Genomic DNA, 57,671 nt, shown 5'->3' on the forward strand with positions numbered 1-57,671 from the left:
ACATAGGCTGCGAGAGTTTCTTCTTCTACCTTGTTGATCGTCGGTGGTGCTACGTAGTAATCGCCTTGAGCGTCAAGAATATCAATGAATTCTTTAGCGTCGTAGCTAACAAGGAACGGCAGTAACTGATCGGCACCGTCTAATTGATCACCAAAGTCTCCTAGTGGGTTAACATCTAAATCTAGGCTTGAAATGTCGGCGTTAACAAACTCAAAGGTAAGAGTGCTGTATGCGTCAACATCGTAAGTGGTGTTTTCTAAGCCAAAATGAATCGAACGTAGGGCGCCACCGTCACCGTTGTCCCATTTTCCGCCAATTTTAAACTGCGAAATAGTGTTTTCAATTTCGTTGCCACGGCGTTGGTATAAATCGGTAACGATGTTTTGGGAGTCAAAAGCACCCGCACCGGTTGCCGCAATTAAGTCTGAGTCATCATAGGTGATTGTAGGTAATGATGTGCCGTTGAGTTGAGCGCCAATGTCAACCATGCCTACGCCATCGATGCGGGGGTTTTTTAGGTTGGCAATAGTTTCTGCTTGTATGCCATCGGGTTGCGAGTGTGACGTTGAGTTGTGGGCATCAAAAGTCAGTTGTAGATTCTCAGTTGCCTCCCACTCAACGTTTAAGCCAATGGAGTCGTTCTCGGTATAGTAGTGATAGTCCCAAGCCCAAAAATTTAATTCATCGTTAGCGTTTGCAATGCTAGTGGAGGTACCGTTGCTGTCGGTAACGCTGGTTGGGTTATCAAACCAATAACTGGTTCGAGTCATCGCGATGTTTTCTTCATAGCGCGACAGATTGTAATCTAAGGTGGCACGCAAGTTATCGAGTGGTGCAAATTGTAAAACTACCTGGGCATTTTCACGAGTGCGTTCGTGATTGGATACATCTGCGTCAAAAGTGTACGGAGTCCAAAAGGATTTTGTTGGATTGGTCTCGGTATTGATGGCGCTGGTGTCGGCAGAGCCAAGGTTGCGAACCCACGCTTGTGTGCCAACACGTTGAATTTGGCTGTCGCGTTCAGAATAAGAGCCCGAAACTAAGATGCCGAACATGTCATCAGCGAAAGTGGTGCTGATCATGCCAGAGACTTCTGGGGTGACGTCGTCGCCAGTTTTATTACTGGTATCCATAACGCCTTTGACGCTAGCGGCGGCGGTAAAACCATCGTAATCAAAAGGGCGAGCTGTCTTGATATTGATAGTCGCACCAATGCCACCGGAGCTAATATCGGCACGACCAGTTTTGTAAACTTCCACACCAGAGACACTTTCGGCGGCTAGTTCTTGGAAGTTAAAGCTGCGGTTTACACCATCCGATGCAAGTGCTGAGGAGTTTGGCATTTGGCGACCATTCATGGTCACTAAGTTAAATGATGGTCCAAAACCACGAACAGTAACTTGGTTACCTTCGTTGTTTGAGCGGTCGATAGATACCCCAGTAATGCGCTGGAGTGACTCCGCCAAATTCGTGTCGGGAAACTTACCGATGTCTTCCGCCGAAATAGCGTCGACGACACCGCTGGCATCGCGTTTGATATCCATAGCGTCGGTAAGAGACCCGCGAATGCCAGTAACTACGACTTCTTCGAGCATTTCTATGTCGTTACTTTGTGCGGATGCATTGAAGCTCGATACGGCCAGTATTGCGGCCGATAGGGCACTTAAGTTGAATCGCGTGTGTGTAGCCATTACAGCTCTCCCTTGGTTTAAGATGATTATTGTATTGGACTTGCAATGTGCGACAGTTGGTACTGTCAGGTTACCGCCAACCCAGTGCTCGCGCGAAAGAGCTCCGAGGTTGAGAGGTGCGGATTTCACTGTCGAGGTTATAATCTCGTCCATCGACCACATTGTCAACAAGATATTGTAAACAATGTGGTGTTATGGGAGCGGTGATAGGAGGTGTGCGGGGCAGTGTGTTACTGCCCCGCACGTAGAGCGGAGTTAAAGTTTAGAAGGTGGTGCGCACGCCGACGGTATAGCGTGAACCGTACTGTTCGGCATCGATTAATTGCTCGCTGTAGCGGCCGTGTCGTCTAACGCTTGCCTCGCCGACATTTAGCCCTTCGATAAACACCGAAATGTGCTCGTTAAGTTCATAGCTGGCGTTAATATCAATCTGGCCATATTCTTCAGTGAAGGTGGGTTCCGTACCGCTTTGATGTTGGCCAGTACTTAATAAGAACTGATCACGCCAGTTGTATGCGACACGAAGTTGCAGGCCGTTTTTCTCGTAAAAACCAATCAGATTGGCTGTGTCACTTAAGCCAGGTAGTACTAGGCTCTGATTGTACGAGTTGACGTCATATTCAGCCTCGCTGTCGACCATGGTTGCATTAGCAATAAGGCCAAAGCCGCTCTCGCCAAACATGTGCTGCAGGTTTAGCTCGATACCATCTACCGAGGTGCTATCGGCGTTGGTCGGGGTGATGGTTGACCAGCTTATGATTGGGTCTTGTGGCTGAGATAAGCAGGCCGAGCTGGATGTGTCAGGGCATCCGGGACGCGGATTGATGCTCGGGTCGCGCAGTGGCTCACCATTTACATCGTTAATTTCAGTCGGTATCTGGAACGCGGTGAGGAAGTTATCCACTTTTTTGTTGAAGTAGCCTGCCGATACATAGCTACCCGAGGCGTAGTACCACTCCAGCGATAGGTCGATGTTCTGTGCCTCGTAGGGCGATAGCTGGATATTACCTTGAGTGGCATAGTAAGGGCCACCGGGGCGCGCGCTGGTAATGTTGAGCGATGGAAACAGTCCGGATAAATCAGCTCGTGCCAATGCTTCACTATAAGACAGTCGCGTTACCCAGTCGGAGGTTAAATCAATTTTGATATCTAGGTTTGGCAGCGTGTGTGAATAGCTGAACTCGTCCGAGTAAGTGATGTTAGTGTCGCTGTAAATGGGTGTGAGTCCACTTTTGTTGGTGTACTCTATGGCGCTGATGCCAGGCTGAATTACTTGGCCGGTTACGGTGGTGTCTTCATAGCGTAGTCCGGCGTTAATGGTGACCGGCAGACGCATTAAAAAGGTATCGATATTCAGCGATACAAAGGCGGCTACGGTGTCTTCTTCCACACGGTTCTGGTTGGCGGGAGACTGGATTAATTGATCCTGTGTCGCAATAAGCGCTAAAAGTTCGTCGGCGCTGTAATTGATGAGCATAGGAAATAGGTTTTCGGGGTTATCAAGCTGATCACCAAAGCCTCCTAATGAATAGAATTCGACGGCTAGGTCACTGATGTCCATATTGAGCCCGTAATTGGCATCGGTGGTGTGAAGCGCCTTAATGTCGTAAACGGTGTTCTCGATACCTAATTCTATACTGCGTAAGCCATTTTCAACATCGATGTTCCAAGTACCTGAAAGCTGGTACTGCTTGATATTATTTTCAACTTCGTAGCCGCGTTGCTGGTAAAGGCCTGCAGATACATTGTTTTTATCAAACGCGCCCGCGCCGGTCTGGCTGATCAGGGCCGAGTCATCGTAAATGAGCTTAGGCAGTGCTGTGCCCTCGATGTCTGCACCAATATCCACTAGGCCAACTGGTGGTACCGCATACCAGTCGATAGGGGTGTTAAGGCTGGTGAGGGTTTCGGCGGGTAGACCATCAGGTTGCGAGTGAGAGGTGGAGTCGTGCGCGTCAAACTTAATGGCCAGTTGATCGTTGACATCCCACTCGATGTTTAACCCTAGTGACTCGTTTTCAGTGCGGAAATGATAATCCCAGGCCCAAAAGTTAAGTTGGTCGTTAGGGTTGCGAATTTGGATTGCAGTGCCATTGGTGTCGGTTACGCTCTGTGGGTTGTCGAACCAAAAGCTGGTGCGATTCATGTCAATGTCTTCTTCATAGGTAGACATGACATAGTCAAGCGACGCGGTGAGTGAATCAGAAGGCGCAAACTGCAAAACGACTTGACCATTCTCGCGGGTGCGGTAGTGGTTAGCTACTTCTACTTCAAATGTATAAGGTGCCCAGTAGTCACGTGCAGGGTTTTGTTCTGTGTTGATGGCGCTGGTGTCTGCCGTCCCCAAGCCTTTAACCCAGCCTTGGCTTCCCACTCGCTGGCTCTGACTGTCGCGTTCGGCGTAGGAGCCAGCAACTAATACACCTAGCATATCGTCAAAGAAGGTGGTGCTGATCATACCCGATACTTCTGGGGTTACGTCGCTGCCTTTTTCATTGCTGGTATCCATCATACCTTTTAGGCTGATCGTAGATGTAAACTCATCGTAGTCAAATGGGCGAGCGGTTTGAATATCGATAGTGGCGCCGATTCCTCCCGATGGGAGTTCTGCGCGACTGGATTTGTAAACTTCGACTCCAGATACACTTTCGGCGGCAATCTCTTTAAAGTTAAAGCTGCGGTTAACGCCTTCGGAATTAAGTGCCGCAGAGGTAGGCATGTGTCGCCCGTTTAAGGTCACTAGATTGAAGGTGGGGCCAAAGCCTCGAACGGTAATTTGCTTGCCTTCATTGTTTGAGCGGTCGATGGATACGCCGGTTAAGCGCTGCATCGATTCGGCCAGATTGGTATCAGGGAGTTTACCAATATCTTCAGCCGAGATGGCCTCTACGACACCATTTGAGTCGCGTTTAATATCCATAGATTCGGTCAAAGCGCTGCGGATACCCACAACGATAACTTCGTCAAGTAGGGCTGGGTTGTCTTGCTGTGCCCAGCCATTATTTGCGGTCATAGTCATAAGCGCTGCGAACAGCGCTGTTAATTTAAAGCGTACGGATGTATCCATTTACAGCTCTCCTCTATTTGCTGATATGGTTCTTAACAATCGGGGGTGTCAAAACAGTATTGTTTTTATAGGGGGGTAGTTTTCGGGCGCATTGTATACAATAAACTATTTATTGTATACGCCGCAAAGTGGATATTAAGAGGATTATTTAAAACGTAAAGTGTATAGCTTGTTGTTGATTCTTTTTGCGGCATTGACTAACGGGCTGTACGGTACATCCGCGACTGAAACAAAGCCTACGTTATAATTTTCGCCATCGTAGGCGCGACCAGTGATGGGGGAGTCTAGGTATTGAAACCAGTGCGTGCCAACGAGGTAGGGGTTTTCTATTGCGCTTGTCACATAGTTGGTGTACATCTCACCGCGATCGGTTTGCGATTCTGAATGAATCAGGCCGGGGTTAAAAACGCCAGAGTCGGCGGCACCGTTGTGAAACTCGCCAATAATCGAAGGTTTATCCAGCTCGGCCAAGAAGTCAAAATAAGGCTGGTTAATGCCTTCTTTGTAATAATTGTAACTCACCACGTCGGCATATTTGGCTGCGGCTCGGCGTATTTCAGGAGTCATACCCCAGTCGGCAAAGCGCGCTCCCATATAAAGATGGTCCGGCATATAGCGTTCTAGGGTGTTGTGTACCACCTTGAAATATTGCTCGGCGTACAGCTGTAATAGTTGAGAAAAATCGGCCAGTTGTGCCGGTGAATAAACGTTTATTGTTATGCCGTTATGTAGTGCTTGCCAGTCGGTTAAGTTTGTCCCCCAGGCTCGATTAAACGCTTCGATATCGTTGTATTGCTGTTGTAGCCACTGACTAAAGGCGGCCTTGGTGGGGCTGTCGGTGTCGGCACGACTTAACGTGTTGAGTACTATGCCGTATTGGGACTCGATCGATCCCATTGCGCCCCAGCTTTTTTCGTTATCGATAAAAACCCCGACACACCATCGGTTGTTGTCGACCTCCTGAGCGATACGCTCAATGGTAGCGGCAGCACGTTCTGCAAATATCGGGTCAAAAGGGTCGGGTAGAGGGCTCCAGTAATCATTGCCACTTGATACGGTGTTAAAGTCACCGATAATCCAGCCGTTGGCAAAGTAGGGGATACGATCCATCTGATAAAACTCTGGATCAATCCAGTTGCCAAATGAGGTAAAGCCCCATTGCAGCATGCGGTCTACGGTGACTTCTCGCCAAGTGGCCATATAGTCGGGAGCGGTGTCGGTTTGGTATTTTCGTTCGAGGTTGGCGCGATAAAAGCTGTATGTTTCACCGCGCGCCACAGGTCCAGAGTGTACAGAGCGACGGTAGCCAAAATGTGCGCCCAGAGGGTCGTTGTATTTCGGTAGTGAGGTAAACATTCCTGCACGTAGAGGCGATACTACTTGGCGTGAGGGTAGCGCATTATCGCTTACCCGGTTAAGGCCTTTGGAGTCTTCTGGCGTTAAGTCATTACCCGCGCGCTCATCTAGTAGTGTGTGATCAAAATCGTAACCGGTTAGGGTGCTGGTGTTTGACATGCGTACATTGGCAATACCATTGGAGTAAAACAGGTAGCCGTCTGGATCTACCAAGCTCCATTTTCCTTGATATTTTGTGGTGCGAAAATACCCAGTTGCTTCGAGTTTGGGACCGTTTAGCCAGCCACCAAAAAGCGAGCGATCAGCCGGCGCACCTTGAGATAGCTCTTTGGCTTCGGCTTGTGCTTGATCGCGCATTTGCACGAGCGTTTTTACTTTATAAGGAGTGTCGATTTTATCGTTCTGACCAAACTCATCCAGTAACCCTGTTAAGTACTCAGGGTCGAGCGCTTTAGGTGTTACCAGTCTGACATTGTCGAGATGAATGGTTTTATCTTCTAGTAGACCACGTACGGTAAACGATACGCTGCTGATCTGGCTGACATCAATGACTTTATCAGCATGGCGCCAAATCATCGGTTCGGCATCGGTAATCCATTCTTTAGGGTTGGCGCGCAGTCCTGTGTCTGTGGTTAAGTCTGATCCTCGCAGCTCCATATAGTAGGTATTACGAGATTGGGCTGGCACGACAAAGCTGCGGTTATGTTGCTTGCCGGAGCTGTCTTTGGCTTTAGCGTATAAGTGGGCAGAGTTCTCGGATGGATTTTCAATGTCTATTGCAAACGCAAATCTCGGGTATTTATGCCACTGCCAAGGTTTTTCGGGGGCAAAGTCGATGCTGGCTTCGTGATGATCATGGGATAAAAATGTCACTTTAAGTTGCTGCCCATCGGGGCCGGGTATCAGCGCCAGCTGCGCGTTGTTGGTGGATAGCGCCAGCGGTGGTGTACTGTGCTCAAAGTCGTATAAGTGATTGATCGTATTGAGCGAATCATCGCTTGAGGCTTGCGAAAAGGCTGTGTGTGTCACTTGTGGCGAACAGGCGCTCAAGATGATTAGGCTGAGAATGGCGGGGAGCGATTTTATTTTCATGAGGTCACTTTGAAGGTTGGGTAGTGTTTTAAGTCCGCGATAATTCCAGCGGCTTTTTGTGTAAGTGCATCAGCTTCGGCGGGGTTGGTAACTGGAGTGGCTAGTCGCCCACCCACGCCCACGCCACAGGCGCCGGCATCCATCCATTGGCGAATATTGTGTTCGTCGACGCTGCCTACCGGGAAAAACGGTGTGTGCAAAAATGGCCCGTGTGCTAGTGATTTTAGATAAGCGGGGCCAAGTTCTCCCGATGGGAAGAGTTTGATGATGTCGGCGCCGGCGTTGCTGGCTTGTACCACGTCGGTAGGCGTCATAGCTCCCATAACAACGGGCACATCCAGTTGGTGTGCACGCTTTACGGTTTGGCTGCAAGTGTTGGGTGTGACCAAAAACTGAGCGCCGGCGGTTACGGCTTCATCGGCTAAAGCCTCGCTGGTGATAGTTCCGGCACCGATCAATAAGTCAGGGTGGTCGGCTCGCAGTTGCGAGATTTTTTTTGCGTACCCTGGCGTATTACTGGTGATTTCAATGGCTTTAACGCCTCCAGCGATTAGGGCGGTGACGATGGCGTCGGCGTCCTCTGGGTCGGTAAGGCGGATAATCACCACTAATTTTTCACGTAATAAAATAGATAATACTTTCGCTCGATTCATAAGGTTACCTATCAATATAGCCACAGGTGTGTCCTGCAGCTATTGCTTCAATTTGTTCCTGTGACGACAAATGGGGGTCGCCGTAAGTGGTATGAGAGAGCGCAAACGCCGCAGTGGCAAAATTAATGATCTTTTGTTGTGGCCAATGATGGATTAGGCCATGTAGGCAAGCTGCGGCAAATGCATCACCTGTGCCTAGACGATCGAGAATGTTTACTTTGATAGAGTGGCTTTGATATATGTGTTGTTGATCGGCAATGACGGCGCTTAAGGTGTTTTCATCGGCGCTGTGATGAATGCGACAAGTGGTTGCCGCGAGTACGCCGTAGTTGTCAGATAGGTCACGCGCAGCTTGTATATTAGATTTTTCAGGGCTTAATCCATCATAGTGTTGATCAAACACATCACCCATGACGCCCGGGTTACCAAAAACTATATTGGCGTAATTTAACAGCTCTACAAATACCTCCTTTGCTCGCGCTTTGTTCTCCCACAGGCGGCGGCGAAAATTCATGTCAAAACTTACGATGACTCCCATTTGTTGGGCCACTTTTGCGGCGTTGAGGGTTATCTCAATACAGTTATCGGACAGCGCCGGTGTGATACCGCTGAGGTGTAAGCACTCAACATCTTGCAGCAGATGTTGCCAGTTAAACTCATCGGGTCGGGCCTGACTGATCGCCGAGTGATGGCGATCGTAAATAACCCGTGAGGGGCGTATCGAATGACCCAGTTCAATAAAATAAGCCCCGATTCGTTCGCCGCCTTTGACAACTAAACTACAGTCAACTCCGAGCCGATGAAGGCTTGAGGCGGCGCGCTCACCGATAGCGTTATTCGGAAGTTTTGATAAAAACTTCACTTGATTGCCAAGTTTACTTAAACCTATTGCGACATTACCTTCGGCACCTGCAAACTCCATTTTAAGGTTGTCGGTGTCGTGTAGTGTTTGCCCCGGAAGCGTTGGCGTTAGGCGAAGCATTAACTCTCCAAAACAGGCGATGGTCATTGAGTGTTCTCCGGATTGTCCAGCTGAATGGTTTCTACTTTTCCTACCAAAAATAAATAAGAACAAAGACCAATAAACGCCAATGCGCCAATCAGCAATAAGGCTGGGCGAAAATCGCCGCCTTCGGTTAAATAGCCAATAGCGATGGGGACTGTTACTGCCGACAAGCCGCCGATAAAGTTAAAACAACCTCCAACCAAGCCCACCATATGTTTGGGTGATAAAAGTGATACAAACACCCAGTTAATAGACGCTAAACCGTTGCCAAAGAAAGTGATGGAGAGACAGACGGTGACCCAGAAGGTGCTGTCAACATAGTTTGCAGCTATGACGGTACTGGATAGGAATAGCCCGAGAATAATCGGTGTTTTTCTCGCGATCTCGTTGGATACGCCACGGCGAACTAAAAAGTCTGAGAAAAAACCCGATAATAAAACGCCAAAAAAAGCGGCAATAAACGGCACTGATGCTAGAAACCCGCTGTTTAAGCTTGTTAATCCACGATCCTCTTCTAGATAGGTGGGAAACCAAGTGAGAAAGAAAATTAGGGTACCGCCAAGGCAAAATTGACCGATATACACCCCCCAGAGCTTGCGGCTGGAAAACGCTATCCCGAGGTTTCGCCAGCTTACTTTAGCTTGTATAACATCGGGTATTTGCGGGGCGTCTTCGGAGTCTGTTGCCTCATCGGGTTCGCGATACAGTAAGTACCAAATCACCGCCCAGACAATGCCGATAAGGCCGGAGATGATAAATAAACCGCGCCAGCTAAAATATTCTTGAATCATTGCTAACACAGGCATTAAAAATGCCAGGCCAATAAATTGTCCCGATGTATACACAGCAATAGCGCTGGCACGCTCTTCGGGTGGAAACCACTGCGTGACAATTTTATTGTTTGCTGGGTAAGACGGCGCCTCGAAGACGCCGATGGCCATGCGGCAGCCGACCATAGCCACGAGCGAGCTAACCAGGCCTTGTACCAGTGTGGCTAATGACCAAGCAATTAAAATAAAAGGGTAGAGGACTCGTACTCTAACTATATCAACGACCATGCCTCCGGGGATTTGCATGATCGAATAGGTCCACGCGAAGGCTGAAAATAAAATACCGATTTGGACTCGGGATAATTCCAGGTCCTCACTAATAGCACTAGCGGCGACTGAGATATTAGTGCGATCCATATAGTTGATTACAACGCTGATAAATATCAATGTTAAAACCGAAGCTTTTGCCCGTAAACGCTTGGGCGAAACTGCCTTGTTCATTTTTTATTCTCGCTTTTACCAGTTGGTGTAGCTGTTGTCGGGTTTGATGAGACGCGGTGGCTCCCAGAATTTAAATGTTTTTCCTTGTAGCGCTTCTTCGTTGACATCGATACCAAGGCCCGGTGCGCCTGAGACAATAAAGTGGTTATCGATAACTTCTGGACGGTTGATAAAGTAACGATCGTAATCGCTTAAATCGCCGTCGTAAGGGGCGAGTTCTAACCAGGCTAAGTTGTTAATGGCAGCACAATAGTGGATTGATGCTGCGGTACATAATGGGCTTAGGGGGTTATGCGGCATCATATCGATGTAAGCTGTTTCGCATTGTGCGGCAATTTTTAACGCCTCGGTAAAGCCCCCTGCATTGCAAATGTCCACTCGGCCAAAATTGGTCAGAGCGCTGTGTACATAAGGAGCGAAATCCCACTTGCTGGTAAATTCTTCACCAATAGCAAAAGGAATGTCGACCATAGTGCGCAGATTTTGATAAGCGGCTGGAGTTTCATCGCGAATTGGCTCTTCTAAAAAATCCAGAGTGCCAGCTGGAAGGCGCGCACAAAACGAAACGGTTTCGGCAACGTTAAGGCGGTGGTGATAATCGATGCCCAGCACGATGCTGCTACCTAATGCTTCTCGAGCAAGAGTTAACCAGTGGGCACTTTTAGCAATGGAGTCACGCGGGTCAAATATCGTGCTCTGTTGGGGGTGACCGTGTTCACCTGTAGTGGCACGAATGACATTCCAGCCTTCATCTTTAAGGCGTAACACATCATCGATAAACCCTTCATTAAAAGCTGCCGTACTGGTGGCAAACAGCGGAATGCGTTCACGCTGTTTGCCCCCCAATAATTGATAAACGGGTACCCCGAGTGCCTTGCCTTTGATGTCATGTAAGGCCACATCAATGGCGGCGATGGCCGCGGCCAATACCCGCCCGCCTTCAAAATAAGCACCGCGGTACATTTGTTGCCACAGAGCGCTAATGTCGCAAGGGTCTTGGCCCTTTAAGAACTGCTCAAAATGCGCCACTGCCCCCATGACGGCTTGTTCACGTCCCGATAAGCCGGCCTCACCCCAGCCATAGATGCCCGCATCGGTTTCTACTTTGACCAGACAAACGTTACGAAAGCCGACCCAAGCGCTATAACTTTTTATTTTTTTGATTTTCATATCACTGCCGAATTAAGCGCGACCAATATTCGCCGCTGGTTTTAATGTGGTGCGCTAGTTGGCGTTGTAGTTGCTCGCCATCTTCATTTTTTAACGACTCGAGCATTTGTTGGTGCTCATTAATGGTGCTTTGTAGTTTGGTTTTGCTGATGGGCAGTTTGGCGTGTAGTGCCTGTAACATGATTTTCTTTTGGCGCCACATGGCCACCGCCATGCGGTTGTAATGATGGCGGTACATTTCCCAGTGAAAACTTGTGTCCAATTCACGAAAAAGACCATATTGATCGGATTCTAATGCCTGCATCTGATCAATGGTTTGTTGCAGCGTGTTTAGGTTTTCGCGGGTGTGGTGCTCGATAAACCAATCCAAAAGATAGGGCTCTAATGTTTGTAAAATCTCAAACACGTTGCGCATGGTCTCAAACTCAAAGCGGGCAACTCGAGCACCGCTGTTACGCTGAAATGTGACAAACCCTTCTCCCTCTAACTGCCTGAGAGCTTCGCGTACTGGATTTACGCTGGTGTCATAACGTTTAGCCAGTGTGGTTGTAACCAGTCGATCGCCACTTACGTAGTTGCCGTGGGCAATATCCTTTAGGAGTAGGCTGTATACGTCTGAGTCCGGCGACAGCAAGCTGGTTATGCTCATAATAGTTTCCGTGATTAATATTGCATACAATATACATTGCGATTGTGTGCAATTTCAATAGTGGTGCTATTAATTATGATTGGGCCGGATCTGCTGTTTGTGCTGGGGAGTGTGAATTAGGCGGTGTGCGGCGACGGAGGGTCGAGCCCCTTTGCACACTTTTGACGAGTTGTTGAGTGTCGTGGTGAATCTTCAGGCGATATCCGTTCGGCTATACCCACATTGCGTGGGTATAGTATTAACTGGGGATCGAGTGTTGTAAAAAAGAGAGGGGTTGTCTTCTACCAAGCGATAGGAGTTAGGTCGGCCTCTAAAAATGTACCATTGTGCTGAATAGATAGCTTGTTGATGCTCTGCAATATCTGCTGTGATACGGCTTCTGCGCTAGTCGGGGCGTCGGGGCCGCCCATCTCGGTTTGCACCCAGCCAGGGCTTATAGCAGATACAATAATGTTCCTGCCCGCAAGTTTCATTGCTAAGCGTCGAGTCAGCATATTTAAGGCGACTTTGCTCATGGCGTACTCTTCAAAGGCGCCGGTAGGGTTGATGTTTTCGTGCAGAGAGGCCAGTCCTGAGCTTAGTTGAACAATCTTGGCGGCCTCGCACAGCTGTTGATCTAACGCTTGAATTAACAGGGCAGGACCTGCTGCATTGGTGGTGTAACTGTCGAGAAAATGTCGCCGAGTCCACTGGCCGTATTCTACGTGATTAGTCGTGCCGGCATTATTAATCAACAGCTCGATACTGTGAGAATGTAATGCGTGGGAAAATTTGGCGATAGATTGATCGCAGGCTAAATCTAACGGGAGCAGGCTGAGTTCAGGGTGCGTTGCGCTCATCGCAGCTAACTCGGCGCTGATCGAGCCCGGCCGATGGCTGGCCACTACGTGTTTACCGACGTTAAGATATTGGCGGACTAATTCAAGGCCAATGCCGCGGCTGGTTCCGGTAATAATAGTTGTGTTCATTGCGCTGCTCTGGTTGCTGCGAAGACTTGTTCAATGTCGCTGAGGCCTATCCCCAATACTTGTTGTGCAATCTTATCCAGCTCGGCTCGCGTCCCTTGAATATGCACGGTGGTTTGTGTGTGCTGTAATGATTCCCCAGGTTGTAATTCACGGGTATGGGATGACGACTCTAATTCATAAAATGGTCCGAATGGCCCGAAACCATCTACGATTCCATCGTTAAAAACATTTATGACGTCACCCGCGTACGGCGCTGGATTAGGTGTCCAAACAGAGTTGACGTAAACGCCAGCTGCGGGTGTAAAGCTAAAATGAATTAATGTGAGTAGCTTGCGTTTGGCATCCCAGGCGCCCATCACAGGTTTGGTGTGGTCCGGTGGGATACCGATTTTATTCATATAATTGCCGTCGGCGTTATAAAGGACATGCTGATCGATAATTTTACTGTGACTGTTTTTGTTGGGGGAAAAGTATTCGACCAATTCGTTTAGTTGTCCGCGTAACGGTATAACGACGGTGTTGTTGTCGCTTGGTTCAAGGGCGGTTAAGTGCCACAAGCTGAGTAGGCCCGTCTCTTTATTCCAAGCGCTGTTAGCGATGTTGGTAAGCTGGGTGCTTGCGCTGAAGCCAATCAGTTTTATGTCTGCCGGTAAGCGTATATCAAATAGTTGGTTGATATCGTCATTGTCGAGCAACTTGATACTGCGGGTAACGTCAATTTCAAATAGAGTGTTGTTGTAGTTGGTTAAAGTGAACGCCCGCTTGAAAACCGCCTGTGTACTGTTGTGAGAAACAAGTGCGTAAGGTTCGATGGTCATAGCCGAGGGGTAGCTAATGTTATCGTTGGTGCGCTCAATACCGGGCTTAAACAGTAGCGAATAATCTCCTGTTTCCGGCCCAAAGCTTAAGCGATCTGCCCCGCCCATAGGGCGATTGGGCGTTAAGTCGCCGTCTTTAAGATAGTCCCGATTAACCCAGCCAATGCTCGCTCCCGCTTTGCCGGACAGGCTGGTTACCATAACCCTACCTTGCAGTTCGCCCAGTACGGCTAGTTGTTGGTTGCCGCGGCTTAATATCAGGGGCGAAAAATGCTGCTCCATTAGTGATATATCGCTGGCAAAGGTATTGGCGTTAGCCGCGAGTGAGTTCAAGCAAAGTACTCCTGTTAGCAGCGCGAGGCGGGCTATCTTATTAATCACTTAATACCCATGCGTTGGTTGATGTGTACGGCAGTCTTGGTAATGGCATTAAGTATGGTGCTTTGGTCATGACTTTGCCCGAGACTGGTGGTAAGCGAAGAAACTGCCAGGGCGGCCATCAAGCCTGAGGCGGCGGTGCCTACAAATGCGGCACAGTCGGTAACGCCGATGGTGATTTCGCTGGCCGCGCAGTGATGCCCTTGCTTTTTAATGGTTGTCAGTTGGGCTTTTACCGTTTGTTGCTCTTTTGCGCTTAAGCGACTAAAGCATTCGTCACCTAATAACAGGCGCTCTTGCTCTTCAGGGGCAAAATTGGCTAGGAGTACACGTCCCGAGGTGGTCGTAAGCAGCGGAAATAACGTACCTTCCGCGATCGAAAGAGATACTGGATCCGGGCTTTTAACTTGGCTTACGACCATCAATTTACCGTTGTAGGGTACGCTGAGGTGGCAAGCTTGGCCGATTGTTTCTGCCAATTCTTGCAGTGGCAGACGCGCCGCATTGGTCAATTGCTCAATCGGGGAGTGGGTGTGAGACAGCGCATATAACTTTAGCGATAGGCGGTATTTGCCCGAGCTCTCGTCGCGGTTTAAGTAGCCGCGTGCTTCTAGGTTTACCAATATTCGATAGATTTCATTGGGGCTGCGCGCTAGTCCTGCCGCTATTTCGGCTTGAGAGCGGGCGGCTGATTCGGCGGACAGGTATTCAATAATATCCAGGCCTTTATCCAGCGCAGGGGCCGAGTATTTTTTGGTTTTATCCATAAGTGTCTGGTTCATCTTTGGTTTTTCCGCCGTATGGCGGTTGCCCTCTATTATGCCTGTTATATCGAAAATCGATAGTGCTGCCATTGCGCCGCTTTTAGGCTACAGTAGCGCGTAAAGTGTATTGTAGAAAGAATATTGTATGCAATAAGATAATAATTTATAGTGGAACTTATAATTTATATATAAATATCCCGCCATGGTGTTCTTATGAGCTCAGCAATAACGGAATTAAAAGGTATTACTTGGAATCACACGCGAGGTTTTGTGCCTATGACGGCGACGGCGCAACGATTTGAGGAGCTGAATCCAGACGTTCGTATCAGTTGGGATAAGCGTTCACTGCAAGCTTTTGCTGATGAACCTATCGATCAGTTGGCGAAGCGTTATGATTTATTGGTCATTGACCACCCTTGGTCGGGCTTTGCCGCGCGCACGGGCGTTACAGTGGCATTGGATGATTGGTTGCCGGCGGAGTTTCTTGCGGATCAAAAAGCTAATTCTGTCGGTCGTTCCTATGAAAGTTATAGCTTCGATGGGCGCCAGTGGGCGCTGGCTATCGACGCTGCGACCCCTGTGGCTGCGGCGCGCATGGATCTCTTAGCGAATATGGGGGCAGCTGTGCCCGATACGTGGAGTGATCTGTTGGCGCTGGCCAAGCGCGGCAAGGTGGTGGTGCCCTCGATTCCGCAAGATACGTTGATGAACTTCTATATGCTGTGCTCGACCATGGGCGAAGACCCCTGTGAGCGTGCCAATGAGGTAGTTAGTCAGGATGTGGGTATAAAGGCGCTGAAGATGTTGCGTGAGCTGTCGAAATTATTGCCGAAAGGGTGTTTTGATTGGAACCCCATTCAAGTATACGAAGCAATGACCGCAACAGATGATTTTGCCTATTGTCCCTTTGCCTATGGCTATTCGAATTATGCAAAGCCTAGATATGGCAAAGGTCTGCTAAAGTTTAGCGATATGGTGTCGCTGCCAGACACAGGTCGTTGTCGCACTACACTAGGTGGCACCGGATTGGCTATTTCAGCAAGTTCACCGCATAAAGAAATAGCCGCACGTTATGCGCAGTTTGTTGCGAACGCGACTATGCAGTCGGGACAATTTGTTGAGTTTGGAGGTCAGCCGGGGCATCGTGAGGCTTGGTTGGCCGATTACCCTAATAGCACCAGTGACAATTATTTTAAAGATACTTTGCCAGCACTGGATCGTGCTTTTTTACGACCACGATATCACGGGCATATGTTCTTTCAGGATAATTCCGGCGCCCCAATTCGTGAGTATTTGATGAATGGCGGTGATGAAAAACAGTTGCTGGATAAACTAAATAAACTCTACGTTCAGTCAAAGAGTGAAAATCCATGAGTCTTCCCTTAGCCGGTGTTACGGTTCTCGAGTTTAGCCAGTATTTGGCGGGCCCCTATGCGGGTCTCAGGCTGGCAGATTTGGGCGCCCGTGTCATAAAAATCGAACGTCCCGGCAAGGGTGATGCCTGCCGTCAGTTGGCCACTAAAAACTTGTGGGCCGATGGCGACAGCGTATTGTTTCATACCATTAACCGCAATAAAGAAAGCTTTTCTGCCGACCTAAAAAACCCGGCCGATGTTGTTACAGTTAAAAAGCTTATCGCTCAAGCTGATATTGTTACCCATAATTTTCGCCCTGGAATTATGCAGCGTTTGGGGCTCGACTATGAGTCGGTTAAGACGCTTAATCCAAGCTTAATTTACGGCGAGGTGAGCGGCTATGGCGATACTGGTCCATGGAAGGACAAGCCAGGTCAGGATTTACTGGCGCAGTCGGTATCGGGTTTGACCTGGGTGACGGGCAATGGCGATCAGCCGCCCACACCTTTTGGTATTGCGGTGGCCGATATGTTGTGTGGCACCCATTTAGCCCAGGGTTTACTGGCGGCAATGGTGCGTAAAAAGCGTTTTGGTTTGGGCGGCAAGGTCAACGTCAGTTTACTAGAGTCTATTTTGGATTTTCAGTTTGAAGGTTTGACCGCCTATTTAAATTCGGATAACGAGCTGCCCCAGCGCAGTCAGGTGGCTAACGCACACCCTTATGTCGGTGCGCCTTATGGTATTTACACCACAGCTAATGGCCATATTGCGATTTCCATGGGCAATTTAAAAACGCTCTGCGACGCTATTGGCTTGCAAGGATTGGAAGATTTCTATGGCGTCGATGCGCAGTACTTTGAGCGAGATAAAATTAAAGCGGCGCTACAAAAGCACTTAAAAAATCGTACCAGCGGCGAATGGTTGCAAATGTTAGAGCAGGGCAGCTATTGGTGTTCAGAAGTTTTAGATTACGAAGCATTAACCCAGCATGAAGCTTATCAGGTGTTGCGGATGGAGCAGAATCTGCAACGTGGTGATGCCAGCTTAACAACCACTCGTTGTCCGATTCGTTACAACGGCGCGCGACTTTACAGCAGTAAAGCCGCACCGCGTGTGGGCGCCGATAATGAAAAAATTGCACAGGAGTTTTCTCTGTGATTAAGCCTTTGCAAGATATTACGGTACTCGATTTTACTCAGTTTTTATCTGGGCCTTCGGCCAGTTTGCGCTTAAGCGATTTAGGCGCTCGGGTGATTAAGGTCGAGCACAAAGAAAAGGGCGATTTATCTCGCAGTATTTATGCGTCGCATTTAAATATTGCTGGTCAGTCGGGCTTTTATCAGGGGATTAACCGGGGCAAAGAATGTTTGGCGTTAAATTTAAAAGATGCTGATGATTTAGCCCTAGTAAAACAAATATTACCTCACGTAGATATTGTTCTGCATAACTTTCGTCCGGATGTTATGCAGCGCTTGGGATTGAGTCCGCAAGAGCTGAAAAGAATTAATCCCAAGGTTATTTACGGCGAGATTACAGGCTATGGTCACGAAGGCCCCTGGCGTGACCGTCCTGGCCAAGATCTACTACTTCAAGCGCTTTCCGGTTTGGCCGGTTTAAGTGGCGATGAGGCGTCAGGCCCAGTACCTATGGGTTTAGCTATTGTTGATAACCTTGCTGGCGCGCAGTTGGTGCAAGGGGTGTTGGCCGCTTTATACGCAGGTGAGGGCGCATTGGTGCAGGTGAGTATGTTGGAGGCTGCTCTGGATTTTCAGTTTGAGCCACTCACCCTTTACTACCATGATGGAGAAGCGGTTAATCGCGGCACTGATAACGCCGCTCATGCCTTAGTGGGGGCGCCTTACGGTTTGTATAAAACCAGCGATGGTCACCTCGCACTGGCTATGGGCTCGATTACCTTTTTGGGCGAACTGCTGGCGTGTGCTCCATTGTTGGCGTTTGCCGATCCCGCTCGCTGGTTTGCCGAGCGCGATGCCATCAAAGCTATATTGGCGACACATCTTGAGCAACAAAGCACTGCCCATTGGTTAAGTATTCTTGAGCCTGCAGATATTTGGTGTGCTGAGGTTTTAAATTGGCAGCAACTGGTCGCCCATGAGGGATTTCAGCTCTTGCATATGGTGCAAGAGGTCAGCTCGGCGGGAGGATCTTATTTGACTACTCGCTGCCCGATTCGTATCGATGATCAGTTGCTGACTCAGCCGCAAGGCGCGCCGTCTTTAGGCGAGCATAACCATTTATTACGTGCTGAATTTTTAGCGCCCAATTCGTAACGGAAATCGCCATGATTACACTGGAAAAAAACGGACGAGTTCTTGAACTTACGTTTAATCGGCCACCGGCTAATGCTTATACGCTGGAGTTTATGCAGGACTTAGCTCGCGCACTAGATACCATTGATGCCGATACCGAGGCCAGTGTAGTGCTGTTAACCAGCGCCAGTGATAAATTCTTTTGCGCCGGCGCGGATATAAAAGAATTTTCCCGAAACAGTACTCAACACAATCAGCAGTTGGTGGCTCAGGCTCGTGCCAATACCGCGCAAATGGAGGCCAGCGACAAGCTCTTTATTGCCTGTATAAATGGTCATGTGCTAGGCGGTGGCCTAGAGCTGGCGATGGCTTGTGATCTACGCTTTGCCGCACGCGGCACATATTTATGGGGGTTGCCAGAAATAAAGCTGGGTTTGATTCCGGGTAATGGTGGTACACAGCGGCTGGCACGTTTGGTCGGAATTAGCAAAGCATTAGAGTTATTGGCAACTGGGGATAATTTTGTCGCCCAAGACGCATTTGATTTTGGTTTAGTTAATCGCCTGCTCCATCCAGAGGAGTTACTTGAGAGTGCCCGCGCCTATGCTCTGCAGGTAGCTCAAGGGCCGGCACTGGCGTTAGCGGCCACCAAGCACGCGGTGCGTGATGGTGCTCAATTAAGCTTGGCCGATGGACTGGCGCTTGAGAAAAAGCATTGCGATGCCTTGTATGACACCGAGGATGCCGCTGAAGGCTTTAATGCTTTTGTCGAAAAACGTGTCGCAAAATTTAACGGACGCTGAGGTTTACTCCCGCGACCAACCGATCTGAGGACAATAATAATGGCCACATCACTGACGCATTACCCCTGTTATATCCACGGACAATGGGTGGATGCCAGCAATTGCGCAACCTTTGAGGTGCTTAACCCCGCCAATGAAAAACCTTGGGCGACTGTGCCAGATTGTACCGATGCCGATGCAGAAAAAGCTTTGCAAAGCGCTCGTCAAGCTCAGCCTGCATGGCAAGCGCTGCCAGCTATTCAGAGGGCTCAGTATTTATTTAAATTAGTGGATGCGCTAAAAGAAAAGCGTGATCATTTTGCCAAACTATTAGTACAGGAGCAGGGTAAAACGCTCCCTGAGGCCTATGGCGAATTTGACGATACACTTAATTACATTACCTACGGTGCCGAAGCCGCGCGCCGTATCGAAGGCAATATTTTTCCATCGGATAACCCTAATGAGCAATTGTGGATTCAGAAAGTTCCCTATGGTGTCACATTAGGCTTATGTGCCTATAACTTTCCTCTGGCACTGATCGGTCGAAAAATTGGACCGGCGTTGGTGACCGGTAACACCATGGTGTTAAAAGCTCACGAAGCAACACCGGTTACCGCCTCGGAGTTTTGCAAAGTGGTTGATGAGGTAGGGTTTCCACCAGGGGTTATTAATTTAGTCAGCGGTACTGGTATCAATGTCAGCTCTTATTTGGTTTCTAACCCGATTACTCGATTGGTGTCGTTAACGGGCAGCACCCGAGCTGGCCAGGCAATCTATAAATCATCATCTGAAAATGTATCCGGCTTGGTGCTTGAGTTGGGGGGTAAAGCAACTTTTATCGTCCTAGAGGATGCCGACTTAGATCGGGCTGTAGAGGCCGCCGTGATCTCCCGTTATGCCAACTGTGGTCAAGTATGTATTTGTGCCGAGTTGGTGTTGGTGCACGAAAGTATTGCCGAGGAGTTTACTCGCCGAGTGGTGGAGAAAGTTAAACAGATTACTTACGGCGATCCGTCTACCGATGTCAATATGGGGCCCAGTGTCACCGGTTTGAGTATTGACCGGGTTGAAGCAATGGTGAATGAAAGTGTCGCTCAAGGGGCAAAAATTGAAGTTGGTGGTAAGCGCCCAAGCGGTAAAGAGTTTGAGAAAGGCTATTGGTTTGAGCCAACCGTGCTAAGCAATGTGACGGCCGATATGCCAGTGGCGGAAGAGGAAGTTTTTGGACCGGTACTGCCCATTATTGCCGTTAAAGATTATCAAGAGGCGCTGCAGATCAGTAATACACGAGAAGAAGGTTTGTCCGCTTATATTTTTAGCAAAGATATTCCCACCGTGATGCACGCCATTAATCATATGGAGGTGGGAACTGTATTTGTTAACCGTCAAATAGTGGGTTACATACAAGGTTATCACTCGGGTCACAAGCGTAGCGGAACCGGTGGTGAAGATGGTGTGTACGGTATTGAAAACTACCTGCAAAAACGCGCCGTATATTTTAATTACGATTAATCAGAGGTAACTATGTCACGTATTAATATAGATTTAAGCGGTTACCGCTGGCAAATGGAGCGGATGCGACCGGGGCAAGGTGAGAAAGAAGGTTTACATTTATTGCCCGCCGAGTATCAGGGAACCCACTTTAGTTGGAATTTTGCTAATGTGCCGGGCGATGTTTATACCGATTTGCATCGAGCTAATGAGATCGCGGATCCGTACTTTGGTCGTAATATGCATCGCGCTAAGTGGGCGGCAGAGTACGAGTGGTGGTACAGCCACCGCTTTGCAGTACCCAGTGAAATGCACGGAAAAAAAATACGCTTGATTTTTGATGGTGTCGATTACAGTTGTAGTGTTTGGCTAAATGGTACTTACCTTGGTCGGCATGAAGGCATGTTCTCGGCGTTTGAGTTTGATATTTCCGATGTGGTGAGCTTTGCCGATTGGCGAGACGGTTCAAACATGTTGATGGTTAAACTTGATCCGCCGCCTAAAAACTATCGTAACTGTGGTGGAAAAAAAGTAAATTTTTCGGGTGATTATTTCTCGGGTTTAGTACCTTTTGGTATTTGGCGTCCGGTGCGTATTGAAGCTACCGAGCAAGTGCGCATCGATAGCGTACGCACCGATGTAACTGTCGCTAGTGATACTCAGGCAGAAGTGGCCTTGACGGTTGATCTTGTCAATCATACTGATGTTCCACAAGAGGTGGAGTTGACCGGTGTGTTGGCTGGTAAAAACTGCGATACAACAACTCAGGAGTTTACTCAGCGGGTAACGGCTGCGCCAGGTAAAAGTCAGTTGAGTACCAGCGTTAAAGTCGCCGATGCTAAGCTTTGGTGGCCTTGGGATATGGGCGAACAAAATCTGTATCAGTTAGATTTGTCGTTAACTCAAGATGATAAAACCCTAGATCAGGCCTCCGAGGTTATTGGCCTGCGTGAGGTCACTATGGACTTCAATCCAGGTTACACGAGGGATGATAACGAGTTTCCTTGGACATTTTTTATTAATGGTAAGCGACACTTTTTACGCTCGGCTTGCTGGGGTGGGCAACCATCGTTTTTGTACGGTCGCAACACGCTTAAAAAGTACGAAGACCGTGTTGCCATGGTGCGCGAAGCTAACATCAACAATCTGCGAATTTTTGGCTGGCATCCGCCCGAAATTCCTGACTTTTATCGCTTGTGCGATGAGCTTGGCATCACTGTGTGGACCAACTTTACTTTGGCGACACAAGCCTATCCGAGTGATCAGGAGTTTGTGGATGGAGTGTTGCATGAATGTGTCGAGACGGTTAAACAGCGTCGCAATCATCCGTCGCAAATATTTTGGATGGGTGGTGAGGAGGTGTTTTTCTCCGGGGCTCATGAAGAAAGCGGCAATAAACAGCTTATGGAGGTGATAGGTGATGTAGTAGCTGACTACACTAATATCCCCTATGGTTTAGCCTCGCCATTAAGCTCAGAGTCAGCTCAAAATATGGGATTTAAGCCTCATGAGAGTATGCATGCTAATGAGCACTATTATCAGGGCGGCAAAGAGTTTATGGAGGAGTATTATCCATCGCTTGATTGCGCCATTATCCCAGAGCTAACGGCTGCGTCGGCGCCTAATATTGACAGCTTGAAGAAATTTATTCCTGCGGATGAACTTTGGCCTATGGGGCCAAGCTGGGCTTATCATTGGGCCGATATCGATATTCTTAAAAATCTTAATTTTGAGGTTTTTAACGATTACAAAATGGGGTCGTTAGAGGAGTTTGTTGAGGCTACGCAAATAGCCCAGGGTACGGTTATTCAGTTTGCTCTAGAAACTTATCGACGTCGTAAGCCCAAAATGAGTGGTGTGGCCCTATGCCACTTTATGACGCATGTTCCCGATATTAAATGGGGTGTGGTCGATTATTATGGCGAGAAAAAACAGTCTTTCGAGTGGTTAAAGCGGACTTATCAACCATTGTTACCGAGTCTGGAGTTTACTAAGCGTCGCTGGAATTCAGGCTCCGAATTTAGCGCTGGAGTCTGGGTGGTTAATGATTATCAAAAAGACTTTAAAGAGGTGGACCTGTCTTGGCGAGTTGTTTACCAGAGTAAAGACACAGAGGCTGCGGGCTCTAAGACGCTTGACATTGACTGTGACAGTTCGGCCCATTATTTTGATATTAATTGGCAGCTACCAGCTAATGCTGAGGGCGACTTTGAAGTGGTATTGTTAATTGCCAGCAAGCAAGGTGAGGTGCTTGCAGAAAATCGCTATACCCTGTTGGTTGGCGATCAACAAGCCGCTAAAGAACAAAGCCTTAAGTATCTAGACGAAGCGTCGGCTCGGTTGGAAAAGTGTGGCCATAGTGTTTATCGCTACTGGCCTGAAATGTGGGAAATTGAGTGATTTGATCGCGATGACGGCTCTAACGAGCCGTCATAAGGTTAAAATTAGGGCAATAAGGTATGACGATGTCGTTTCATTTTTTTATGGCACAAACTGCTTCGTGCAGTCACTTGACTCGTGGTTGCTCCCCCGATCTTGCTGCGATTGATGTTCCAGGTTGGCAGGTGCAGCTGGTAGAAGATGCGGGAGTCAGTTTGCTGGTACTAACTGCCGATACTAATGCTGAGTATTTTCCGCCACATGCGTCGCCAGATAATTGGCTGGCCTTAGTGGTTCAGGGAGAAGCGCGCTTGTTTAGCGGAGATGAAACTGAGATTGCCGATGGGGTAGATTGTAGCCCTGGTGATTTTATTAGTTTTGGAGCTAATACTTACCATAGTTGGGAGCTCTTAGAGGGCCCTTTAAAAATTGTCCTTTCTAAAGTGGCAGGTTAAAAGCTAAACCATTAAAAGGTGAAGAGTTGGTTAGGTTGTTACAGGGAGTTAAGTTTTTATTAAAATAATAATGTTTTACCGTCGTATCAATACCCTTTAAAGAGAGCTTAAGTGCCATTGATAGATTCTTCTGTAGCCTCAATGAGAGTGCCCCGATGGTTGCTGGGCGGCGTTATACTGCTACTCCATAGCATATGCGTTTCGGTTTCAGTGTCGGAGGATGCACTCTGTTCTGACTGTCATGTACAGCTGGAAGAAATCCCATCACTTTAATGCTATGGCGCTTGCCAGCCCAAATAGTAGCGTACTGGGTAACTTTAACTGGACTTCCCAGGCTTCACTAGACACTGGCTGACTCCAAAAAATACGTCTCTTCAAACTTAACAGGCGATACGCCGCCTGTATGAGTGTGGCGTTTTATTGGATTGTAAAGCATCTCTATAAAATTAAATATCTCAGTTTTCGCTAACCGCATTATCATGGCAGTTGCCGCGCCGGCTCATCGAAGGCATGAGGTTGTGCTCTTTCATAAAGGCCAAGTAATCCGCGCTGGTATACTGGCTTCCTTGGTTGCTGTGGACAAGTACTTCGCCTTTTGGCCGGCGCTGCCAGATCGCCATGAGTAAAGCATTGATCACTAGGTGGCGGTCAATATGTTTATCCATCGCCCAACCTACTATGCGGCGCGAGAACAAATCTAAAACCGTGGCCACATATAAAAATCCTTCGCAAGTTCGCACATAAGTGATGTTGCTGACTCAAGCCTGATTTGGATGCTTAGGATTGAACTGACGATCAGGCACGTTAGCGGCTGTCTTTTCTGGCTTACCACCTTTGATGTAACGGCACTTGTAGCCTATTTGCGCTTTTAAGCGGTTTTCCCGCATGATTCGAGCAACCCGGTGAACACTACAGCCTTCACCGGCCTCGCGCAGGTCGCGGTGAATCCATGGGCTACCATATCGTTGACCATATACGATTCTTTAATTAGCCTTAACAGCCGCTGATCCTCAGCCGCTCTATCCGATATGGGTTTCTGTAACCAGGCATAAAACCCACTGCGGTGCAGCTTGAGCACGCGGCACATGGCTTTAATTGAAAACTCATTCTGGTTATCACGAATGAAGGCGTACTTTACTCGGACTGGCTTGCAAAGTACTTTGCGGCCTTTTTTAGAATGTCGCGTTCCTCCGTGACACGCATCAACTCAGCTTTAAGACGAGCGACCTCAGTCTGGTCGTCCGATGATTTGATCTGCTGGGGGCTGCCATGCATGGAGGCCTTCCAGTGGTATAAGGTTTTGGTGCAAATACCGAGTCGCTCCGCGAGCTCGGCAACAGAATAACCTCGATCGACTAGCTGCTTAACAGCCTTTTCTTTAAATTGCTGTGTGTATCGTTTTCCCTTGCTCATATGACCCTCTCTTTGAGTTGCATTTTAACTCTTTTGGGTGTCTAGAAAAGTCTGGGAAGTTCAGAGGTTTTACCCAAAAGTAGGCGGTAAGCTGACAGATGATCGGTAACCTCTACTCAGCTCAAAGAACCTATTCAGTATCATTTTCAATGAGTGGAAATGTCACGAAGCAAGGCGCTCCATAGTCTGGGCAGGATTAAGTGGATTCGTTAAAAAAATATAAATTTTATGTGTCATTCATGCTCTTCGCCAACACTTAGTGTTAGAGGCGGAAGATAGCCACCACTAACTACGGGGAGTAATAATGAATAAAAAATGCGTATTGGCTTTGGGTTTACTGAGTGTATCGATGGCTGCCTTGGCCTCTGAGAATTCACAGAGCATTGATCTGACTGACTACCAACTGGACTGGTCGGACGAATTTAACTATCCCGATAAACAATTAGACGAGATGTGGATTAGCCAGAACGGTCCCACCGAGAACGAGTGGGTGTTAAGCAGTCGATGGCGTGATAACGCCGTGGTAAGGGACGGGGTGCTTTATTTAGAAAGTCGCAAAGAGAGCCGTGGCGGCCAAGACTGGACGACAGGTAATATCTGGAGCAAACGTACATTTGGTTACGGTTACTACGAAGCGAAAATGAAGTATGCCGGCGCCTACGGGACTAATAATTCATTTTGGCTTTGGCCCAAACAGGGAGTAGCTGAAGGTGATAAGGCGTGTGAAATTGATATTAATGAAGGGCATTACCCCAACATTATTAATACCAACATTCACAATTGGACTGATAAATATACCTTGCCAGATGGTCGTGTGTCGCACTCGGATAATCAGCTGCACCATACCTTGCATGGCTCATCGGACCATAATGTTGTTGTTGATCCACAGATAAACGCAACCAAAATTCGGTTGCGATCAAATAATCCCGCCTCTATTCATATCTCAGAGTTTAAGGTGTTGAATGCTAAAGGTGAAAACATTGTGAGCGAGGCCAATATTGCCACCAATGGAACCTTCACTAAATTACCTTCAAAAGATATTTTTGCGATAGATGAGCGTGAAGATACTCGTTGGGTGTCAGAAAAACATGGAGAAAAGTGGTTAGAACTGACTTGGAAGAAGCCGCAACAAGTGACAGCAATCGAATTGATTAATGGCTGGCTGCAGGAGGTTGGAGCTTCTGAGGGAAGGTATCGAAATCTAATCAGCGATTACGTTATCGAGTATTTTGACGGCAGTGATTGGCTTTCTGTGGCTCAGTATGATGCTGCAACAGTGGCAGATTACTCAGAGCAATGGCATACCTATGGTCTTGAATGGGATGAGGGCTATTTTCGTTTTTATCTTGACGGCGAGCTGTACCACGAAATGCGCAACGAAGTTTGCTTTAGTGAAACAACAATGCTGTTTAGTTTGGCGATATTGAAAGCGGATATTTCTGGACCTGTCACGGACGCTATCGATGGAACTAGTATGAAGGTGGATTGGGTTCGTTATTACACCAAAAAATAATTGTAACGCCGCTTGGGCGAGGTTCCTGTCCAAGCGGCGTTTTTTGAGTCATTTATAATAATAGAAGCATGACTATATGAATATTATTGATGTTGGTGTTATCGCTGTTTTTACTCTATTGGTGCTGGTTTGCGGCATGAGTTTTTCTCGCTCGGGTAAAAGTATGAACAGCTTTTACGCTGCCGGAGGTGCATTGCCTTGGTGGATGAGTGGATTGTCGCTGTTTATGAGTTTTTTCTCTTCGGGCACATTTGTCACTTGGGGGGCTATTGCTTATAGCCAGGGGTTTGTCGCCATTACCATTCAATGGACTATGGCCATATCCGGGATATTAATTGGTTTGTATATTGCGCCGCGCTGGAACCGCACTAAAGCGTTGACCGCCTCTGAATATATTCGTGATCGTTTAGGTGTTGGTGTTCAGAAAACCTACACTTATATATTGTTGTTGATAGGTAGTTTTTCTACCGGTGCTTTTTTATATCCAGTAGCTAAAATTGTTGAAGTAAGTACTGGGATTCCTTTGCATCTTAGCATTTTTATTTTGGGTGCCGTTATTTTGGCTTACACCGCGGTTGGCGGCCTGTGGGCGGTAATCGTGACCGATATTTTGCAGTTCGTGGTGTTAACCGCTGCCGTGATTATAGTGGTACCACTAGCGCTGGATAGAGTTGGGGGCTTGTCCGGCTTTATGGCGCAGGCACCCGCGGAGCTGTTTGAGCCGGTCAGTGGTGATTACACCTGGACATTCATTGTGGTATTTGGCTTGTACAACTTGTTTTTCATCGCAGGAAATTGGCCCTATATTCAACGCTATACTTCAGTGGCAACCCCTACGGATGCCAAAAAAGTCGGATTGTTATTTGGGGCTTTGTACTTTATTAGTCCGGTCATTTGGATGTTGCCACCGATGATTTATCGAGTGCTAAACCCAGACTTGACGGGATTGGCTGATGAAGGAGCCTACCTCTTGATCTGCAAAGAAATACTCCCAGTAGGCATGTTGGGCTTAATGCTTGGAGCGATGATCTTTGCCACCTCCAGTTCAGTTAATACTGCTATTAATTTGTTCTCGGGGGTTATAGCAAATGATGTTTATAAAAACATGAAACCGAGTGCGTCGGATCGAGATTTAGTTCGTGTCGGGCGTATAGCAACGGTTGCTTTAGGTCTAATCACGATTTTCGTTGCACTACTGATTCCGAAAATGGGTGGAATAGTTTCTTTTGTGTTTACTATTGCCGCAATGACCGGAGGTGCGTTGTTTTTGCCTCCAGTATGGGCGCTATTTTCTAAATACCAAACGGGTTCCATTTTACTTGGAATCTCTCTTATAACCTTAGCTGTAAATCTACTGTTTAAATTCTTTGTGCCAAGTTTATGGGGGGTTAGTCTCGATCGAGAGGCCGAGACGGTTCTGGGGATCGGTTTGCCGATTGTGCTTTTGACTCTATCAGAGATTGTTGCCCGATTAAGACGCGCAGATACGTCACAGTATGATCGTTATAAAGTGCTCGAAGTGGCTAAGGTGGAGGCAGCAAAGTCTATTTCTCAAGCGCAACACGACAGCGAGAATAAACATGGGCAATTAGTCATCGCAGTGGGTGTAGCCGCAATAGGTAGCATCATGTTGGCGCTTTCGTTGGTAGCCGAATCAAGTCAGTTATTGGTCGCACTAATGGGCGTGGCCATGCTGTTGGTCGGTGTAACTGTCTATGTAAGGCAATCGCGACAATCGGAAACGCTTCTCTCGCGGAATTAATGTAGAGCTTACGTACGAATTTATCTAACGATTATATGAGTTTTGGAGTGAAGAATGACAACAGGTAATGACAATAAAACTGAAGCCTTTCCATGGGATATCCCACTATCACGTCCTGATCGTGAGTTGAGTAAGGCGATGGCTAGATTGTATGAAAATTATCCCACTCCAAGGCCTGAAGATAATCCATTGTTTACCAGCTTTAAATATACACGTATTACTGGTTTTGATTACGGCGCGGAAGATGGTCGAATCTCCCGTCGAGATCCATCTAAAATAATTTGTGAAAATGGCACTTTTTATATTTGGTACACCAAGCGCGATACTGTCTCGGCGCCACGTGGTGCCGCCGAGTGTACAGATGAAATTCCCTCGATGGATTGGGATTTAAGCGATATATGGTATGCAACGTCAGAAGATGGTTTTCATTGGCAGGAGCAAGGTTTGGCGGTAGCTAGAGCGGAAAAACCTAAGCTAGGTTGGCGTGCCGTTTGTACTCCCGACATTTTAGTCTGGAAAGGAAAATATTATTTGTATTATCAGGCGTTTGATGAACCCAGTGGATTAAAAGGGGATCACTGCCCAGTGAGCGTGTCGGTAGCCGACTCTCCTGATGGTCCGTGGACGCCTTGCGGTGATTCAGTAATTCCCAATGGCGCACCAGGCGAGTGGGATCAATACTCTATTCATGGGCCTTACCCCATCGTTATCAATGAAAAAATTTATATCTACTATAAAGCCGCATTTGGCGACCGACCGGATTATTTGGTTGGCAATGGGGTGGCCATTGCCGACGATCCACTGGGCCCTTTTGTTAAGCATCCGCTTAATCCTGTACTCAATTCTGGTCATGAGACAACCGTGTTTCGTTTTGGCAAAGGGGTAGCTGCCTTTGCGATTCGAAATGGCATAGAAAGTAACACGATTCAGTATTCAACTGATGGTATTAATTTTGATATTGCCGCAGTAACGGCTCTTATGCCGGTGGGAGCAGGGCCTTATATAGCAGATGTATTTACGAGTAAAGGCGAGGGGCAGGGGTTTACTTGGGGCTTGTCACATTTTTGCGATCACGATAAACCCGACACCAAGTTTAGTTTTTTGGGGCGTTTTGATTGTGATTTACGCAATAAAATGCCGCGTTCAAAAGTGGCTAATAATACCGAGGTTAAATGGCATCCCGATGTATGTTTTTCCCAAGGGTTAACTGATGATGTAAGAGCTGAAAGAGAACAAGAGGCGCGGGAGATTGCAGCTGCATCTCTTAATATTGTATTAAAAGCCTAATGATTATTAGCCGATTAAGAGTTTAACGTAATGATTCGTACCGAGTTTAGTAAGTCGTCCCGTTCAAACCGTTGCTGTGATATCAATGTTGATCTAGTTGTGGCAGGCGGTGGTCTATCTGGTGTTTGTGCGGCCATCAGTGCCGCTCGCTCTGGTGTTGAAGTCATCTTGGTACAAGATAGGCCGGTGCTGGGAGGTAATGCCTCTAGCGAGGTTCGTCTTTGGGCATTAGGTGCGACTTCTCATATGGGGAACAATAATCGCTATTCTAGAGAAGGGGGGGTTATTGATGAGATCATGTTAGAAAATACCTATCGTAATCCTATGGGTAACCCTCTGATTTTTGACGCGGTGTTGTTAGATAAAGTAGTGGCCGAAAAAAATATAACACTGCTATTAAATACTGCTGTTTATCAGGTGAATAAAAGCACGCCTTCTAAAATAGAGTCCTGTGATGCTTTTTGCAGCCAAAATAGTATTCATTATCGTTTAAATGGAAAAGTGTTTATCGATGCTACGGGCGATGGCTTGCTGGCTTTTAATGCTGGAGCGAGCTTTCGTATTGGAGCTGAAGGACGAGATGAGTTTTCTGAAGGTATGGCACCGGCTAAGCCAAACAGTGATCTATTGGGTCACTCGTTATTTTTTTACAGTAAGCGAATGAATTACCCGGTTGCCTATCAAGCCCCTGATTTTGCTTACACACAAGAGGAAATTGGATCTTTACCACGCAGTAAAGATATTAAGAGTGGCGATTCTGGCTGTAAGTTTTGGTGGCTCGAGTACGGTGGCATTCACGATACTGTTTACGATACGGAAGACATTAAGTGGGAGCTTTGGAAAATCGTTTATGGCGTTTGGGATTATATTAAAAATAGTGGTCGTTATAGCGACGTAGAAAATTTAACCCTCGAATGGGTAGGTACTATTCCCGGTAAGCGTGAAAGTCGACGCTTTGAGGGTGAGTATATGCTTAAACAGCAGGATATTGTCGAGCAGCGTGAATTCTCTGACGTGGTATCTTATGGCGGCTGGGCAATTGATCTGCATCCGGCTGAGGGGGTTTATAGCGATAAGCCTGCTTGCTCTCAATATCATGCGAAAGGTGTATATCAAATCCCTTTCCGCAGCTTTTTAAGCCGTGATATTGATAACCTTTTACTGTCGGGTCGTATTATCAGTGCGAGTCATATAGCGTTTGGCTCAACTCGAGTCATGCTTACCTGCGCCCACGGTGGGCAGGCTATGGGCCAAGCTGCTGCTATGTGTGTGATTAAGGACTGCGAGCCTAAATCATTATTAGAGCCGCCGGCTATGGCTCAATTACAACAAAGCTTAAATCTTACCGGGCATGGCTTGCCTGGGATTGCTTTAAATAAGCAAGAGTGTTTAAGTCAAAGCGCCAAGATTGTTGCCAGTAGCACCTATAGCGGTAACAGCTTGGGTGCGGTAACTGGTTGGACCGAGCTTACTCAGTCGTTGGCGCAAATGCTGCCTTTAGCCAAAGGTAAGCTTCCTGTGGCGCAGATTAAAGTAAAAGCACTTCGAGCTACAACTCTGACAGTTCAGTATCGGATCAGTGAAAAAGCACAAAACTTTACACCTGAGGCAATACTGGCCTTTAAAACATTGTCACTGATCGAGGGTGAGCAGGATATAGTTCTTGATTTACCCGGTGAGCTCGAAACTGCCCAATATGCTTTTTTGTGCTTCATGGCTAATGATGCGATTCTGTTGGCAACGACAGAGCGTCGTTTAAGCGCTATTGCCACAGTGCGGCATAAAGAACATAAAGCAGTTTCCAATACGGGTAAGCAGATTGCACCACCTGACAGTGGAATTGATGAGTTTGAGATCTGGACCCCTGAGCGTCGTCCAGATGGGCATAACTTAGCCTTAAGTTTTTCTCTGCCAGTTTCTTTTTATACGCCAGCTAACTTAACCAATGGATTTACTCGTCCTTGGTTGGGTAGTAATGCGTGGGTTTGCTCTTCTGAAGACCCAGCTCCAGAGGTTAAGTTTTTATGGGACTCTCCAGTTCGGATTGAATCTGTACGGATTTTTTTTGATTGTGATTACGATCATGCGTTAGAAACCGTACTTATGGAACACCCAGAAAATATAATGCCATTCTGTATTCGTCGCTATCGACTTTTGGATGATCAGGGGCGTGTAGTGTATGAGAGCGAAGATAACCATCAAAGTGTTAATGTGATTAATTTCTCTCAGTTTGTGGATACCGAAAAGTTGATTGTTCAGATGGAGCACCCTTCGCAACAAGTGCCAGCTGGATTATTTGAAGTACATATTCAGGGTAAGCATATTTAATAGGTCGTATCGATGAAGCTTGCTAATGTTACGGTTAATTCAGATTCACAACATTTGAAACATTGGGTGGAGCTAGCTCGTTCGGGTGAAATTAAGGCTTTTGAGTGGGTAGTGAAGCATCAGCAGAACAGTGTTCGTACTTATCTTGCAAAACGGACCGATTACAGTCGTGATGTCGATGATCTTACGCAAGAGACGTTCGTTTTGGCATGGCAAAAGTTAGCAGAGTTAGAAGAGGTTGATGCTTTTAATGGCTGGTTGTTTGCAATTGCGAAAAATCTATTGCGTAACCATCATCGTAAGTTGGCGAGACTATCACCCACCGAACCAGATTTAGTGACGCAATTACTTGATCAAGTTTCATCAGAAATGGATGATCGAGAAGAAAGCGCTGAATTAACACTGTTGCGACAATGTTTGTTAAAGCTAGATCATCAGGCTCAACAAACACTTAGGCTATATTATCACGAGGGTTACAGCTTGCAGGAGTTACGTGAAACGACTGGCGTGGCGCACTCGACCTTAACTATGCGCCTAAGCCGCTACCGAACAAAGCTACGCGATTGTATTAATCGAGGTTAATGATACGACTATGAATCCCCATGACGTCCAACTAATAGAGCGTTATCTTGTCGGTGATAAGAATTCAGAGCGAGAGCTGCTTGAGCGAATCGTAAGCGATGATGAATTTAAGGCCGAGCTAAAAAAGCAGCGACAAATGCATAGATTGCTAAAGTATTCGGTTTATTCAAAATCGAGTGAAGATTTATCATCAGCTATTATTAATAAATTACAAAATGAAAAAAAATCTGTAAAAAGTAATAAAAAACGTATTTCAGTATTAGCTGCAGCGTGTTTTTCTTTATTTATTTTTTTTATTACAAACTTTTATTGGCTTCAAACTCCGGTCAGTGTGGGCAGCATCAGTAAGCTTGCCGGAGTTGGGTCTAGTTTTGTTCTCGGGCAAAGTGTTACCGCTGGAGAGTTCTCTCTTGATGCAGGCTATGCTGAAATAACCTTAACCAACGGCGTGGTGCTGCTGTTAGAGTCTCCGGCGATACTGGACTTTAAAAATGTTGACCGCCTTGTGTTAAGTAAAGGTGCTTTAGTGGCGAAAGTTCCCCCAGAGGCAATAGGTTTTGCAGTGGATACCCCAAGCGCTAATATCGTCGATCTTGGCACGGAGTTTGGTGTGACGGTTGATACAGCCGGAAGTTCTCAGGTACATGTGCTAGATGGTGAGGTGAAGGTTAAAACACCTCAAGCAAAAGAATACGAAAACTTGTATCAGAACGATGCCCGAAGCTTTGATCTCAATCAGCAAGTGGCTGTTATTCAGAGTCAACCGAATCGTTTTATGCGTACGTTGCCTGGGCGTCGTTATCAGCAACCGCAGTATTTACACTGGTCGTTTGATTATTTTAATGAAGAGTTTAAATGTGATGGCTCAGGGATTAAACAGCAATGTTTTCCGGCGAAATCTCGCACTTTAGAGGGCGACACTAAAGCTCCAGAGAGGATAAAAGGGGTTTTTGGTCAAGCCGTTAGCTTTGATGGGATCAGCCAATGGTTAGAAACTGAGTTTTTAGGCATTGGCGGTAATCGGCCGCGTACAGTCGCTTTTTGGGTAAAAGTGCCACAAAACTTTGATCCCCACCAAGGATTTGGGATTTTAAGCTGGGGGTTGCCGGACAAGCTTTCAGCTTGGCAGATTTCAATTAACCCATTAGATGTTAGCGGCCCCTTAGGACGTATCCGTGTGGGCACCAATGAGGCCGAGATAGTCGGCACCACAGATTTACGGGACAACCAATGGCACCATGTTGCGGTTGTACTGTTTGGTGGCGATAAAGCCGATTTGTCTACCCATGTATTAATGTATATCGATGGCAGCTTAGAGCGAAGTTACGGAAAATCCATTGCTCGAGTTTTTACCGAATTGCATCATCCGCAATCAAAACCGTTGATGATGGGACGTAATATCGCATTTAGCGACTTAGATAACGAGCGTAAAGTGAATCGTTTTTTTCGAGGTGGTGTTGATGAGGTATACATCTTTGATACCGCTTTAACACAGCAAGATATTCATAAATTGATGCGTTATAACTCCATTGCGCACTCTGTGAGGTAAGTATGAAATTAACAGTTTCTCTGTGTCTTTTATTGCTCAGTAGCTTAATGCTCAGCTGTGGACAGGTAAAAAAAGATTTACCACGAGAAAGATCACTAATGACTTTTTCTGATCCTGATAGTATTGACCAGATAGAGCCACAGCAAGCAAGCATCAGCTATTCTAGCCTTGATGGCGGTGCGGCACGTGTTGATATGCATGCTGCAAGTCATCATATATCGGGATTTACCATTAAACCTAGTGTTCCTTGGGATTTAAGTGATTTTAACAATCTAGCTTTAGTTTTTGATATTGCTAACCCTACGGATGAGTCTGTAAGTATGTATGTTAGTACCACCGACATTCATAACGATTTTCAGATGCGTAGTTTTGTCGTCCCCGCACAATCCAGTCAAACTTACTCTATAGATATAGTTGTTCCAGAGCTTAGCCAAGAAACCGGAATACGTTCAAACCCGGAGAGTTGGAATAACCCCTATCAGGCGTTGATTTGGCGTGGAGGAAAAAAACAGATAGATACCTCGGCTATTGCTGGAGTTCGTTTTGATGTGCGTGGTGCGCTAAGTGATAAAACGTTAATTGTGGACAATGTGAGAGCTGTAGAGCCGCTAGAGTTTAATCCTGATTACTTAAAGGGGTTGGTAGATACATTTGGGCAAAGTGCGAAAGTAGAATTCTCTCATAAAATCGACTCTGTGGATGAGCTTCGTAACGTGTCCGATGCAGAGCAAAAACAATTACAACACAACACTATAACCGACCGATCCTCTTTTCATGGCTGGAGAAATGGACCTAAGTTGGCCGCGACTGGATTTTATCGCGCTGATCAATACAAGGGGAAGTGGACGTTGGTAGATCCTGAAGGATATTTATTTTTTTCCAATGGAATTGCCAATGTACGCATGGCTAATACCTCCACCATGACAGGCTACGATTTTGATCATACTCTTATCCCTGCCCGAAACCTTGGTGGTTTTACTCCTGAAGATTCTTTGGGCTTAAATCCAGCACCTAATCAGGCATTGTCTAGTCGGCAAATAAGTTCGCCTTTGCGGGCAGGCATGTTCAACTGGTTGCCTAGTTACGATGAGCCCTTAGGTGAACACTTTGGTTATCGCCGTGAGGTTCATTCAGGTGCATTAAATCGCGGGGAAACTTATAGCTTTTATCGCGCTAACCTCGCTAGGAAATACCGTACGGATGACAATCAAAAACTTATGCAAGCTTGGCGAGAAACGACTGTGAAACGCATGATCGATTGGGGTTTTACATCATTTGGAAACTGGGTTGATCCAGAGTTTTATGAGATGAAGAATTACCCTTATTTTGCGAATGGGTGGATAATTGGTGACTTTAAGACAGTTTCGAGTGGCAATGATTATTGGGGCGCGTTGCCTGATCCATTTGATCCAAAATTTCGCGAGAGAGCTTTTGTAACAGTAAAAAAAATTAGTGATGAAGTAGCTAATAGCCCATGGTGTGTCGGTGTTTTTATCGATAATGAAAAAAGCTGGGGAATAATGGGCTCTGTGGAATCTCAATATGGAATTGTTATAAATACACTTACACGATCTGTCGACGACAGCCCTAGTAAAGCGGCTTTTGTGGATTACTTAAAAAAGACATATTCATCGATAAACGCTTTTAATAGTGCATGGGGGACTTCTTTACGCGATTGGGAGATGTTAGAGAATGGCTTAGCGTTGACGAATTATACTGGTGCTGCGTTAAAGGATTTAGCCGCTATGCTGGAGTTGTATTCGGCCGAATACTTCCGCATTGTTGATAGTACTATGGACGAATTGATGCCCAATCATTTGTATATGGGAGCACGTTTTGCCGATTGGGCGATGACGCCGGAAGTTCGAACAGCGGCGGCCAGATATGTTGATGTGATGAGCTATAATTATTACCGAGAAGCTGTCAGCGATGTATTTTGGGACTTTTTAGCCGATATCGATAAACCCAGTATTATCGGAGAGTTTCACAATGGCGCGCTTGATTCTGGGCTGTTAAACCCCGGTTTAATTCACGCCGAATCACAACAGGATCGTGGAGTTAAGTACCAAGAGTACGTTAACAGCGTGATCGACAACCCCTATTTTGTCGGTGTGCACTGGTTTCAATACATCGACTCGCCGTTAACGGGGCGTGCTTATGATGGTGAAAACTATAATGTTGGCTTTGTAAGTGTTACCGATATCCCATACAAGCCATTAGTTGATTCCGCACGCTCTGTAAATAGAGCCTTATACCCGCGCCGTTACGGAAATTAAAATATTTACTAGTTCATACTAGCTGTAGGTTTGTCAGTGCTAAGGAGTGTTAAGTGCTATAAAGCTAGTGCCAAGCTTCTCTTATGAATGTTGTAACCAATTACAGAGATCGATAATGATCAACGGGTATTGTCATGAAAAAATCGCAGTGATACCACGCTGGCATCAGTAAACGCGCAACGTTAAAGACCCTGTTAGAACTTGAGCAAGTAGTATTAGCGCCATGGCTGCCTGCAAGCCTTGTAAAGGGTCGGCTGCCGAAAAATCTATGCCTTTAACTTGTGACCAAACACTTTTTTGATGGCCACTAGCACTTCTATCATCAAAAGAGCGTTTTGTATTTAAATACTCGCTAGGAACTAAGTATGCCCGATATATAGTTGGCATCTGTGGTTTTTCGCAGGTTTGTATTGGCAACGAGGTGAATGAGCGGGGCAGGATGGGGTGGCTCGAGGGAGTAAAACCCTGATCATACCTTGATCTGTGCTGTGCTTTGTGGTCGTCGCTTTATCGTTATTTTGAAATGCCTTTGATGTTTTTGAGTTATCTCTCGGCAGCTTCGTGAATGATGGCTTCTTTTTGGTACTTTGGGCTCTTCTCTGCTAGCAGAGCTTTCGGTTAGAAGACTCCGCGTGGGCTTATTGGATATAAATACTCTCAATCTCCCATTTTCCGGAGTTGACATTTTTTGGGAACTCTAAACGCAGCCGCTTAAGTTTATTCGGTAGTTTGTCGACGGTGGATAAGTCTAGTGTGTAGGTGCTAAAGCTTTGGTCGTTGGGTTTGATAGCGAGTTCTGCCTGCGCGCTATTGCTCCAATTGATGTCGGAATATTTCCAAAATTCAGGACGATTAGTGGCAAATTCGGCAAGGTAAATCCTGAGGCTTTTGGCATCGCTTTGATTTTTTAACGTGATACTTAAGTCCGTGCCCTCGAGGGAGGCCGAGGCCCAATTGGCGCTCTCGATAATGGCGGAGCCCTTATGATCACCGCTGATGGTGCCTGTTGAATTCCAATTTACCGAGGTGTTGGCTACGGCGCGCCAGCCCATTACCGATTTCTCGAACTCCCATACTCGCCCACCACCTTCGGGGTAGGAGGTGTCATTTACAAGGTTAACTGTACCATCGTCGTTAAAAATTAATGGTTTAATCATAATGCCGCGGTAGTACATGCTAATGTCGTGGTGCTCGTGTACTACGTACCATTGTTTTTGCCAGTTAAAAATACTGCCGTGACCGCCGCCCATAAAATCGCCGGCGTATTGGTAGGGGCCCAATAATTTATCTGACATGGCGTAATCGGCACCCCATACTAAATAATAAATATCCTCGCGCTTAAACACGGTGGGTTTATCATCAGTCGGTTTTACTTTTCCATCTTTAGTTTTAATGATGATTGGGACCGGTTCGCTAGCGAGTGAGATCATATCCTCGGCTAGCGTGGCAGCATAGTAAGCTCCGGCACCAAAGATAATTGTATAGACTCCGTTTTCTTCAAAAACCTCTGGGTCATATGGGTGGGTTGGAGCAATGCCTTCTGGCAGTAAAGGTTTACCCAGTGCGTCTTTGTATGGACCACCGGGATGAGTGGCTACCATGACGCCCGTGTCGATATTACGGTTGGAGAAGTACCAGTAGTACTTTCCATCTTTTTGCGCAAAATCGCCGGCCCAAGCATTGGGTTGCTGCCCAATATACGTATCGGCGGGATACATGGTAGTTTCTTTGCGCCAGGTCGTTAAATCGTTGGTTGACCAAATTTCCCAGCGGTCCATGGTCCAGTCGGTTTCGGTATCCCAGGTTTTATCGTGGCCCATACCCATATAAAGCCGGCCATTGACTTGCATTACATGAGGATCGGTTAAACCGTGTTCAGGGAACACATTTAGGATTTGCACGGGCTGGGAAACGTTTTTGTGCTGGATGATGTCGGGGAACGCTGGTGTCGGGGAGCCTGAAAATGCGGCTGGAGTAATCAGTCCTAACGCCGTTAGTATTAAGGTGTGCCGCGTGGTAGTCATTGCGCGTATAAACATAAATCCTCTCCATATCTTATAGTCTTTTTGATAATATGGCGATTTTAGTGCCTGGCTTGCTCATTGTCTAGTGTCGACAATCCTGAGGTCCATTGTAATGAGCCGCAGAGTTGTAAGCGTTAGTGAAAGTCAAACTGTTGATTTGTATTGCCGTTACACTGCCATTGGTGGATGTCGGCGCCGTTGGCGCTTTTGACCAGTGTCGGCAGTGCAGTTTGTGGCGCCTCAGCCATTATGGCGGTAGAACCCGTCGTAAAGGCACGCGAGCGGGATATTAGTTTGGCAGTGGCTACCGTAGTCACCTTTGGTACTTTGGCCATGTTTGCCTACCCGGCACTGTTTCAGTTTATCGAGACCGACAGCGTAAGTTACGGTATTTATATTGGCGCCACCGTACATGAGGTGGCGCAGGCCGTGGCGGCTGGCCAGTCTATTGACCCTCAGGCATTGCAAGGGGCACTAGTGGCCAAGCTTGCCCGTGTGATGTTGCTGGCGCCGGTGGTGTTTGCGCTGGGTTTTGTCGCCGCCGCTTGCGCCCGCAGCTTTATTGCTATGCCAGATACGCTGCTAACGGTTTTGGGTTATCTCTCGCAAGTTACTCTGGCGCTGGCCATGGTGGCGCTCGGCTTAAAAACTCGCTGGGAGCTGTTGTTAAATGGCGGCTGTAAACCCTTTTTGTTGGCAGGTGTGTTGTGGGTGTTGTTACTCGGTGGCGGTTTTTTTCTGGTGCCGTGGGAGCTGGCTTGGTGAGAATAGCCCCGGAGGTCATCCGGGGCGTGAGATTAGTTGAGTTTAAAGGCGTAAGCGATTTGTTGGGGGGCGTCTTTCTTTAGTGTGATTTTCAGTCCGTCGGAATCCTGGCTCCAAGATTCGATGTAGTCTCCGTTCAGCGCGGTCACTGTCCGGAACGTTTTAACACCTATGCTGTTGTTTTTTGCCAAGACGGCAATATTGACAGCTTTATCGGGTGTCCCCAAGGTGATGGCGTAAAGGTTATCGCCGTTCTGGGTAAAGCGTATGTCCTCTGGAGTGTAGTCTACATGTTCTGAGAAATGCCCATCGCCGGTCATTTGGGTTGGGCCCTCGCCGTAGATTTTCCAGGGGCGAGTGTTATAGATTGCTTCACCGTTAACTTTTAGCCAATCGCCAAGTGCTTTCAACACTGTGCGTTGATCCTCTGGAATACTGCCGTCTGCTTTAGGCGAAATATTCAGTAGCAACTGCCCGTTTTTAGAAACTATGTCAATAAAGTCGTGAATTACCCAGCGTGCGGGCTTAATTTCCAGCCCTTCGATATACGACCAGCTCCATTTGGAAAGGGTGTCATCGGTAAGCCAGGGGGCGCCGGTGAGCTTATCGCGTCGGCCCTGCTCAAAATCTTCCACCGAAAAAGTCTCGGGCATGTCGCGGTCTTTATGAGTCATCATAACCGGTTTGCCCCACTGGGTGCCGGCGTTTAAGTAGTAAGCGGCAAACTCATAGCGGGTACTTTCAGGAATTTGATCTAACCAAGTATCAAACCAAACGATATCGGGTTGGTACTTATCGGTGACTTCTTGTAGCGCACCGAGCCAAAATTCTTCCAGCCACTGATCCTCCGGGAGGTTACCGTATAATAGTTTGAGCTTTGGATTTTCAGAGGTAGTGGGTAGTCCCTCAATCCAGGGATAATGAGAGTTCCAGTACGCATGATAGGGCTCTAGGTGACCATAGCGTTGCATGGCTTGCTGAATGTTCTGGCCTTTGTAGCGTTGTAGGTGGCGCGCGTGGTGGAAGGTGGCGATGGTTTTCATATCGCGCTTGCGCAGCTCCGAGAACAACTCACCCATAATATCGCGTTTAGGCCCGATGTCTGCGCTGTTCCATGGAGTGACATTACTGTCCCACAGCGCATAGCCGTCGTGATGCATGGCAACTGGTCCGGCGAACTTAGCCCCGGTTTGTTCAAATAGCTCGGCCCACTCGGCGGCGTCAAAATTCTCGGCGGTGAATTGGGAAATCATGTCGTGGTAACCAAATTCGGACGGATGGCCGAAGTTCTCCGTGTGCCAGGGCAGGGCGTCTATGTGGTAGCCCTTTTCGCGGCCTTTCCAGTCTGCATCAGAGAAATCAAAATGCATCCAGCGCGGATACCATTCGTTGGCGTGCGCAGCGACGGTATACGGCCCCCATGTGAAATAGATGCCAAGTTTTGCATCGCGGAACCAATCCGGGGCTGCATAGTGTTGCGCCAGAGACTTTTCGTCCGCTGTATAACTTGGCTCGCCATTGGCAATTGCCAGGTTAGTACTTAGGAGTAGGCTTACTGCCGATAAAGATGCTATTTTAATAATATTGTTCTTCACGTTAACCTCATATTTTCTTTGGCTAATTATTTTTTAAGCTAGCTCTTCTTCAAAGAAGAATAAACCTAGCCTGTCAGGTTATGTCGCGGCACCAGTATATGTTTCATCGATATTTAGTAACTTGAGAAATTTTTTCAATTTCCACATCATTCAGCACTCGGGAAAAGATCATCATCTCGGCCATGGCCCCATTCATTACTCGCAGCGGATTCATTTCGCGCTGGCTACTCCAGTTACCGATTGTGGCCTTGCCAATACTCCAGTAGCTTGAGGAATGCTTAAGATTCTGTTCGCTAAGTTTTGTACCGTTTACGTAGAATCGGAGCGTTTGAGTTTTCTGGTCTAAGCTGACGGCTAGGTGAAACCACCGTCCCGAATCGCGTTTACTTAAGAAAGGCTGATAGTTATAATCTTTTTCGTCGCCAGATAAAGATTTAAGTCCCACGATGATAGCGCCGTGGTCTAGGCTCAGTTGTCCTAGCTGCCAGTGAATATCGCTGGGCTTATAACCGTCGGTTAACAGTAATGCGCTAAACATTCGGTCCAAGCTGTCTATTGTGACCCAGGTGACCAGACTAAAGCTTTGTAGTTTCTCGGGTATGTCTATCCGAACTCTATCTCCGGGGCGTTTAAAGCTCAAGGCGTGTTTGCCGGGCCAGGGGCCATCTACCCAGCGGGCGCCCACAACCGCCCCATCACTGGATTGCGTTTTGGCGATGTTTGGCAAGACCCTACTATTATCCGCTGTCGGTTGGAAATCGTAGTAAGCGAGTAGGGAGGGGTCATTTATCCAGAAGTCGCGATCTTTTTCCCAGCGCCGATGACGCTCTTCATCCGCTTTTTGAATTAAGGTATCCAGCTTATCAAACTCTTTAAAAGTAGCTGCATTAGAGGTTTGTTTACGTGTGACCTCGCCTTTTAAGGTTGTTGATTGACCCGCGGTGTTTTTAACAAATTTTTGGCTGCTGCCATTGTTTCCTACCATTTCCACCTCGCCCTCGAAGACCTGAATATTGGCATCGCCTTGTGCGTTGACGTGTATGCCGACAGAGGTGCCCAAATCTATTACCCGCGAACTGGGCGTGTTAACCGTAAATCCTATAGCGACTTCAGGAACATCGGTTTTCGCTTTGCCCTGATGCAATGTCACATTTTGTGCATCAAAAATGTCAAAGCGAGCCGGCCCCTGTAGTGTAAGTTTGGCGCCTTGGTAGAACTCAAGCTCAACAAATCCTGTTGTTAGCTCGTAGCGGCCGGGTTGGATTGATTCTCCAGTCTGCCAGGGCTGAGATGAACTATTCAGCGCGACACGGCTAACGATGGCGACCCCTCGGTCGACTAGGAGTGGGGAACTATCTGTGCCCAAGTCGTCACTGATAAACACAGCAAGCAATAGTAGCGCGGCTAAGGTGCTGCCCCAGCTAAGCCAATAACGCCGGGTGTTGTTCGTCCTTTTCTTGGACGACAGCCGGTTTAGAATGGAAAGACGAAACGTGCGCTTTTGTTTTTCAGAGACAAGTTGTGTTTCAATTAACGCGTAGCGTCGAAGAGTGCTCGAAAACTGATCACTAAGATCGGGGTAGCGCTTTAATAGTAACTTGATGGTGCGATGATCTTCCGCGGAAGCTTCTCCTTGCGCGATTTTCGCAGCTATTCGCTCTAGTGTATTGTCCACGTTTGAGTCACTCATCAGACACCTCTTTGGTAATACATTCTTTCAAGGTTTTCCGTATTCGACTTAAAGCAATTCGTACGGCATTGGCGCTAAGCCCCATTGCTTGAGCTACCGTTTGTGAGTTGTTGTTATCCAAGTAATAGAGCTTTAATAATTGGCGGCTTTTAGAGGGAAGGTTATGCATACATTGCTGCAATGCCTGCTCTTCCTCGCTAAGGCGTTGTAAGCTCAACTCGGGCGGAGGGCTGTGCTGATCAATCAGCCAATGAAGCTCACGCTCCATCAGTTTGGTCCGGCGCCATCGTTTACGTGTCTCGTTGCGTACTAGGTTTTTAGCAATGGCACACACCCAAGGCAAAAATTCCGATTCATGCTCAAGTTGGCCGATCTTATCTAGTGCTACAACAAAGGCGTCTTGAGCGATATCCTCAGCGAGTGAGCGATCGGCCCCTAAACTGCAGGTATACGCAAGCACCCTTGAGCGATAGGTGTCGATAAGATAGGAAAATCGGTTATGAAGAGGCATAGTCATCGCACTCTCGCGGCGGTCATACTAGAGTATGTCGCCGCGCAGTGCATTGTTTCATCTATGTGCAAAAAAGAAGGTTAATTAATTAAAACTAAACTGCTGGTTAGTATTGCCGTTACACTGCCATTGGCGGATGTCGGCGCCGTTGGCGATGGAGGCGTTGGCAACATCCAGGCACTTATCGCTATGGCGAGCCCGCATTTCGACATAGCCATTCCCTAGGTCCACGGGCTTAAAGTGTAGATTTTGGCCGTTAAAGCAATCCCATTGAATCACCACCGCGCCGTTGACGGTCGAGTTGCCACCCACACCGACACACTTGTTGTGCTTCGTGCGCAACTCGTACCAACCGCTGTCTACCGGCACGAATGTGAATGTTTGGTTGGCGTTGTTGGCACCACAAGTCCATTGCTGGATGTTGGCGCCATTGGCGAACGAGCCCGATGCTAAATCAATACACTTACCACTTTGGCGACCTTCGATAGCGATTGCGCTTGAGGGTACATTGGTATTTGCGCCGCTATTATTGCCATCGACAGGTTTGTACACGCGGACCCAGTCGACCCAGTAAACGCTTTTATTAGTGTCGGCCAGTTCCGCGTCGGTTGGAGTAGTGCCGTTGTCGGAGCGCCAATTTTGATCTTCGGTATTAATAATCAGGTGCATAGGCTTACTTAACCCAGTGCCGTTGGTAAAACCGTTGGGATCGATAATATTAGGCCCGGACACACTCCGTACTAACTGTCCATCGATGTAGTAATCGAGATTCCACGGGTCTTTCCAGTGCACGCCAATACGGTGAAAGTCATCGCTCCAGACGGTGCCTTGCCCATCGCTATACCAGCTGCCCGCGTCGGTGGGTTGGTAATCCTGAAAGGGGTCGCGCACAAATACGTGGTGACTCAGATGAATGCGCTCAGCGAACCATTCCTCGCCTGCTCGGTCGCTGCCATAGGCTTCAAGAATATCAATCTCTTGAGTGGAGTCGGCGCTTAACAGCCATACATCTGAGGCCAGCACCAACTTGCTGATTTTGGCCTTGGTTTCTACGTACAGAGGGTAGGTAAAAGTATCGTGGGAGGTGATAGAGCCCGCGCGAACTTTATTGGTGCCTTGCTTGCGGGTGGCAGCAATACCTAAATTGCCACCGGTTACGTAGGCGTGGCCGTCGGTCCACTCGGTCAGCCCGGGGCCAGTCCAAGGGTTAATAAAACCCTCATGCCAGCGGTTGGTAAATTCGTTATGGTAGTTGTTGAGTGACGAGGAGTAATTAAAATCATCGGAAACCGTTTGCAGCTCCCACACTTTGCCGTTGCCGGCATTGGCGGGTACCGGGGGGTTATCCCAGTCGGCAGCAAGGGCATGGGTGAAGCTTAGACCGAGAACGGCCGCAAGTAATGCTCTCATGTTGGTGCCTCTCTATGGTTATTATCTGTGAGTTACGCCTAAGGCGCACTGTGATACTAGGCACTATAGAGGTGTAAAACTATAATAAAACCTTGCAAAAATATGAGGCTTATGTGGTATATCGAATATTTTGATGATGTTTATCACAGTGCGCGGAATATACTTTTTCACGGCTCTTACCAGAATGAGTGCTCAATCTTTATGGCCGATGAATAACCATTTTCAATGGTTGTTAGATAGTTATCTAGACTCATTCTTTTTTAGGTACTAATGTTATTTCATCTATCGTCGCATCATAGTTTTGACCATCGCTAGCAGTAAATGACACTCTAAGTTGGTAAAAGTGACCGGCTGGGAGGTCGGAGGTTGGTGTTAATACATCGGTGTTGAAGCTCGCTTTCGATACGCCAGACTGGGTCTGTAAGACGTTAGTGTCGATCTTGGTGATGTCTTTGACTGGAATCCAGCGGGATTTAAAGTGACGCAGCCAAAAGCGCAGGCCGCCTTCATCAGAGGCAATAACCTGATTGCCCGAACCGGCATCGTAGCTTACTTGTAGTTCAATCGGCTGCCCGATGACAATGGGCTGACTGGCCCAGCGTTCGCGGTTTTGAATGGTTAGGTGACCTTCGTGATAGTCATCCACTTGCAGCGAAAAGCTGTTATTCACTGTGTCAGATTGTTCGGCTTTGGCGATGATTGTGGTGCGCCCAGACTTGAGTGCGGTCACTACGCCTTGTGGGTTAACGCTCGCCACTTGTGGATTGGTGCTGGCCCATTGCACGCGCGGGTTATCGGCATGGGGCGGTTGCACTATGGCCTTTAAGTGGCGTTTCTGTCCGGTGTAGAGTGGGGCAGGATTGTTGCCAATAGTGACCGACTCTACCGCCACGGGGTACCAATCGACAATGGTAATGTCTACCGAGTCGTTCAGGTTGTTAGCCGGGCTTTGGGCAGTAATGGTGGCATACTCGCCTGCGTCGCCGACGGCTTTGATCACCCCTTGTTGGTTTACACTGACATTAGCGGGGTTATCTGAGTGCCATTTTAAGCGGGTATCGGCGTGTTCAGGTGAAAAGCTTGCCTGTAGCGGGTAGCTGGTTTGTGTTCTAAGTTGTAGCGTTTCGTGCCCCAGATTAATATCGGTGGGTGGAAGTCGATTAGAAGAAAGACGTGTGTTAATTTTGGGGGTCGAAAATTCGACGGTCTCGCCGTTGCGCCATGCAATGGTTACTTTCTCTATGGTGCTCTGTGAGCCCAGACCAAAATGCACAATATTAAGCAAGCTTTGCGAGAAAATTTCTCCGGCCGAGCCGACCCGTTGACGATAACGGTGATCTTTCGTGTGCAGGGTTACATAGGCGCCCATCGGATCGATGTGATGCTCGGGGGAGTAACCTACCTCAACTAAGCTGTAGTTGCCGGCGTTTGTGGCCGTGTTTTGGTATAGGTACCACTGTCCGCCTTCATTACCGAGTAAAAGGTCCAGGCTGCCGTCTAGGTTAAAGTCAAATGCCTGGCCCATGTCGCCATTGCCGGGCCCGCCAATATCGTTAGCGCCGTGCATAGTCACGGTGTCGAAGCTGCCTTGGCCTGTGTTCAACAATAGGTAGTCGGAGGTTTTTCCATAGACTTTGCCCCAGCGACTCACAAAAATATCCTGGTGGCCGTCGTTGTTAAAGTCACCCCGGGTTACGCCTAAAGAATTGGTGCCCGGCGGGATTTTCCATTCGGTGGAAACATTCACAAAACGGTCGCCATCGTTGCGCAGTAAAATATCGGCCTCGTTACGGTTTTGCGGGGTAAAGTCGGTCGCTACGTCCGTTACGCCCGTAAGGGTAAATTTAAACCCCCAAAAATCATCCCTATTGCGGACCAGTGCGGCTTTCCATTGGCCATTGCCCATATAGCCAAAGTACATGCCGTTTTCTGAAATATCACCGGGCCAGCCTTCGGCTTGATTTGGGTTTAGTGTCCAATTTTGTCCTATTTTCAGTACAGTGGATTGTTTGTCACGCCCCAGGAACATGGGGTAGTCTTTACCGCGCTGTAGACCTTGCGCTAAAAAGTAGTAGTCGGATAGCTCTATCGGACCATCCGCTGAAAAGGAAAATGTGTCTACGCCTTTAAATCCGCGCGGCTTAATGGCAAACACTTTTTGCGCGGGGTCAAAGTCAACGGAGGGTGATTCACCTCTACCTCCTTCAAATGCTTTGCCGCGCGCCAGGTATAGGTCCAGGTCCCCGTCGTTATCTATATCAACATCGGTTACGGCCATAATGCCCGTTAAGTTAGCGACTGCCTCAGGGGCTTTAGCAGTGACATCGGTAAAAGTAAAATCGCCATTGCCTTGCCACAGGCTTAGCGGCCCGTAGAATACAAAATCGTCAATGCCATCGTTATTAAAGTCGGTTAACAGTACCCGCGATTGATGCACATTTTGAATGCCGGGAACGGTTTTTCGTTCAAAGCGACCATTACCCAAATTCTCGTAAAAGAAATGTTGGGGTTTATCGCCGTATAAGCTGGTCTCGTTAAACAGCAGTAAGTCCAGGTCGCCGTCTAAATCCATATCGGACCAGCGGGCGCCGCGGCCGCGGCCGCCTTTGTCTATACCTACATCTCCGGTGTATAGCACTAAATTCCCGCTGTTGTTGCGATAAAAATTCGCCTTAGAGGGATTAATGCCATTACCCCCGCCTTGGGTGACGATTATGTCTAAATCGCCATCGTTGTCGTAGTCGCCAGGTGAGGTGCCGTGTAAATCGTGCATAAACCAGCGGGCTAAATTTGTATCGTGTTTGGTCACGGTGCCGTCGCCGTTGTTCCAGTACAACTTGCTGGACGCATCATTGTGATTGTTCACAATAAAATCGTAATCGCCATCGGTATCCATATCGGCAATGGTGGGGCCGCCATATTTGAGCGAGTTTACCTGGTCCATTCCCGATTTCGCAGTTATGTCGTTAAATCTAGGTATCGTTAAATCTTTGACCGGTTCAAGGGTGAGACTATTGATAGTCAATGCAGCATGGTTGGCTTTTACAGTTATCTTTGCAGTCCCTAACGTTTCAAACTCTACCAATGTGCGTAGCGTTTGCTCGCCGGCAGTGGGGATATCTAAGCTATTTGCTATCTGTTGGTTGTTGGCATAGATGCTAATGCTGGCGTAATTGGCGGGATTATTCAATTGTAAGGTTAAGCGCTGGAGAACATTGTCGCTAATGTTGCGCGTTAATTGATAAGGCGTTGATGGGTGAACCTCAAAGGCGGTTGGTGATGCCATAGCCAAATCGCTGCAAACGGTCAAAAAGCAGACCGATAACGCAAAGATGCCAGCCTTTTTCCACGGTTTGGTATTGCAGTCACGCAGAGTCATAAAATTACCGCCAGCCTTATTGTGAATTGTATGCAATGCTAAATGAGGTTTACCTCTGAATGCAAGGCCTTTGGTGAGGTTAAGGGCGCTGAATAATCTGTAATGCGGCTGATCGCCTCCAGTTGTTGTTAATGGGCGTTAGGGTCGGTCACGGTAAGTAGGCTCTAGGCTAAGAATGTTATTATTTTTAGATTGTGTGGGTTGAATGTAGCAGCACGAAAGACTCCGCGGAACACCGCGGAGTCACTTTCTTATAAAAACTCGTCAAAAAAATCGACGTGATTGTTTAAGTGATTAAAGCCAAAAATCCAAGTGCCTTCAACGGTATCTGAAAAGTCCATACCACCACTTTGAATTTGGGGGTTTTTCCATCCCGGATGGTGCTCGATACTGTAATCGGCCACACGCTTAGCCTCGGTCCAAATGGCACCTACGCGAGAGTGGTTTAACACCCGGCTCCACTGGCTGGTGTCCGAGCTATTAAAGCCAGGGGTACCGTTGCCGCGCGAGTTGCCATCGCTGATTTTTTGGTAATCGGTATTGTTGCGCACGTAGGTCAAATCGGCGGGGGTGGTTTGATCCTGGTTCCACTCGCTGTGCTGGATAATATGAATGCGGGTATTGGTATTAATTCCACCCATGTTTTGTTTTACTCGGCGTACTAAATCAGCACTAAAGTCGGACTGTCCAGCTTCCTGAATCCAGATGTCGCCACCGCTGTTTAAGACCGTAGCCACTTTGTCATAGGTAGTGTTTAATGCGCCCGAGTAGTTGGTGTGTGCATCAGACCAACGGTCTGAACCAAAGGTAATATTAAAGAGGTGGTCTGCTTCGATAAATGTACCACCTTGAATGCCATAAGCACCTGCGACAGCGTGATAATTGACGCCACTAAAGCGTGAGTCGCTTAAGATGGTGCCCACAGCTGCGACAGTGTGAATGTCATCTGGGTCTGGGCGGCTGTCAAAGTTTGCTAACAGTAAATCCTTGGCTGGGTTAAAACGGCCGATCATGGGCGTTGCAGTAGAATCTTCCTCTGTAGCTAATTCAATCCAGTTGATGTTGAAGTTGCCTGCCTGAATTTGGATACGTAACGTGTGTGCCCCAGCCGTTAATGTACCCAGCGCGACTTCTTGGGTTTGCCAGTTCTGCCAGCCGCCGGTGGAGGCAACAGTTGTCCCATTGCTGCGTTGTTGAGCATCGATCTCTAGCGTATATAAACCGCCTCCAGATTGAGACGCGACACGAACTTTAGCAATGTAACTCCCTGCATTTTGTACATTAATATCGTACTCGAGCCACTCGTTGGCGGCAGTCCAGCCAACGTTGTATTGTCCGCCGTTATCCGATGTAATTTGAATATCAACGCCATCGTTACGGTATTGGCCACCTAAGTTTTGCGCGGTGGTGTCTGAGTAACGCTGGTAATCTTGCGCTTGAATAATACCCGGTACCGGTTGGCTGTTATCGGGTGTCGGGTCGATAGGGGTGTCTTGGCCGCAGGGTTGATTGCCGCACATGCAAACACTAAACAGCGATTGGCTGTTGGCGCAGTCAGTTGCCTCTGGGCCAAAATCATTTTTACATTGGGCGGTGTAGTTACATTGGTCTTCTGCCAAGACACTGGTGCTAAAACTGCTGCATAGCGTGGCGATAGCTGCCGCCCGAGTTAGATAACCTGTCATCGTCATAAGTGGCTCCGTTAAAACATTCAAATGATTTGATGTTGCTAATATGTGTTTGCTTGGCAGGAAGCGCCAAACATGAGCATAGTAGTTTTAACCGTATTACCTAGCTGTCTAATTGTTCACAATTGACAAGTATTGATAAAAGTTTGACGCAATAATAAACAAATGGGCGGATGACTCTTCGTCTAAGTGGTGAGGAGTTTGGTTTTTAAGGTCAATACTCTAGTCGCTGATGGGACTAAACGTGTTGGATATAGCGATGAGTTCGGGCTGAGTTACGCCAAAAAATATTGTACTTTTTGGCGTTGAGGTCACTTAATCTATTGGCTTGCGATAGGTGTCCATTCGTTTCATGGCGTCGCCTTCGTACTGTCTTTTTAATTGCCAGAGCGGACGATCTAAGGTTGGCTCCCAAGCAAACAGTTTTTGGAGCAACTCTCGAACTTTTTCGGGTTTTTTATACGCAAGATTATTTTGCTCACTAATGTCGTTGTTTAATAAATAAAGCTCTGCTGGTCGGTCGGGAAAGCGCAATAACTTCCAGTCGCCATCTCGGATAGCTGCGCGATTTTCTTTTTTCCAACAAAGAGTCTGGTGAGGGCGATCATTGTTGTCGCCTTTGATGTAGGGCAGCAAGCTCACGCCATCGATGTGGTTGACTGTCTCGATATTGCCGCCGGCTACTTGATAAAAGGTGGGCAGTAAATCGAGTGTGCTAATGGGGTGGGGATAATGGCTGCCAGCTTTAATAATACCTGGCCAGCGAGCGATAAAAGGTACGCGAATACCTCCCTCTAGATGGTTGGCTTTGGTGCCGCGCAAGCGGCGTGTTGCCCGAGCCGTTATCGTCGCTGGGGCCGCCATTATCGTTGCTGTAAATAACCCGTGTTGAATCGCTTAAGCCGGTATTATCCAGAGCGCTGAGTACGCGGCCAATGGCTCGGTCCATAGCTAGGTTCATGGCTGCTAGGGTACGGCGTTTACCTTGTAGGTTTGGGAGCGCGGCGAGATCTTCTTTGCGTGCCTCCATCGGCGAGTGTACCGCATTAAATGATAGAAAAAGAAAAAACGGTGCTTTGTTCTCGCGATGAATGAAATCAATTGCGTCGTTAGCAAGGGCATCGGTTAGGTACAAAGGTGATTCTTCAAATTTTCCAAAACCGCGCTCTAAATTATCTTCGGGTCGATAATTGGGGTTTTCATCTGAAAATGCAAAGTAACTTCGAGCACCTCCGCGAAAACCGTAAAAATAATCAAAGCCGCGTTTGGTGGGATGGTATTGATCTGCGTTGCCCTGGTGCCATTTTCCGATAATGCCCGTAGTGTAGCCTTGCTCTTGTAGGTAATTACCTACAGTTCTTTCGCTTAAAGGTAGCCCCATTTCATCATCGGCTAAGCTGCCTTTGGCCATATAACCGGGCACGTTATTTTCTTCATAACCAATTTTTTTGCTGATATCGCCCAGTTAAAATACCTGCGCGAGAAGGGCCGCAGGTGGCAGCGCTGACGTAGGCTTGGTTAAACACCATGCCTTCACTTGCGAGTTGATCGATATTTGGTGTTTGCATGACTTTACTGCCTTGAAAGCCAAAGTCAGCATAACCGGCATCATCGGACAAAATAAATAAAATGTTGGGCTTTTGGATTTCTGCCAAAGAGGCCGGACTAAGTACGAAAAGTAGTAATAAAATTATAAAACGCATGGTACTACTCGATAAATAGATGGGATCTTTAGCGTTAAACGCGCAGATGGTTTAAGTATTCTCTATTGCTGGACAGTTGTTGGGTTAATTGTCGGCTCGCTTCAATATTTTTCCGCAGGGCAGTATCAGCTAATTGTTGTTTGGCTTTCTCTGGAGGTATGGGCATCTTGGTCTCGAAGCCCATGCCATAAAGTACATATTGGTAGCTTAACGCCTGAAATATCTCTCCGGTACGATCAAAGTCGTGAGGCCAGGGAGGTGTATGCTGCCAAAGCTGTAACAGCTCAGTAAGAGAATCCGGAATTGAGTTTGATACTTTATTGTCGCGCCAGAAAGCATCTTGTTGCCGGTCAGATAAAATGTAGTGAAGCTTTAAAAAATCGACTAGCCGCCCCCAGCGATATAAAAAGCGCTCGTTAAAAATATTGCTTAAAGGTGCGATCTGAGAATATGTTTGAGGCAGTTTTTCGGCAATAAACTGGGCCGATAACTCAACCATTAATAGCGCCGATGCCTCTAAGGGTTCGACAAAACCCGCAGATAAGCCGATGGCAATACAGTTTTTATGCCAAAATTTTTCTCGGTGCCCTGGGGTAAACGCAATAGATTTAACCTCTAGCAAGTCACTGGAGCTTTGGGTGTAAGCCGCCAGTGTCTGTAGCGCTTGATCTTCTGTGGCGTGTTGGCTGGAGTATACATAGCCAATACCTCGCCGGCTTTGTAATCCTATGTCCCAAATCCAGCCGGCCTGCTGCGCGGTAGATAATGTACACGAAGCAATGGCCGTAGAGTGTTCTGGGTAGGCTTGACGTGTTGCCAGCGCGCGATCACAAAATAACACTGAATTTAAAGGTTTAAACGGAATGCCAAGAGCTGTGCCTAGCAGGGTTGCTTTAAGGCCAGTGCAGTCGATATACAAGTCGGCAGTTAATGAATCACCAGTGGTGGTGTGCAGCTTGGCAATTGCTCCGTCATCATCCAGTTGCACACCGGAAACTTCGCACTGCTGGTGTTCTACTTGCAGTGCTTCTGTGCAGTGTGTTTGCAGCAGTTGGGTAAACTTACCCGCGTCTAGGTGGTAGCCGTAGTTTAATAGCGATTGCTGCTCTCCCTGTTGCATAGTTTTGGGTGCCAAAAAAGCTTCACATACGGCCTCTTGAGGGCTGTAACAACGTGAGAAACTAGCGGTGTGTTGATGTTGGCTAAGCCAGTGTTCGGCCATGTTTAATTGGTGTTGGTAGCCTGCGGGGACCGAAAAGGGATGATGGTAACTATGAGGGTGTTGGTCAAACCGCCAATTAATAAATTTAGAACCCTGTTTGAATGAGGCATCGCACTCGGTTAAGAATTTTGACTCGCTAATCCCCAAGGTTTGCAATGTTTGGCGCATGGTAGGCCAAGTACCTTCGCCTACACCAATAGTGGGTATCTTGTCTGACTCGTATAGGGTAATGCGTAAACTGCCTTTACGCAGTCGTGCCTGATGCCGGCTGGCAATAATTCCGGCGGTTAACCAACCGGCGGTGCCACCGCCTAGAATCGCAATATGCTTAATCATTTCACTCATCAGACGTCCAACTTATTATTGTATACAATCAACTATTGCTTAGGGGGGAGATAAAGTCAACTCTCTTGTAAGAGTTTATCGAGTACAAAAAAGCCCGCACTAAGGCGGGCTAAGGACTTGCTCATGGAGAACTTACGGTAGCTGAATTAAGCGAACGTTATCGATACGGAAGTTCATCCCGCCGCTCCAGACATTAACGCCTAATTGAAGCTGTAATTCACGGGATCCCCAGTCGGTAACATTGGAGTAGAGGTCTGGGTCAAAGATCATGGCCATTTTGTTCATGTTTTGACGTACTTCGTAAACCCCCTGATACGCGCCACCTTGTACGGTATCGCTGGTGAGAGGATCGAGAATAGACGCTCGGATCTTTTTAACGCCAGCGGCCGGTAGGCCATCGGCAATGATATCGTAGGTAAGTAAATATCGATGCCCATTTTTTATAGTGCCAGCGGGCAAAGACAATGTGCTAACTAAATCTTGTGCTGTTCCAGTGTTTAAGCTGGCGTTACCAGAAATAGCCCCGTCGGTTGAGATACTGCCTCCTGCCTGAATCGTCCAATCGCCGGCACCATTTTCAAAGGTGGCGTTGTCTTGGCTAATCAGGTTGTTGCCCGGGTCAGTTGAGTACTTGTACAGCATAAAGGCGTCGTACTCAGCGGCCCCGACATCAGCGGGTGCGGTGACCGTGATCTTAGTGTTTGCGGCTCCTTCGAAGCGCGTGGCAAATGTACGCGGGTTGGCTCCGTGGGCAAACCAAGCTTGTGAGTTGATGACTTGGCCAACTTCTTCGCCTATGTCACCGGTAACCCACATAGGGTAAACACCCCAAGAGTTACCGTGAGCGCCGCGGGTCTCAACGATATAACCGGCTCCTTCTTCCAGGGCGTTGCCCGGTAAGACAGGGCTCAGTTCGTCGCCGGCTAGCATCGAGGCAAAAGCGCTGCCGTCTATATTTAACCCAAGCGCCGAAGCCGTTGCGGCCATTACGCCCTCGGTGGCATTCCAGCCTTCCAGATCATTCTCAAAACTGCCGTTTGGTAGCTTCTGAGTAATGGCTTCGCCCATGACGGTAATTTCGACGGTGTTAGTCACAGTGTGATCGGCGGTGCCGTCGCTTAAATCGTACGAGTAGGTAAAGGTTTTACTTTCGCCCTCGGCGACAAAGGCGCCAAAGTCGATACCGTCCACCGCCAGCATGGTGCCCTCTGAGCGGTTAAAGTGTAGTGCTGGGCCGCCGTCAACCGGTGCTAGGCTACTCCAGTCGATCTCGATGGCATCGCCGTTGGGCTCGAGTACCGCGCCCGGGCTTGCAAGGTTAACCATTTTAAGCGCGCCATTGGTGCTTACATCGGTCATGGCGGAGCCCAGCACTACAGGTGGTGCTGGCTCTTCGCTGGTTTTGGCCACTACGATAGTCGCCATACGTGACATGCTGTGGTTGTGGTCTTCTACGTTGTAGCTGTTATCGCGGAAGATCGCTACTTCACCGGGGGTTAGCGTATCCAAAATGGCTTGAGTGTCCAGAGTCAGCATGGCGTTTTCAGCATCTAGGGTGTAGAGGCTGGCATCCAAGTCTGGTGAGGCAACAAAGCTAGATATCTGTAGTGGTTCGTTGTCGGGGTCATTTACGCCTTCAACCAAATCCACTTCGTTAGTTGGGTTCTTGTCGTCGATCAGAGTAAATAAATCTTCGAACTCTGGTGCAAAGTCTTCACCCTCGACGGTTACTGTGAGTTTGCGATCTACACTGGCTTGCCCGTCGGATATCGTGTAGGTAAAACTAACGGTTTTGGTTTCGCCGTTGTCCAGCTCTAATGCTAAATCAGCTGGGCGAATGCCAACACGGGCTTCGTTAAATTCAAAACCGGTTAAGTTTTCGGTATCGGGAGTTACGTTTTGTACGTATAGAATATCGCCGTCGGGATCGTAGGCGCCTTGCAATAAGTATTGGGTAAAAAAGGCGTTTTTTTCGTGAAAATTAAGCACGATGTCGCCGCCGGCCACGGGGGCTGTGTTGGAGCCTTTATCGGCATTGCGGTTGTAATCGTCACTGCCGCAACCACTTATGACAGCGACAATAGCAGTGGTGAGTAACGTTTTTTTATTAATTAGTTTCATAGTTTTACACCGTATTTTTTAAAGATGTAGATGCAGGCAGAGCCTGCATCGTTCTCTATTGTTTTAGTTATTGTTAGAAGACCATGCGCAGGCCAAGGCGGAAAGTAGCGCCCACTTTGTATGCGCTTACGGTACGGTCGGTTGGCGCATCGCCGTCCAGCGGGTTGCCTTCTTCCATAGCTACATAGCTAATACTGCCATCTTCACCCACCTGCTGTTGTACTGGCAATTCGCGGTTGGTGTAGTAGGTCCGATACAACGCATCGGTCAAGTTAATCGCTTGAAAGGTTAGGTCCATACTGTCGTTAATTGCGTAGGTCGCAGATAGGTCCACGGTGTCTCGGCCTTCATTCCATAGAGAGCCCTGATACCAAGTCCGGCCGCTTTGTCCGGTATTCCAATCGTTGCCGACCAGCGAGTCCGATGAGCCGCGATAGCTCAAACGTACTTGGTGACCATCTTGCTCCCAGAATGCAGTCAGGTTGTAAGTGTGCTCTGGTGTATCTGCGACTGGGTAAGTAGGCAGTAGACGATCTGGGTCGATAGAGGAGAAGTCAGCTTCGTATTCACTGTCTTGATAAGTGTAGTTAGCTTGAACCCCTAAACCACTCAAAAAGTAACCGGGTAAGAAATCGTAGGTTTGTGAGTAACCTAATTCTATCCCGCGGATCTCTGCGCCTTTACCATTGATGATTTTATTGATGTTGTAAGTGTTGCACAGCTGCTCATAGTCGTCGGAGTGTGCCAGCGGACCGCCAAAACCAGACTGAGTGGTAAAGCGGATTGGCATACAGCTATCTAAGCCACTGTTAGCTTGTGATTCATCTGCTAATAAAACGAGATCGTCTGCATTGAAGGTGCCTTCAACCTCGCGGACATCGGTTATATAGGTTTGTGCGGTTTCCGTGTCGGTGAAGTTTTTCATGTCTTTGTAGAACAAAGCCATGCTAACCATAGAGGTATCATTAAAGTACCACTCTAAAGATAAATCTAGGTTCTGAGACTCCAACGGCTCTAGTTTGGTGTTGTACATCGTCACGTTACCTGGATTGGACGGTAATGTACCCCAATAAGTAGCCCAAAGTTCGTTGATGCGAAAGCCCGGACGTAACTCATCGATCTCTGGACGCGTCATGGTTTTAGATACGGCCATACGACCGATAATATCATCGGTAAACGCGTAGTTAAGATTTAAGCTAGGCAGTATGTTTTCATAGCTGTGGCTGTTCTCGGTGGCAAACGAACCAATAGATTTATTTTGCTGATTAAGTACGGTGTATTGGTCGATACTAGATGCATCAATGGTGCCATTCCACTCGATATTGGGAGAGGTCAGTGATGAATCCCAGCCGTTGTTGCGACTCGTGCTTACGTCGGCATAACGCCACAGGTTGTTCCAAGTGGGGCGGTAAGGGTATGTGTTTTGATCAAACCCTGGTTGCTGCGAATCAATCGACCACTGGGCGTAGACTGGATCGTGACAGGCGTCTTGTACCCCATCACCATTTGGGTCAAACATTGGCATGCGAGTCCAGGTGCTTGGGTCTGGGCCAGCGGATGTATCCCAACCTGTACCGTCAATACGAGAAAATTTGTTCTCATATGCGGGGATCTGGTCAAAGCGTTCTGCTGGATCATTGCTCCAGTTTGATGGGGTGGGGCATTCGGGTAGCGATGTGTCACGTAACTGTCTTAAGGTCAGAGATGAAAACTCTGATTCGTCAGCGTTATCAGGGAAGTCGTGATAGACCGCGCCCGAAGCTCCAATCGCCTCAACTTTTGTTTTGACATATCGAACCCCAATGTCACCTGTTAAGCGGTCATCAAGATAAGAGAAGTTAAATTTCAAATAGGCGGCCGATGAATCAAGAGTGGTTTCCCGGGTATTGCTTGGATCAACCGTGCGATATAGCTCTGGATCCGAGACAACCATGTTGTAGGCTTGCTCAACATCTATCGTCGCCCAGTTTAAACTGGCAAGTCCAAGGGAGCTTAAGAAGTCGTCGTAGGCCAAAGACTCACCACGCTGAATATCCACAGCGCGAATGTCAGATAAAGGCCCGCCAGGTATAGCGACTGGATTACCTTCTGAATCGTAAATAATTTCAGAGGTGGTGTTGGAGTTGTAGGTATAATTTTGCTGATCAACTAGCTTCTTACGCTGGCTAATCTTTCCACCAAATTCAATAGTGGTGATGCCCGCAAAGTCTAGGTCGTAGTCAAAGTCTAACTGAAAGTTGCTAATGGTATCTTCAACACTAACATCGGCTTCTGAGATATTACCTAAATGAAAGCTGTTTAAATCGGTGGGATTGAAGCCGGTGTAAACAATGTTGTCCTCACCGCCGTTCATCGGGTCTCCGGTTTCGGGGTCAGTATAGTTGAATAGGTTATCACCTAGATCAACATAGCTGCCACCATAAATGGGAGCACACAAATCGCCATTACAGTCAAAGCCTACGGGCTCAATGTCAGCACCTGTATTAAACAGTAAGTGAGTAGGTACTTGACGCCAGTTTTGCATATTGGTGTAGCGGCTGGGAAGGCTTTCAGATGTACTAGATGAGTAGCCAGCCATAGCGCTCATGCGGAAGTTATCACTAATATCTTGCTCTAACTTTAACGTTGCGCTGGCGTTTTCTTGTTCATTTCCGCCCACAGAACGACTAATATCACCTACGTTAAAGCGACCCAGTTGTTTTGTGAAGGTTAGGTTGTTTGTATCAACAGTCCACCAGTCTTCTTGAGGGTCAGTGAATGAGGCGACTTGATCAGCGTAATCATTATTCCAAGTCTCCCCTTCTATCAGGTTCGGGAAATCTGAGTTTCGGATTAGGAAGCTGTCTCGACTGGTTTCTGTGGTTTGATTTGCGTAAGTGGCATCAAACATTAA

General features: G+C 47.6%; 39 protein-coding genes and 1 pseudogene (2 of these 40 cut by a window edge). 15 read left to right on the forward strand and 25 right to left on the reverse strand.

What is annotated here, in order from left to right; translation table 11 throughout:
* From GILYN3_RS00225 to GILYN3_RS00275, 11 genes are all read right to left on the reverse strand, one after another.
* Positions 1-1,691 carry the 5' portion of a TonB-dependent receptor gene (locus GILYN3_RS00225; RefSeq protein WP_049720986.1) on the reverse strand. It extends 1,108 nt beyond the left edge of the window, so the window shows 1,691 of its 2,799 coding nt (coding positions 1-1,691); the start codon lies at positions 1,689-1,691; the stop codon falls past the left edge of the window.
* A gap of 262 nt (positions 1,692-1,953) precedes the next feature.
* Positions 1,954-4,758: a TonB-dependent receptor gene (locus GILYN3_RS00230; protein ID WP_049720987.1), complete on the reverse strand. Its 2,805-nt coding sequence runs from the start codon at positions 4,756-4,758 to the stop codon at positions 1,954-1,956.
* A 144-nt stretch (positions 4,759-4,902) separates the two neighbouring features.
* Complete coding sequence (locus GILYN3_RS00235; RefSeq protein WP_049720988.1) at positions 4,903-7,206, reverse strand: beta-galactosidase; 2,304 nt, start codon at positions 7,204-7,206, stop codon at positions 4,903-4,905.
* Positions 7,203-7,859, reverse strand: coding sequence for a bifunctional 4-hydroxy-2-oxoglutarate aldolase/2-dehydro-3-deoxy-phosphogluconate aldolase (locus tag GILYN3_RS00240; protein ID WP_084004967.1), 657 nt, complete (start codon positions 7,857-7,859; stop codon positions 7,203-7,205). The genes GILYN3_RS00235 and GILYN3_RS00240 overlap by 4 nt, the downstream gene beginning before the upstream one ends.
* A 4-nt stretch (positions 7,860-7,863) precedes the next feature.
* Positions 7,864-8,868 (reverse strand): sugar kinase, encoded by a 1,005-nt coding sequence (locus tag GILYN3_RS00245; RefSeq protein ID WP_049720990.1) that lies wholly within the window; start codon positions 8,866-8,868, stop codon positions 7,864-7,866.
* The gene (locus tag GILYN3_RS00250) at positions 8,865-10,136 is read right to left on the reverse strand and encodes an MFS transporter (protein ID WP_049720991.1); all 1,272 of its coding nucleotides are present in this window, start codon (positions 10,134-10,136) and stop codon (positions 8,865-8,867) included. Before GILYN3_RS00250 ends, GILYN3_RS00245 begins: the two co-directional genes overlap by 4 nt.
* Before the next feature lie 15 nt (positions 10,137-10,151).
* Positions 10,152-11,306, reverse strand: coding sequence for a mandelate racemase/muconate lactonizing enzyme family protein (locus tag GILYN3_RS00255; protein ID WP_049720992.1), 1,155 nt, complete (start codon positions 11,304-11,306; stop codon positions 10,152-10,154).
* A 1-nt stretch (position 11,307) separates the two neighbouring features.
* Entirely contained in the window at positions 11,308-11,955 is a 648-nt protein-coding gene (locus GILYN3_RS00260) for a GntR family transcriptional regulator (protein ID WP_049720993.1), read from the reverse strand.
* 281 nt (positions 11,956-12,236) lie between these two features.
* Complete coding sequence (locus GILYN3_RS00265) at positions 12,237-12,923, reverse strand: SDR family NAD(P)-dependent oxidoreductase (RefSeq protein WP_049720994.1); 687 nt, start codon at positions 12,921-12,923, stop codon at positions 12,237-12,239.
* Positions 12,920-14,074, reverse strand: a complete 1,155-nt coding sequence (locus GILYN3_RS00270; protein WP_049720995.1) for a DUF6786 family protein — start codon at positions 14,072-14,074, stop codon at positions 12,920-12,922. Before GILYN3_RS00270 ends, GILYN3_RS00265 begins: the two co-directional genes overlap by 4 nt.
* Positions 14,075-14,118: 44 nt before the next feature.
* On the reverse strand, positions 14,119-14,901 hold the full coding sequence (locus tag GILYN3_RS00275) for an IclR family transcriptional regulator (RefSeq protein WP_049722490.1): 783 nt from the start codon (positions 14,899-14,901) through the stop codon (positions 14,119-14,121).
* A 195-nt stretch (positions 14,902-15,096) separates the two neighbouring features.
* Here GILYN3_RS00275 and GILYN3_RS00280 point away from each other — a divergent pair, with 195 nt between their 5' ends.
* The 7 genes from GILYN3_RS00280 to GILYN3_RS00310 all read left to right on the forward strand — a co-directional run bounded on the left by GILYN3_RS00280 (position 15,097) and on the right by GILYN3_RS00310 (position 23,615).
* Entirely contained in the window at positions 15,097-16,257 is a 1,161-nt protein-coding gene (locus GILYN3_RS00280) for an ABC transporter substrate-binding protein (RefSeq protein ID WP_049720996.1), read from the forward strand.
* On the forward strand, positions 16,254-17,396 hold the full coding sequence (locus tag GILYN3_RS00285) for a CaiB/BaiF CoA transferase family protein (RefSeq protein ID WP_049720997.1): 1,143 nt from the start codon (positions 16,254-16,256) through the stop codon (positions 17,394-17,396). Before GILYN3_RS00280 ends, GILYN3_RS00285 begins: the two co-directional genes overlap by 4 nt.
* On the forward strand, positions 17,393-18,529 hold the full coding sequence (locus GILYN3_RS00290) for a CaiB/BaiF CoA transferase family protein (protein WP_084004968.1): 1,137 nt from the start codon (positions 17,393-17,395) through the stop codon (positions 18,527-18,529). The genes GILYN3_RS00285 and GILYN3_RS00290 overlap by 4 nt, the downstream gene beginning before the upstream one ends.
* Before the next feature lie 11 nt (positions 18,530-18,540).
* Positions 18,541-19,311 carry an enoyl-CoA hydratase/isomerase family protein gene (locus GILYN3_RS00295; RefSeq protein WP_049720998.1) on the forward strand — a complete coding sequence of 257 codons (771 nt, stop codon included), beginning with the start codon at positions 18,541-18,543 and terminating at the stop codon, positions 19,309-19,311.
* 39 nt (positions 19,312-19,350) lie between these two features.
* Positions 19,351-20,802: an aldehyde dehydrogenase gene (gene aldA, locus GILYN3_RS00300; RefSeq protein ID WP_049720999.1), complete on the forward strand. Its 1,452-nt coding sequence runs from the start codon at positions 19,351-19,353 to the stop codon at positions 20,800-20,802.
* Between the two features lie 12 nt (positions 20,803-20,814).
* Complete coding sequence (locus tag GILYN3_RS00305; protein ID WP_049721000.1) at positions 20,815-23,181, forward strand: glycoside hydrolase family 2 protein; 2,367 nt, start codon at positions 20,815-20,817, stop codon at positions 23,179-23,181.
* Between the two features lie 65 nt (positions 23,182-23,246).
* Entirely contained in the window at positions 23,247-23,615 is a 369-nt protein-coding gene (locus GILYN3_RS00310; RefSeq protein ID WP_049721001.1) for a cupin domain-containing protein, read from the forward strand.
* 340 nt (positions 23,616-23,955) lie between these two features.
* On the opposite strand, the pseudogene GILYN3_RS16405 reads toward GILYN3_RS00310, so the two are convergent.
* Positions 23,956-25,028, reverse strand: a pseudogene (locus GILYN3_RS16405) (IS3 family transposase).
* Positions 25,029-25,332: 304 nt separating this feature from the next.
* Here GILYN3_RS16405 and GILYN3_RS00325 point away from each other — a divergent pair.
* The 7 genes from GILYN3_RS00325 (at position 25,333) to GILYN3_RS00355 (ending at position 36,325) form a co-directional block, all read left to right on the forward strand.
* A complete protein-coding gene (locus GILYN3_RS00325) occupies positions 25,333-26,541 on the forward strand; it encodes a glycoside hydrolase family 16 protein (protein ID WP_049721004.1) in 1,209 nt (402 codons plus the stop codon).
* A 76-nt stretch (positions 26,542-26,617) separates the two neighbouring features.
* Positions 26,618-28,303, forward strand: a complete 1,686-nt coding sequence (locus GILYN3_RS00330) for a sodium:solute symporter family protein (RefSeq protein ID WP_049721005.1) — start codon at positions 26,618-26,620, stop codon at positions 28,301-28,303.
* Positions 28,304-28,357: 54 nt separating this feature from the next.
* Positions 28,358-29,590: a glycoside hydrolase family 117 protein gene (locus GILYN3_RS00335; RefSeq protein ID WP_049721006.1), complete on the forward strand. Its 1,233-nt coding sequence runs from the start codon at positions 28,358-28,360 to the stop codon at positions 29,588-29,590.
* Between the two features lie 30 nt (positions 29,591-29,620).
* Positions 29,621-31,918 (forward strand): FAD-dependent oxidoreductase, encoded by a 2,298-nt coding sequence (locus GILYN3_RS00340; protein WP_049721007.1) that lies wholly within the window; start codon positions 29,621-29,623, stop codon positions 31,916-31,918.
* A gap of 12 nt (positions 31,919-31,930) precedes the next feature.
* The gene (locus GILYN3_RS00345) at positions 31,931-32,500 is read left to right on the forward strand and encodes an RNA polymerase sigma factor (protein WP_049721008.1); all 570 of its coding nucleotides are present in this window, start codon (positions 31,931-31,933) and stop codon (positions 32,498-32,500) included.
* Positions 32,501-32,510: 10 nt separating this feature from the next.
* A complete protein-coding gene (locus GILYN3_RS00350; protein ID WP_049721009.1) occupies positions 32,511-34,049 on the forward strand; it encodes a LamG-like jellyroll fold domain-containing protein in 1,539 nt (512 codons plus the stop codon).
* Positions 34,050-34,051: 2 nt separating this feature from the next.
* Positions 34,052-36,325 (forward strand): agarase, encoded by a 2,274-nt coding sequence (locus GILYN3_RS00355; RefSeq protein ID WP_049721010.1) that lies wholly within the window; start codon positions 34,052-34,054, stop codon positions 36,323-36,325.
* 638 nt (positions 36,326-36,963) lie between these two features.
* Here GILYN3_RS00355 and GILYN3_RS00360 read toward each other — a convergent pair.
* Positions 36,964-38,364, reverse strand: coding sequence for a family 43 glycosylhydrolase (locus GILYN3_RS00360; protein ID WP_049721011.1), 1,401 nt, complete (start codon positions 38,362-38,364; stop codon positions 36,964-36,966).
* A 171-nt stretch (positions 38,365-38,535) separates the two neighbouring features.
* On the opposite strand from GILYN3_RS00360, the gene GILYN3_RS00365 reads away from it, so the two are divergent.
* Positions 38,536-39,114: a YeiH family protein gene (locus tag GILYN3_RS00365; protein WP_049721012.1), complete on the forward strand. Its 579-nt coding sequence runs from the start codon at positions 38,536-38,538 to the stop codon at positions 39,112-39,114.
* A gap of 32 nt (positions 39,115-39,146) precedes the next feature.
* Here GILYN3_RS00365 and GILYN3_RS00370 read toward each other — a convergent pair whose 3' ends face one another.
* The 12 genes from GILYN3_RS00370 to GILYN3_RS00415 form a co-directional block, all read right to left on the reverse strand.
* Positions 39,147-40,709: an alpha-L-fucosidase gene (locus GILYN3_RS00370; RefSeq protein WP_049721013.1), complete on the reverse strand. Its 1,563-nt coding sequence runs from the start codon at positions 40,707-40,709 to the stop codon at positions 39,147-39,149.
* A 103-nt stretch (positions 40,710-40,812) separates the two neighbouring features.
* Positions 40,813-42,399, reverse strand: a complete 1,587-nt coding sequence (locus GILYN3_RS00375) for a LamG-like jellyroll fold domain-containing protein (RefSeq protein ID WP_049721014.1) — start codon at positions 42,397-42,399, stop codon at positions 40,813-40,815.
* Positions 42,392-42,916: a sigma-70 family RNA polymerase sigma factor gene (locus tag GILYN3_RS00380; RefSeq protein ID WP_084004970.1), complete on the reverse strand. Its 525-nt coding sequence runs from the start codon at positions 42,914-42,916 to the stop codon at positions 42,392-42,394. Before GILYN3_RS00380 ends, GILYN3_RS00375 begins: the two co-directional genes overlap by 8 nt.
* Before the next feature lie 78 nt (positions 42,917-42,994).
* Complete coding sequence (locus GILYN3_RS00385; protein WP_049721016.1) at positions 42,995-44,320, reverse strand: RICIN domain-containing protein; 1,326 nt, start codon at positions 44,318-44,320, stop codon at positions 42,995-42,997.
* A gap of 250 nt (positions 44,321-44,570) precedes the next feature.
* Positions 44,571-47,606 carry an FG-GAP-like repeat-containing protein gene (locus GILYN3_RS00390; protein WP_157484821.1) on the reverse strand — a complete coding sequence of 1,012 codons (3,036 nt, stop codon included), beginning with the start codon at positions 47,604-47,606 and terminating at the stop codon, positions 44,571-44,573.
* A gap of 344 nt (positions 47,607-47,950) precedes the next feature.
* Entirely contained in the window at positions 47,951-49,390 is a 1,440-nt protein-coding gene (locus GILYN3_RS00395; protein WP_049721018.1) for a carbohydrate-binding protein, read from the reverse strand.
* Between the two features lie 312 nt (positions 49,391-49,702).
* Positions 49,703-50,209, reverse strand: coding sequence for a sulfatase/phosphatase domain-containing protein (locus GILYN3_RS16780; protein ID WP_232305482.1), 507 nt, complete (start codon positions 50,207-50,209; stop codon positions 49,703-49,705).
* A complete protein-coding gene (locus tag GILYN3_RS00400; RefSeq protein WP_269745907.1) occupies positions 50,133-50,810 on the reverse strand; it encodes a sulfatase-like hydrolase/transferase in 678 nt (225 codons plus the stop codon). Before GILYN3_RS00400 ends, GILYN3_RS16780 begins: the two co-directional genes overlap by 77 nt.
* A gap of 10 nt (positions 50,811-50,820) precedes the next feature.
* Entirely contained in the window at positions 50,821-51,090 is a 270-nt protein-coding gene (locus GILYN3_RS16960; protein ID WP_269745908.1) for a sulfatase family protein, read from the reverse strand.
* Between the two features lie 34 nt (positions 51,091-51,124).
* Positions 51,125-52,657, reverse strand: a complete 1,533-nt coding sequence (locus GILYN3_RS00405; RefSeq protein WP_049721019.1) for a tryptophan halogenase family protein — start codon at positions 52,655-52,657, stop codon at positions 51,125-51,127.
* Positions 52,658-52,789: 132 nt separating this feature from the next.
* A complete protein-coding gene (locus tag GILYN3_RS00410; RefSeq protein WP_049721020.1) occupies positions 52,790-54,778 on the reverse strand; it encodes a cadherin-like domain-containing protein in 1,989 nt (662 codons plus the stop codon).
* A gap of 73 nt (positions 54,779-54,851) precedes the next feature.
* Positions 54,852-57,671: the 3' portion of a TonB-dependent receptor domain-containing protein gene (locus tag GILYN3_RS00415; protein WP_049721021.1), read on the reverse strand. The gene runs 873 nt beyond the window's last position; 2,820 of the gene's 3,693 nt are visible here — the last part of the coding sequence; its start codon lies off the right edge, out of view; the stop codon is at positions 54,852-54,854.

The sequence above is a fragment of the Gilvimarinus polysaccharolyticus genome, assembly GCF_001187555.1.
In the GTDB taxonomy this organism is placed as follows: Bacteria; Pseudomonadota; Gammaproteobacteria; order Pseudomonadales; family Cellvibrionaceae; genus Gilvimarinus; species Gilvimarinus polysaccharolyticus.

Excerpts from the sequence above, each read along its gene's own strand:
- GILYN3_RS00230 (WP_049720987.1), bottom strand. The coding sequence starts at position 4,758 with ATGGATACATCCGTACGCTTTAAATTAACAGCGCTGTTCGCAGCGCTT.
- GILYN3_RS00235 (WP_049720988.1), bottom strand. The coding sequence starts at position 7,206 with ATGAAAATAAAATCGCTCCCCGCCATTCTCAGCCTAATCATCTTGAGC.
- GILYN3_RS00240 (WP_084004967.1), bottom strand. The coding sequence starts at position 7,859 with ATGAATCGAGCGAAAGTATTATCTATTTTATTACGTGAAAAATTAGTG.
- GILYN3_RS00245 (WP_049720990.1), bottom strand. The coding sequence starts at position 8,868 with ATGACCATCGCCTGTTTTGGAGAGTTAATGCTTCGCCTAACGCCAACG.
- GILYN3_RS00250 (WP_049720991.1), bottom strand. The coding sequence starts at position 10,136 with ATGAACAAGGCAGTTTCGCCCAAGCGTTTACGGGCAAAAGCTTCGGTT.
- GILYN3_RS00255 (WP_049720992.1), bottom strand. The coding sequence starts at position 11,306 with ATGAAAATCAAAAAAATAAAAAGTTATAGCGCTTGGGTCGGCTTTCGT.
- GILYN3_RS00260 (WP_049720993.1), bottom strand. The coding sequence starts at position 11,955 with ATGAGCATAACCAGCTTGCTGTCGCCGGACTCAGACGTATACAGCCTA.
- GILYN3_RS00265 (WP_049720994.1), bottom strand. The coding sequence starts at position 12,923 with ATGAACACAACTATTATTACCGGAACCAGCCGCGGCATTGGCCTTGAA.
- GILYN3_RS00275 (WP_049722490.1), bottom strand. The coding sequence starts at position 14,901 with ATGAACCAGACACTTATGGATAAAACCAAAAAATACTCGGCCCCTGCG.
- GILYN3_RS00280 (WP_049720996.1), top strand. The coding sequence starts at position 15,097 with ATGAGCTCAGCAATAACGGAATTAAAAGGTATTACTTGGAATCACACG.
- GILYN3_RS00285 (WP_049720997.1), top strand. The coding sequence starts at position 16,254 with ATGAGTCTTCCCTTAGCCGGTGTTACGGTTCTCGAGTTTAGCCAGTAT.
- GILYN3_RS00295 (WP_049720998.1), top strand. The coding sequence starts at position 18,541 with ATGATTACACTGGAAAAAAACGGACGAGTTCTTGAACTTACGTTTAAT.
- aldA (WP_049720999.1), top strand. The coding sequence starts at position 19,351 with ATGGCCACATCACTGACGCATTACCCCTGTTATATCCACGGACAATGG.
- GILYN3_RS00305 (WP_049721000.1), top strand. The coding sequence starts at position 20,815 with ATGTCACGTATTAATATAGATTTAAGCGGTTACCGCTGGCAAATGGAG.
- GILYN3_RS00310 (WP_049721001.1), top strand. The coding sequence starts at position 23,247 with ATGTCGTTTCATTTTTTTATGGCACAAACTGCTTCGTGCAGTCACTTG.
- GILYN3_RS00325 (WP_049721004.1), top strand. The coding sequence starts at position 25,333 with ATGAATAAAAAATGCGTATTGGCTTTGGGTTTACTGAGTGTATCGATG.
- GILYN3_RS00330 (WP_049721005.1), top strand. The coding sequence starts at position 26,618 with ATGAATATTATTGATGTTGGTGTTATCGCTGTTTTTACTCTATTGGTG.
- GILYN3_RS00335 (WP_049721006.1), top strand. The coding sequence starts at position 28,358 with ATGACAACAGGTAATGACAATAAAACTGAAGCCTTTCCATGGGATATC.
- GILYN3_RS00340 (WP_049721007.1), top strand. The coding sequence starts at position 29,621 with ATGATTCGTACCGAGTTTAGTAAGTCGTCCCGTTCAAACCGTTGCTGT.
- GILYN3_RS00345 (WP_049721008.1), top strand. The coding sequence starts at position 31,931 with ATGAAGCTTGCTAATGTTACGGTTAATTCAGATTCACAACATTTGAAA.
- GILYN3_RS00350 (WP_049721009.1), top strand. The coding sequence starts at position 32,511 with ATGAATCCCCATGACGTCCAACTAATAGAGCGTTATCTTGTCGGTGAT.
- GILYN3_RS00355 (WP_049721010.1), top strand. The coding sequence starts at position 34,052 with ATGAAATTAACAGTTTCTCTGTGTCTTTTATTGCTCAGTAGCTTAATG.
- GILYN3_RS00360 (WP_049721011.1), bottom strand. The coding sequence starts at position 38,364 with ATGTTTATACGCGCAATGACTACCACGCGGCACACCTTAATACTAACG.
- GILYN3_RS00365 (WP_049721012.1), top strand. The coding sequence starts at position 38,536 with ATGTCGGCGCCGTTGGCGCTTTTGACCAGTGTCGGCAGTGCAGTTTGT.
- GILYN3_RS00375 (WP_049721014.1), bottom strand. The coding sequence starts at position 42,399 with ATGAGTGACTCAAACGTGGACAATACACTAGAGCGAATAGCTGCGAAA.
- GILYN3_RS00380 (WP_084004970.1), bottom strand. The coding sequence starts at position 42,916 with ATGACTATGCCTCTTCATAACCGATTTTCCTATCTTATCGACACCTAT.
- GILYN3_RS00385 (WP_049721016.1), bottom strand. The coding sequence starts at position 44,320 with ATGAGAGCATTACTTGCGGCCGTTCTCGGTCTAAGCTTCACCCATGCC.
- GILYN3_RS00390 (WP_157484821.1), bottom strand. The coding sequence starts at position 47,606 with ATGGCATCACCAACCGCCTTTGAGGTTCACCCATCAACGCCTTATCAA.
- GILYN3_RS00395 (WP_049721018.1), bottom strand. The coding sequence starts at position 49,390 with ATGACGATGACAGGTTATCTAACTCGGGCGGCAGCTATCGCCACGCTA.
- GILYN3_RS16960 (WP_269745908.1), bottom strand. The coding sequence starts at position 51,090 with ATGCGTTTTATAATTTTATTACTACTTTTCGTACTTAGTCCGGCCTCT.
- GILYN3_RS00405 (WP_049721019.1), bottom strand. The coding sequence starts at position 52,657 with ATGAGTGAAATGATTAAGCATATTGCGATTCTAGGCGGTGGCACCGCC.
- GILYN3_RS00410 (WP_049721020.1), bottom strand. The coding sequence starts at position 54,778 with ATGAAACTAATTAATAAAAAAACGTTACTCACCACTGCTATTGTCGCT.